Origin of the sequence: Hydrogenophaga sp. UC242_50, assembly GCF_042697355.1 — a bacterium.
Classification (GTDB): Bacteria; Pseudomonadota; Gammaproteobacteria; order Burkholderiales; family Burkholderiaceae_C; genus Hydrogenophaga.
Genome location: NZ_CP170553.1, coordinates 2,147,474 through 2,203,236, shown reverse-complemented (window position 1 = coordinate 2,203,236; position 55,763 = coordinate 2,147,474). Strand labels below are relative to the sequence as shown.

Annotated in this window: 53 protein-coding genes, 1 tRNA gene and 9 pseudogenes (1 of these 63 cut by a window edge); 29 read left to right on the top strand and 34 right to left on the bottom strand. The window is 64.6% G+C overall.

What is annotated here, in order from left to right:
- The 4 genes and pseudogenes from ACFJGX_RS11285 to ACFJGX_RS11270 form a co-directional block, all read left to right on the top strand.
- Nucleotides 1–391: pseudogene (locus ACFJGX_RS11285) on the top strand (thiamine pyrophosphate-dependent enzyme); it begins 1,776 nt to the left of the window's first position.
- 2 nt (nt 392–393) lie between these two features.
- Nucleotides 394–2,016 (top strand): indolepyruvate oxidoreductase subunit beta family protein, encoded by a 1,623-nt coding sequence (locus tag ACFJGX_RS11280; RefSeq protein WP_382321286.1) that lies wholly within the window; start codon nt 394–396, stop codon nt 2,014–2,016.
- A 176-nt stretch (nt 2,017–2,192) separates the two neighbouring features.
- Nucleotides 2,193–2,453: pseudogene (locus tag ACFJGX_RS11275) on the top strand (tripartite tricarboxylate transporter substrate-binding protein); the annotation flags it as partial.
- Between the two features lie 76 nt (nt 2,454–2,529).
- A complete protein-coding gene (locus tag ACFJGX_RS11270; RefSeq protein WP_382328392.1) occupies nt 2,530–3,042 on the top strand; it encodes a tripartite tricarboxylate transporter substrate-binding protein in 513 nt (170 codons plus the stop codon).
- A gap of 18 nt (nt 3,043–3,060) precedes the next feature.
- Here the strand turns inward: ACFJGX_RS11270 and ACFJGX_RS11265 are convergent, their stop codons facing one another.
- The 12 genes and pseudogenes from ACFJGX_RS11265 to ACFJGX_RS11210 form a co-directional block, all read right to left on the bottom strand.
- Nucleotides 3,061–3,267 (bottom strand): hypothetical protein, encoded by a 207-nt coding sequence (locus tag ACFJGX_RS11265; RefSeq protein WP_291121965.1) that lies wholly within the window; start codon nt 3,265–3,267, stop codon nt 3,061–3,063.
- Between the two features lie 135 nt (nt 3,268–3,402).
- Nucleotides 3,403–4,095, bottom strand: coding sequence for an urea ABC transporter ATP-binding subunit UrtE (urtE, locus tag ACFJGX_RS11260; protein ID WP_382328390.1), 693 nt, complete (start codon nt 4,093–4,095; stop codon nt 3,403–3,405).
- A 577-nt stretch (nt 4,096–4,672) separates the two neighbouring features.
- Nucleotides 4,673–5,549, bottom strand: a pseudogene (gene urtD / locus ACFJGX_RS11255) (urea ABC transporter ATP-binding protein UrtD).
- Nucleotides 5,546–6,665: pseudogene (gene urtC / locus ACFJGX_RS11250) on the bottom strand (urea ABC transporter permease subunit UrtC). The pseudogenes urtD and urtC overlap by 4 nt, the downstream one beginning before the upstream one ends.
- Nucleotides 6,662–8,251: an urea ABC transporter permease subunit UrtB gene (urtB, locus tag ACFJGX_RS11245; RefSeq protein ID WP_382321295.1), complete on the bottom strand. Its 1,590-nt coding sequence runs from the start codon at nt 8,249–8,251 to the stop codon at nt 6,662–6,664. The pseudogene urtC and the gene urtB overlap by 4 nt, the downstream one beginning before the upstream one ends.
- A 154-nt stretch (nt 8,252–8,405) precedes the next feature.
- Nucleotides 8,406–9,694: pseudogene (urtA, locus tag ACFJGX_RS11240) on the bottom strand (urea ABC transporter substrate-binding protein).
- A 152-nt stretch (nt 9,695–9,846) separates the two neighbouring features.
- Nucleotides 9,847–10,041, bottom strand: coding sequence for a YbdD/YjiX family protein (locus ACFJGX_RS11235; protein ID WP_382163902.1), 195 nt, complete (start codon nt 10,039–10,041; stop codon nt 9,847–9,849).
- A 25-nt stretch (nt 10,042–10,066) separates the two neighbouring features.
- Nucleotides 10,067–12,139, bottom strand: a complete 2,073-nt coding sequence (locus ACFJGX_RS11230; protein ID WP_382321297.1) for a carbon starvation CstA family protein — start codon at nt 12,137–12,139, stop codon at nt 10,067–10,069.
- A gap of 134 nt (nt 12,140–12,273) precedes the next feature.
- Nucleotides 12,274–12,900: a response regulator gene (locus ACFJGX_RS11225; RefSeq protein ID WP_382321299.1), complete on the bottom strand. Its 627-nt coding sequence runs from the start codon at nt 12,898–12,900 to the stop codon at nt 12,274–12,276.
- Nucleotides 12,897–14,222: a cache domain-containing protein gene (locus tag ACFJGX_RS11220; protein ID WP_382328388.1), complete on the bottom strand. Its 1,326-nt coding sequence runs from the start codon at nt 14,220–14,222 to the stop codon at nt 12,897–12,899. The genes ACFJGX_RS11225 and ACFJGX_RS11220 overlap by 4 nt, the downstream gene beginning before the upstream one ends.
- Nucleotides 14,223–14,274: 52 nt before the next feature.
- Complete coding sequence (locus tag ACFJGX_RS11215; RefSeq protein WP_382321301.1) at nt 14,275–15,288, bottom strand: response regulator; 1,014 nt, start codon at nt 15,286–15,288, stop codon at nt 14,275–14,277.
- A pseudogene (locus tag ACFJGX_RS11210) lies at nt 15,272–18,818 on the bottom strand (ATP-binding protein). Before ACFJGX_RS11210 ends, ACFJGX_RS11215 begins: the two are co-directional and overlap by 17 nt.
- A gap of 116 nt (nt 18,819–18,934) precedes the next feature.
- Here ACFJGX_RS11210 and ACFJGX_RS11205 point away from each other — a divergent pair.
- The 17 genes and pseudogenes from ACFJGX_RS11205 (at nt 18,935) to ACFJGX_RS11125 (ending at nt 30,664) form a co-directional block, all read left to right on the top strand.
- Nucleotides 18,935–19,237, top strand: a complete 303-nt coding sequence (locus tag ACFJGX_RS11205; RefSeq protein ID WP_382155722.1) for an urease subunit gamma — start codon at nt 18,935–18,937, stop codon at nt 19,235–19,237.
- A 25-nt stretch (nt 19,238–19,262) separates the two neighbouring features.
- The gene (locus ACFJGX_RS11200; RefSeq protein ID WP_382155719.1) at nt 19,263–19,850 is read left to right on the top strand and encodes a HupE/UreJ family protein; all 588 of its coding nucleotides are present in this window, start codon (nt 19,263–19,265) and stop codon (nt 19,848–19,850) included.
- A 4-nt stretch (nt 19,851–19,854) separates the two neighbouring features.
- Nucleotides 19,855–20,160 carry an urease subunit beta gene (locus ACFJGX_RS11195; RefSeq protein ID WP_297399432.1) on the top strand — a complete coding sequence of 102 codons (306 nt, stop codon included), beginning with the start codon at nt 19,855–19,857 and terminating at the stop codon, nt 20,158–20,160.
- A gap of 10 nt (nt 20,161–20,170) precedes the next feature.
- Nucleotides 20,171–21,889 (top strand): urease subunit alpha, encoded by a 1,719-nt coding sequence (ureC, locus tag ACFJGX_RS11190; protein ID WP_382321305.1) that lies wholly within the window; start codon nt 20,171–20,173, stop codon nt 21,887–21,889.
- Nucleotides 21,890–21,897: 8 nt separating this feature from the next.
- Nucleotides 21,898–22,446, top strand: a pseudogene (ureE, locus tag ACFJGX_RS11185) (urease accessory protein UreE); the annotation flags it as partial.
- Nucleotides 22,436–23,158 carry an urease accessory protein UreF gene (locus ACFJGX_RS11180; protein WP_382321307.1) on the top strand — a complete coding sequence of 241 codons (723 nt, stop codon included), beginning with the start codon at nt 22,436–22,438 and terminating at the stop codon, nt 23,156–23,158. The pseudogene ureE and the gene ACFJGX_RS11180, both read left to right, overlap by 11 nt.
- Nucleotides 23,159–23,188: 30 nt before the next feature.
- Complete coding sequence (gene ureG / locus ACFJGX_RS11175; protein ID WP_382321310.1) at nt 23,189–23,869, top strand: urease accessory protein UreG; 681 nt, start codon at nt 23,189–23,191, stop codon at nt 23,867–23,869.
- 42 nt (nt 23,870–23,911) lie between these two features.
- A tRNA-Ser gene (locus ACFJGX_RS11170) sits at nt 23,912–23,999 on the top strand.
- Between the two features lie 721 nt (nt 24,000–24,720).
- The gene (locus tag ACFJGX_RS11165; RefSeq protein WP_382321312.1) at nt 24,721–25,521 is read left to right on the top strand and encodes a hypothetical protein; all 801 of its coding nucleotides are present in this window, start codon (nt 24,721–24,723) and stop codon (nt 25,519–25,521) included.
- Between the two features lie 150 nt (nt 25,522–25,671).
- A complete protein-coding gene (locus ACFJGX_RS11160) occupies nt 25,672–26,181 on the top strand; it encodes a hypothetical protein (RefSeq protein ID WP_382321315.1) in 510 nt (169 codons plus the stop codon).
- On the top strand, nt 26,181–26,600 hold the full coding sequence (locus ACFJGX_RS11155; RefSeq protein ID WP_382328386.1) for a thermonuclease family protein: 420 nt from the start codon (nt 26,181–26,183) through the stop codon (nt 26,598–26,600). Before ACFJGX_RS11160 ends, ACFJGX_RS11155 begins: the two co-directional genes overlap by 1 nt.
- Complete coding sequence (locus ACFJGX_RS11150; RefSeq protein ID WP_382321318.1) at nt 26,600–27,307, top strand: zeta toxin family protein; 708 nt, start codon at nt 26,600–26,602, stop codon at nt 27,305–27,307. The genes ACFJGX_RS11155 and ACFJGX_RS11150 overlap by 1 nt, the downstream gene beginning before the upstream one ends.
- A gap of 7 nt (nt 27,308–27,314) precedes the next feature.
- Nucleotides 27,315–27,503, top strand: coding sequence for a hypothetical protein (locus ACFJGX_RS11145; protein WP_382321321.1), 189 nt, complete (start codon nt 27,315–27,317; stop codon nt 27,501–27,503).
- Between the two features lie 687 nt (nt 27,504–28,190).
- A complete protein-coding gene (locus tag ACFJGX_RS11140; RefSeq protein ID WP_382321323.1) occupies nt 28,191–28,472 on the top strand; it encodes a hypothetical protein in 282 nt (93 codons plus the stop codon).
- Nucleotides 28,473–28,559: 87 nt separating this feature from the next.
- Nucleotides 28,560–28,784 carry a DUF2188 domain-containing protein gene (locus tag ACFJGX_RS11135; protein WP_382321325.1) on the top strand — a complete coding sequence of 75 codons (225 nt, stop codon included), beginning with the start codon at nt 28,560–28,562 and terminating at the stop codon, nt 28,782–28,784.
- A 4-nt stretch (nt 28,785–28,788) separates the two neighbouring features.
- Nucleotides 28,789–29,715, top strand: coding sequence for a Ku protein (locus ACFJGX_RS11130; RefSeq protein WP_382328384.1), 927 nt, complete (start codon nt 28,789–28,791; stop codon nt 29,713–29,715).
- Nucleotides 29,716–29,740: 25 nt separating this feature from the next.
- Nucleotides 29,741–30,664: an SOS response-associated peptidase family protein gene (locus ACFJGX_RS11125; RefSeq protein WP_382321328.1), complete on the top strand. Its 924-nt coding sequence runs from the start codon at nt 29,741–29,743 to the stop codon at nt 30,662–30,664.
- A gap of 118 nt (nt 30,665–30,782) precedes the next feature.
- Here the strand turns inward: ACFJGX_RS11125 and ACFJGX_RS11120 are convergent, their stop codons facing one another.
- From ACFJGX_RS11120 to ACFJGX_RS11110, 3 genes are all read right to left on the bottom strand, one after another.
- Nucleotides 30,783–31,451 (bottom strand): hypothetical protein, encoded by a 669-nt coding sequence (locus ACFJGX_RS11120; RefSeq protein ID WP_382321330.1) that lies wholly within the window; start codon nt 31,449–31,451, stop codon nt 30,783–30,785.
- Nucleotides 31,448–32,038 carry a hypothetical protein gene (locus tag ACFJGX_RS11115; RefSeq protein WP_382321331.1) on the bottom strand — a complete coding sequence of 197 codons (591 nt, stop codon included), beginning with the start codon at nt 32,036–32,038 and terminating at the stop codon, nt 31,448–31,450. The genes ACFJGX_RS11120 and ACFJGX_RS11115 overlap by 4 nt, the downstream gene beginning before the upstream one ends.
- Before the next feature lie 316 nt (nt 32,039–32,354).
- Nucleotides 32,355–32,822 carry an SET domain-containing protein gene (locus ACFJGX_RS11110; RefSeq protein WP_382321333.1) on the bottom strand — a complete coding sequence of 156 codons (468 nt, stop codon included), beginning with the start codon at nt 32,820–32,822 and terminating at the stop codon, nt 32,355–32,357.
- Nucleotides 32,823–33,356: 534 nt separating this feature from the next.
- Here ACFJGX_RS11110 and ACFJGX_RS11105 point away from each other — a divergent pair.
- A complete protein-coding gene (locus ACFJGX_RS11105; protein WP_382328382.1) occupies nt 33,357–34,028 on the top strand; it encodes a hypothetical protein in 672 nt (223 codons plus the stop codon).
- Nucleotides 34,025–34,759 (top strand): hypothetical protein, encoded by a 735-nt coding sequence (locus tag ACFJGX_RS11100; RefSeq protein WP_382328380.1) that lies wholly within the window; start codon nt 34,025–34,027, stop codon nt 34,757–34,759. Before ACFJGX_RS11105 ends, ACFJGX_RS11100 begins: the two co-directional genes overlap by 4 nt.
- A gap of 125 nt (nt 34,760–34,884) precedes the next feature.
- Here ACFJGX_RS11100 and ACFJGX_RS11095 read toward each other — a convergent pair whose 3' ends face one another.
- From ACFJGX_RS11095 to ACFJGX_RS11035, 13 genes are all read right to left on the bottom strand, one after another.
- Nucleotides 34,885–35,625: a hypothetical protein gene (locus ACFJGX_RS11095; protein WP_382321340.1), complete on the bottom strand. Its 741-nt coding sequence runs from the start codon at nt 35,623–35,625 to the stop codon at nt 34,885–34,887.
- Nucleotides 35,622–36,254 (bottom strand): SET domain-containing protein-lysine N-methyltransferase, encoded by a 633-nt coding sequence (locus ACFJGX_RS11090; protein WP_382321342.1) that lies wholly within the window; start codon nt 36,252–36,254, stop codon nt 35,622–35,624. Before ACFJGX_RS11090 ends, ACFJGX_RS11095 begins: the two co-directional genes overlap by 4 nt.
- 8 nt (nt 36,255–36,262) lie before the next feature.
- Nucleotides 36,263–36,805 carry a hypothetical protein gene (locus ACFJGX_RS11085; RefSeq protein ID WP_382321344.1) on the bottom strand — a complete coding sequence of 181 codons (543 nt, stop codon included), beginning with the start codon at nt 36,803–36,805 and terminating at the stop codon, nt 36,263–36,265.
- Between the two features lie 599 nt (nt 36,806–37,404).
- The gene (locus tag ACFJGX_RS11080) at nt 37,405–37,725 is read right to left on the bottom strand and encodes a helix-turn-helix domain-containing protein (protein WP_382321346.1); all 321 of its coding nucleotides are present in this window, start codon (nt 37,723–37,725) and stop codon (nt 37,405–37,407) included.
- Nucleotides 37,726–37,777: 52 nt separating this feature from the next.
- Nucleotides 37,778–37,978, bottom strand: coding sequence for a helix-turn-helix transcriptional regulator (locus ACFJGX_RS11075; protein ID WP_382328378.1), 201 nt, complete (start codon nt 37,976–37,978; stop codon nt 37,778–37,780).
- Nucleotides 37,979–38,145: 167 nt separating this feature from the next.
- Nucleotides 38,146–39,354, bottom strand: a complete 1,209-nt coding sequence (locus tag ACFJGX_RS11070; protein WP_382328376.1) for a hypothetical protein — start codon at nt 39,352–39,354, stop codon at nt 38,146–38,148.
- Nucleotides 39,355–39,724: 370 nt separating this feature from the next.
- Nucleotides 39,725–40,210 carry a hypothetical protein gene (locus ACFJGX_RS11065; RefSeq protein ID WP_382321353.1) on the bottom strand — a complete coding sequence of 162 codons (486 nt, stop codon included), beginning with the start codon at nt 40,208–40,210 and terminating at the stop codon, nt 39,725–39,727.
- Between the two features lie 290 nt (nt 40,211–40,500).
- Nucleotides 40,501–40,767 (bottom strand): hypothetical protein, encoded by a 267-nt coding sequence (locus ACFJGX_RS11060; RefSeq protein WP_382321357.1) that lies wholly within the window; start codon nt 40,765–40,767, stop codon nt 40,501–40,503.
- 99 nt (nt 40,768–40,866) lie between these two features.
- A complete protein-coding gene (locus ACFJGX_RS11055) occupies nt 40,867–41,259 on the bottom strand; it encodes an HNH endonuclease (RefSeq protein WP_382321360.1) in 393 nt (130 codons plus the stop codon).
- 199 nt (nt 41,260–41,458) lie between these two features.
- On the bottom strand, nt 41,459–41,701 hold the full coding sequence (locus ACFJGX_RS11050) for a hypothetical protein (RefSeq protein WP_382321362.1): 243 nt from the start codon (nt 41,699–41,701) through the stop codon (nt 41,459–41,461).
- A complete protein-coding gene (locus ACFJGX_RS11045; protein WP_382321364.1) occupies nt 41,698–41,823 on the bottom strand; it encodes a hypothetical protein in 126 nt (41 codons plus the stop codon). Before ACFJGX_RS11045 ends, ACFJGX_RS11050 begins: the two co-directional genes overlap by 4 nt.
- Nucleotides 41,824–41,916: 93 nt before the next feature.
- A complete protein-coding gene (locus ACFJGX_RS11040) occupies nt 41,917–43,167 on the bottom strand; it encodes a tyrosine-type recombinase/integrase (RefSeq protein WP_382328374.1) in 1,251 nt (416 codons plus the stop codon).
- Between the two features lie 329 nt (nt 43,168–43,496).
- Nucleotides 43,497–43,946, bottom strand: coding sequence for a DUF4148 domain-containing protein (locus ACFJGX_RS11035; RefSeq protein WP_382321368.1), 450 nt, complete (start codon nt 43,944–43,946; stop codon nt 43,497–43,499).
- 230 nt (nt 43,947–44,176) lie between these two features.
- Between ACFJGX_RS11035 and ACFJGX_RS11030 the strand changes: the two genes are divergently transcribed.
- A complete protein-coding gene (locus ACFJGX_RS11030; protein WP_291113937.1) occupies nt 44,177–44,860 on the top strand; it encodes a heavy metal response regulator transcription factor in 684 nt (227 codons plus the stop codon).
- Nucleotides 44,857–46,260, top strand: coding sequence for a heavy metal sensor histidine kinase (locus tag ACFJGX_RS11025; protein ID WP_382321369.1), 1,404 nt, complete (start codon nt 44,857–44,859; stop codon nt 46,258–46,260). The genes ACFJGX_RS11030 and ACFJGX_RS11025 overlap by 4 nt, the downstream gene beginning before the upstream one ends.
- A 15-nt stretch (nt 46,261–46,275) precedes the next feature.
- Here ACFJGX_RS11025 and hemW read toward each other — a convergent pair.
- The 5 genes and pseudogenes from hemW to ACFJGX_RS11000 all read right to left on the bottom strand — a co-directional run bounded on the left by hemW (nt 46,276) and on the right by ACFJGX_RS11000 (nt 50,822).
- Nucleotides 46,276–47,530: pseudogene (gene hemW / locus ACFJGX_RS11020) on the bottom strand (radical SAM family heme chaperone HemW).
- A 20-nt stretch (nt 47,531–47,550) separates the two neighbouring features.
- Entirely contained in the window at nt 47,551–48,174 is a 624-nt protein-coding gene (gene rdgB / locus ACFJGX_RS11015) for an RdgB/HAM1 family non-canonical purine NTP pyrophosphatase (RefSeq protein WP_382155696.1), read from the bottom strand.
- Nucleotides 48,171–48,851, bottom strand: a complete 681-nt coding sequence (gene rph / locus ACFJGX_RS11010) for a ribonuclease PH (RefSeq protein WP_382325701.1) — start codon at nt 48,849–48,851, stop codon at nt 48,171–48,173. Before rph ends, rdgB begins: the two co-directional genes overlap by 4 nt.
- 67 nt (nt 48,852–48,918) lie before the next feature.
- On the bottom strand, nt 48,919–49,818 hold the full coding sequence (locus ACFJGX_RS11005) for a PP2C family serine/threonine-protein phosphatase (RefSeq protein ID WP_204733641.1): 900 nt from the start codon (nt 49,816–49,818) through the stop codon (nt 48,919–48,921).
- A complete protein-coding gene (locus ACFJGX_RS11000; protein ID WP_066268004.1) occupies nt 49,815–50,822 on the bottom strand; it encodes a serine/threonine-protein kinase in 1,008 nt (335 codons plus the stop codon). The genes ACFJGX_RS11005 and ACFJGX_RS11000 overlap by 4 nt, the downstream gene beginning before the upstream one ends.
- Before the next feature lie 60 nt (nt 50,823–50,882).
- Here ACFJGX_RS11000 and ACFJGX_RS10995 point away from each other — a divergent pair, with 60 nt between their 5' ends.
- The 4 genes and pseudogenes from ACFJGX_RS10995 to ACFJGX_RS10980 all read left to right on the top strand — a co-directional run bounded on the left by ACFJGX_RS10995 (nt 50,883) and on the right by ACFJGX_RS10980 (nt 55,160).
- The gene (locus ACFJGX_RS10995; RefSeq protein ID WP_382321371.1) at nt 50,883–51,818 is read left to right on the top strand and encodes a YicC/YloC family endoribonuclease; all 936 of its coding nucleotides are present in this window, start codon (nt 50,883–50,885) and stop codon (nt 51,816–51,818) included.
- Between the two features lie 103 nt (nt 51,819–51,921).
- Nucleotides 51,922–52,541 (top strand): annotated as a pseudogene (gmk, locus tag ACFJGX_RS10990) (guanylate kinase).
- Between the two features lie 28 nt (nt 52,542–52,569).
- Nucleotides 52,570–52,773, top strand: a complete 204-nt coding sequence (gene rpoZ, locus ACFJGX_RS10985; protein ID WP_066268010.1) for a DNA-directed RNA polymerase subunit omega — start codon at nt 52,570–52,572, stop codon at nt 52,771–52,773.
- 137 nt (nt 52,774–52,910) lie between these two features.
- A complete protein-coding gene (locus ACFJGX_RS10980) occupies nt 52,911–55,160 on the top strand; it encodes a RelA/SpoT family protein (RefSeq protein ID WP_382328372.1) in 2,250 nt (749 codons plus the stop codon).
- Nucleotides 55,161–55,162: 2 nt separating this feature from the next.
- Here the strand turns inward: ACFJGX_RS10980 and greB are convergent, their stop codons facing one another.
- Entirely contained in the window at nt 55,163–55,726 is a 564-nt protein-coding gene (gene greB, locus ACFJGX_RS10975; protein ID WP_382155687.1) for a transcription elongation factor GreB, read from the bottom strand.
- Nucleotides 55,727–55,763 lie beyond the last annotated feature (37 nt).

Genomic DNA, 55,763 nt, shown 5'->3' with positions numbered 1-55,763 from the left:
CCTGAAGGTGATCGTGGCCGAGGGCGAATGCCAGCTGGAGCGCCAGCGCCGCATCAAGCCCTGGATCGCCAGCCTGCTCAAGAAGGGCCGGCGCGTGGTGCGCGTGAAGTACGGCGTGGACGAGGACGTGTGCAACGGCGACCACGCCTGCATCCGCCTCTCGGGCTGCCCCACGCTCACGCTCAAGGACAACCCCGACCCGCTCAAGGTGGACCCGGTGCGCACCGTCATCGACGGTTGCGTGGGCTGCGGCCTGTGCGGCGCCAACGCGCACGCGGCGACGCTGTGCCCGTCCTTCTACCGCGCCGAGGTGATCCAGAACCCGCGCTGGCACGAGCGCCTGATCCATTCCCTGCGCGGCAGCGTCGTGCGTCTGCTCCAACCGGCCTGAACATGCCTACGTCCCAACAACCCATCTCCCTGCTGCTCTGCGCCCTCGGTGGCGAGGGCGGCGGCATCCTCACCGACTGGCTGGTGGACACCGCGCGCCACGCGGGCTACCCGGCGCAGGCCACCTCCATCCCCGGCGTGGCGCAGCGCACCGGCGCCACCACCTACTACCTGGAGGTCTTCCCGGTGCCCACGGCCGACCTGGGCGGGCGCCGGCCGGTGTTCGGCCTCAACCCCCTGCCCGGCCGGCTCGACGCGCTGGTGTCCTCCGAGCTGCTCGAAACCGGCCGCCAGATCACCAACGGCCTGGCCTCCAGCACGCACACGCTGGTGATCAGCTCGTCCGCGCGCGCCCTGACCACGGGCGAGAAGATGGTGATGGGCGACGGCCGGCGCGACAACGCCGAACTGCTGGCTCTGGTGAACAAGCACAGCCTCGCGCGCCACGTGCTCGACATGGCCGCGCTCACCAGACAGGCCGGCACCGTGGTCAGCGCGGTGATGCTGGGCGCGATCGCGGGCAGCGGCCTGCTGCCCTTCGCACGGCGCGACTACGAGGCGGTGATCGCCGAGAGCGGCGGCGGCGCCAAGGCCAGCCTGCGCGGCTTCGCGCTCGCCTTCGACGCGGTGAACGCGCAGCGCACCCAGGCCGCCTACGTGGAACAGGTGCTGGCGACCGAAGGCGCCGCCGCGCCCGCGCCGCCGCAGGCCGCCCTGCCCGAGGCGCTGCGCCGCGAATTCCCGCTGGAGGCGCACGGCATCATGGCCCTGGGCCATGCGCGCGTCTGCGAGTACCAGAACGCGGCCTACGGCGAGCGTTATGCCCAGCGCCTGCGCCGCGTGCTGGCCGCCGAGACGCTCGGCGACCCGAAGAACCTGCACGGCCACCGCACCACGGTGGAGATGGCGCGCTGGGTCGCGCTGTGGATGGCGTTCGACGACATCGTGCTGGTGGCCGACCTCAAGAGCCGCGCGAGCCGCCAGGCGCGCGTGCGCGGCGAGGCCAAGGCCGGCCAGGACGACCTGCTGCGCGTGTACGACCACTTCAAGCCCGGCGCGCCCGAGTTCGCCGCGATGCTGCCCGAGGGCCTGGCGCGGCGCGTGCTGGCCTGGGACCGCCGGCGCGTGGCCGCCGGCCAGGCGCCCTGGGCGCTGCCGCTGAAGATCGGCACGCACTCGGTGCTGGGCATGCTCGCGCTGCGCGGCCTGGCCGCGTGCAAGCGCCTGCGCCCGCTGGGCAGCCGCTTCCACACCGAGCAGGCGCTGATCGACCGCTGGGTCGACGCCGTGGTGCAGCTTGCCGCCATGCACGCCCCGCTCGCGCACGAGGTGGCGCTGTGCGGCCGCCTCATCAAGGGCTACGGCAGCACCAACGAGCGCGGCAAGGACAACCTGCTGCACATCATCGACCACCTCGCCCTGCCCGCGCTGGCCGACCCGGCCAGCGCCACCCAGCGCGGCCAGGCCGTGGCCGCCGCGCGCAACGCCGCGCTGAGCGACGAGGCCGGCAAGGCGCTGGACCAGGCGCTGCGGCAACACGGCGCGCCCGCGCGCCCCGTCAAGGCACAGCCGATCCGCTGGCAGCACAATCCCCGGCTCAAGGCCAAACCGGCCTCGACGCCCTGACTTTCCGTTTTTCACAACAAAGGAGACCCGCATGAAGCACCACCCCACCCCCCTGTCTTCGCTGCCCTGGCGCCGCGCGGCGGCCACCGCCCTGCTCACCCTGGGCACCGTGACGGGCGCGCTCGCGCAGGCCTTCCCGGACAAGCCGCTCAAGGTCATCGTGGGTTTCCCGCCCGGTGGCGCGGCCGATCAGATCGCGCGCCTGGTGTCCACGCCGCTGCGCCACCGCGCTGGGCCAGCCGGTGATCGTGGAGAACCGGGCCGGTGCCAACGGCAACATCGCGGGCGAGGCGGTGGCGAAATCGCCCGCCGACGGCTACACCCTGCTGCTGAGTTCGGGCGGCATGGTCTCGGTCAACCCGCACCTCTCGCGCATGAGCTTCGACCCGGTGAAAGACCTCACCCCGGTGGCTTCCGCGGCGCGCGTGCTGGTCTACCTGATGGCGCGGCCCACGCTGGAGGTGAAGAACGTGCAGGAACTGGTGCGCACTGGCCAAGGCCAACCCTGGCCGCATGAGCTACGGCTCGGCCGGCAACGGCAGCTCGCCCCACCTCGCGGGCGAGATGCTCAAGGCCCAGACCGGCATGTTCACCGTGCACGTGCCCTACCGGGGCGCCGCGCCCGCGCTCAACGACCTGATGGGCGGGCAGATCGACTACTACTTCGACCCCGGCATCGGCCTGGCCCACGCCAAGGCCGGGCGCACCAAGCTGCTCGCCGTGGGCAGCCTCAAGCGCTCGCCGCTGTTCCCCGACGTGCCCACGCTGGACGAAGCCGGCCTCAGGGGCTTCGACGCCGACACCGTGTTCGGCTTCTACGCCCCGGCCGGCACGCCGCCGGCCGTGATCACACGCATCAACACCGAGGTCAACAAGATCCTGGCCACCGCCAGCGTGAAGGAACGCATCACCGCGCTGGGTGGCGAAGCCCTGCCGCTCACGCCCGCCGAATTCGGCAAGCGCGGCATGGACGACTCGCAGCGCTTCGGCGCGATCATCCGCGACCGCAAGATCACGGCCGACTGAACGCGCGGCGGGCCTTCATCACGCCATGTAGACGGCGATGAAGGCCAGCATGAAGATCTGCAGCACGCCCATGGCGGGCAGCATGAGGGGCATGTAGTGCACGACGGAGTCGAAGATGTCCTCGGCCTCCTCGTCGGTGTAGACCCTCAATTCCGGATCCGAGTAGTCCTTCGGATGCTCGGCCAGGGCCTGGTCGGGGGCGGGCTGGGTGTGCGGGGTGTGCATGGCGGTCCTCTCGCAGTGAGTGATGCGCCTGGGCGGGCAAACGGTGTTCCCGCGCCCTCCGCCTCACTGTCCGGGGGGCGTGGACGGATCATCCCCCTTTTCGGCAAATCCTTCCACCCACCCTGACCTTGCGGCTCAGATCGCCACCAGCTGCCGGATGCCCTTGGCCTGCATCTCGCTGCCCGGCCCGCTGGCGATCACCTCGCCGCGCTCCATCACGAGGTAGTGGTCGGCCAGGGCCTCGGCGAAGTCGTAGTACTGCTCCACCAGCACGATGGCCATGTTGCCCCGGTCCGCCAGCATGCGGATCACCTTGCCGATGTCCTTGATGATGTTGGGCTGGATGCCTTCGGTGGGCTCGTCCAGGATCAGCAGCTTGGGGCCGGCGGCCAATGCCCGCGCGATCGCGAGCTGCTGCTGCTGACCACCCGAGAGGTCACCGCCCCGGCGGCCCAGCATCTGCTTGAGCACCGGGAACAACTCGAACAGCTCGGCCGGGATGGGCGTGCTGCCCTTCTTCGTCGCCAGGCCCATGAGCAGGTTCTCGTGCACCGTGAGGCGGCCGAAGATCTCGCGGCCCTGCGGCACGAAACCCACGCCCAGGCGCGCGCGCTCGTAGGGCGTGGCCTTGTGGATCGGCACACCGTCGAGTTCGATGCTGCCGCTCTTGATCGGCACCAGGCCCATCAGCGACTTGAGCAGTGTGGTCTTGCCCACGCCGTTGCGCCCCAGCACCACGGTGACCTTGCCGAGTTCGGCTTGCAGGCTGACGTTGCGCAGGATGTGGCTGCCGCCGTAGTACTGGTTGACATCTTTGACGTTCAGCATTTTGGTGTTCCTTCTGCGTTTTTTCTTTCGTGGCAGGCCGGGTCGCGCCCCGGCAGGCGCCTTACTTTCTTTTGCTTCGCCAAAAGAAAGTAAGCAAAGAAAAGGCGAGCCGAAGTCCGGGCCCCTTCGGGGTCCCCTGCGCTGCTCAGGTCACGGGGGAAGTTCGCAAACTTGTCCGCTTCGCGGCCTTCGAACATGCGAACTTCTTTTTCCCCCGCGCCCTTGCGCTGCTCGGCCCGGCCACACGGCACAGGCGGGATCGGACTTCCCCTCAGGCGAAGCGGCGGTGGCGTTGAAGGGGAGTCCGATCCCGCTCCCGTCTGCTCCCCTCTGGCCGTGCCGAGGAGCGGAGCGATGGGCGGAAAAAGGGCTGCGCATGTTTGAGCGAAGCGAGTTTGCGCAGACCCCGCCCATCGCGAGCACCGCAGGTTGCCCGGAGCGAAGCGGAGGGACACGGCCGGCGGGGTCGCCTTTTCTTTGCTTACTTTCTTTTGGCGAAGCAAAAGAAAGTGAGTCGCCCGCCGGGGCGAGACCCGGCCAGCCACGAAAGCAAAAACCAACCGAAGAAGAAACCCAATCAGCGCCCAAGATAAACCTCGATCACCCGCTCATCCGCCTGCACCTGATCCAGCGTGCCTTCGGCCAGCACAGACCCATCGCACAACACCGTCACCTTCTCCGAGATCGTGCGGATGAAGCTCATGTCGTGCTCCACCACCATCAGCGAATGTTTGCCCTTGAGAGACAGAAACAGCTGCGCCGTGCGCTCCGTTTCCTCATCCGTCATGCCCGCCACCGGCTCGTCCAGCAGCAGCAGCTTGGGGTCCTGCATCAGCAGCATGCCGATCTCCAGCCACTGCTTCTGCCCGTGGCTCAGGTTGCCGGCCAGGCGCGAAGCGCTGTCGGCCAGGTGGATCGTGTGCAGCACCTCCCCCAGCCGGTCCTTCTCCTCGCCGGTGAGCACAAACAGCATGGAATGGCGCACCCGCTTGTCCGTGGCGCAGCGCCAGCTCCAGGTTCTCGAACACGCTGAGGTGCTCGAACACCGTGGGCTTCTGGAACTTGCGCCCGATGCCCATGGCGGCGATCTCGGCCTCGCGGTAACGCAGCAGGTCGATCGTGCTGCCGAAGAAGACCTGGCCCGCGTCGGGCCGGGTCTTGCCGGTGATGATGTCCATCATCGTGGTCTTGCCCGCGCCGTTGGGGCCGATGATGCAGCGCAGCTCGCCGGGCGCGATGTCCAGGCTCAGGCCGTTGATGGCCTTGAAGCCGTCGAAGCTCACGTGCACGTCTTCCAGGTACAGGATGCGGCCGTGCGTGGTGTCCACCTCGCCGCGCACCAGCGGGCGCGAGAAACCGGCCTGGCGGCCGCCGGATTCGGTGGCGCCGCCCAGGGCGAGCGCGGCCACGCGTTCGGCGCGCTTCGCGCCCTCTTCCATCAGGTCGGGCGTCATGCCGGGCCTCCCTTCTTGGCCGGGCGCAGTCTCTTCACCAGGCCCACCACGCCCTGCGGCAGGTAGAGCGTGACGACGATGAACAGCGCGCCCAACACGTACAGCCAGTACTCGGGAAAGGTCACGGTGAGCCAGCTCTTGGCGCCGTTGACGATGAAGGCGCCGAGGATGGGGCCGATCAGCGTGGCGCGGCCGCCCACCGCGGCCCAGATCGCGATCTCGATGCTGTTGGCCGTGCTCATCTCGCCCGGGTTGATGATGCCGACCTGCGGCACGTAGAGCGCGCCGGCCACGCCGCACATCACGGCCGAGATGGTCCAGATGGTGAGCTTGTAGGGCAGCGGGTTGTAGCCGCAGAACATCACGCGGCTCTCGGCGTCGCGCACCGCCTGCAGCACGCGGCCGAACTTGCTCTTCACCAGCCAGCGCGCGAACAGGTAGAAGCCCAGCAGCGTGAGGCCGGTGAGCACGAACAGCGCCATGCGCATGTTCTGCGTGCGCCAGCGGCAGATCGAGGATGCGCTTGAAGTCCGTGAAGCCGTTGTTGCCGCCGAAGCCGGTCTCGTTGCGGAAGAACAGCAGCAGCGCGGCGAAGGTGAGCGCCTGCGTGATGATGGAGAAGTACACGCCCTTGATGCGCGAGCGGAACGCGAAGTAGCCGAACACGAAGGCCATCAGACCCGGCACCAGCACGATCAGCAACAGCGTGGCGATGAAGCTGTCGGACAGCGCCCAGTGCCAGGGCAGCTCCTTCCAGTCCAGGAACACCATGAAATCGGGCAGCTCGCTCTTGTAGTTGCCGTCGGTGCCGATCTGGCGCATGAGGTACATGCCCATCACGTAACCGCCGAGCGCGAAGAACAGGCCGTGGCCCAGGCTCAGGATGCCGGTGTAGCCCCAGATCAGGTCCATGGCCAGCGCACAGATGGCGTAGCACATGATCTTGCCCAGCAGGCCGACCATGTAGTCGCTCAGGTGGAAGGCGCTGCCCTCGGGCACGAACAGGTTGAGCAGCGGCGCCACGGCGCAGACCACCAGCAGCGCGACCACGAAGGCGCTCCAGCCGGCGCGCGTGAGCAGCGGGCCGTGCGAGGGCAGGACGACGGGGGCGCTCATGCCTCCCTCCCTTTCATGGCGAAGATGCCCTGAGGTCTCTTTTGAATGAACACGATGATGAAGACCAGCACCGCGATCTTGGCGAGCACGGCGCCGGCCCAGCCTTCGATGAACTTGTTCAGCATGCCCAGGCCGAGCGCGGCGTACACCGTGCCCGCGAGCTGGCCCACGCCACCGAGCACCACCACCATGAACGAGTCCACGATGTAGTTCTGCCCGAGGTCGGGGCCCACGTTGCCGATCTGGCTCAGCGCGCAGCCGGCCAGGCCGGCGATGCCCGAGCCCAGCGCGAAGGCGTAGGTGTCGATGCGCGCGGTGTTCACGCCCATGCACGAGGCGATGGGGCGGTTCTGCGTGACGCCGCGCACGAACAGGCCCAGGCGCGTCTTGCCGATCAGCAGCGTGACGCCCAGCAGCACCGCGAGCGCGAAGCCGATGATGATGATGCGGTTCCAGGGCAGGTTGAGGTTGCCCAGCAGGGTGATGCCACCACTCATCCACGAGGGGTTTTCCACGCCCACGTTCTGCGCGCCGAACAGGCTGCGCACGGCCTGCATCAGCACCAGGCTGATGCCCCAGGTGCGCAGCAGCGTCTCGAGCGGCCGGCCGTAGAGGAAGCGGATCACCGTGCGCTCCATCGCCGCGCCGACCAGGCCCGAGGCCAGGAAGGCCACCGGCAGGGCGACCAGCAGGTACCAGTCGAAGTACTCGGGCAACGAGGCCCGGAAGAAGCTCTGCACCAGCCAGGTGGCGTAGGCGCCGATCATGATCAGCTCGCCGTGCGCCATGTTGATCACGCCCATGAGGCCGTAGGTGATCGCCAGCCCCAGCGCGGCCAGCAGCAGGATGCTGCCCAGGCTGATGCCGGTGAAGGCCTGGCCCAGCGCGCTGCCGATGGCCAGCGTGGTGTCCAGGCTGGAGAGGGATTCCTTCAGCGCCGCCTTGACCTGGGCGTCTTCTTCCTTTTCCATCTGCGCCGTCAGCAGCGGGCGCACGATGGGTTGTTGGGCCTCGCCGAGTTTCCGCGCGGCCGAGAGGCGCTGCGCCGGGTCCTCGCTGGCCAGCAGCACGGCGGCGCGCGCGAGCGCCAGGCTCTGGCGCGCGCGCGGGTCCAGGTCACCGGCCAGGGCCTTGTCGATCAAGGCGAGCTGGCTGGTGTCGGGCTCTTCGAAGGCGGTGCGCTGCAGGGTGCTCGCCGCTTCGCGCTGGCGCTCGGGCGGCGCGCCCACCAGCTCCATGCCGGCCAGCGCGTTCTCCATCGCGCTGCGCAGGCGGTTGTTGACCATGATGTCGCCGGCGTCCTCGGGCAGCGCCGCGAGTTTCTCGCCGGTCACGGCGTCGATGGCGCCCTCGCCTTCGGCGATGAGCACCCGCTCGCCCTGCACGCGCACGGCCTCGTCGGCCATGGCCTTGATCAGTGCGGTGGCACGTTCGTCCGGCTCGGCGGCCAGGCGGTTGAGCGTGTCGATGCGGGTGTCGGTGTCGCCGTCCACCAGCGCGAGCGCGTCGGCCGGGGTGAGCGCATGCGAAACACTCAATGACAACCACACCGCGAGCCCCAACCAGCGGAGCCATTGAAACTTCATATCCATCCCCAAAAGCAGGATCCGATGGCGCGCCAACACGCCAGAACCAGGGGCATCGAGGGTCCGGCTCCGCCGGCCCAAGATGCCGTCCCCCCTCCCAGCGCCGAAGGCGCGCCAGAGAGGGGGGAAGCCGCGTCAGCGGCGCAGGGGGGTGTTACTTCTTGTCCGGCACGTTCTTCTTGCCCTTGTTCTCGGCGATGTAGTCGCTCCACGGATCGGCGACCACCGGGCCCGGCGTCTTCCACACCACGTTGAACTGGCCGTCGGCCTTCACCTCGCCGATGAACACCGGCTTGTGCAGGTGGTGGTTTTCCTTGTCCATGGTGCTGGTGAAGCCACCCGGCGCCTTGAAGGTCTGGCCGGCCATGGCGGCGATGACCTTGTCGGTGTCGGTGGACTTGGCCTTGGCCACGGCCTGGGCCCACATGTTGATGCCGATGTAGGTCGCTTCCATGGGGTCGTTGGTCAGAGGCTTGTCCTTGTGGCCGGGGATGTTCTTCGCCTTGGCGTAGGCGCTCCACTTCTTCACGAACTCGGTGTTGGCCGGGCTCTTGATGCTCATGAAGTAGTTCCAGGCGGCCAGGTGGCCGACCAGCGGCTTGGTGTCCACGCCGCGCAGCTCTTCCTCACCCACCGAGAAGGCCACCACCGGCACGTCCTTCGCCGAGAGGCCGGCGTTGCCCAGTTCCTTGTAGAACGGCACGTTGGAGTCGCCGTTGATGGTGGAGACCACGGCCGTCTTCTTGCCGGCGGACGCGAACTTCTTGATGTTGGCGATGATGGTCTGGTAGTCCGAATGGCCGAAGGGGGTGTACTCCTCCATGATGTCGGCATCGGCCACCCCCTTGCTCTTGAGGAAAGCGCGCAGGATCTTGTTGGTGGTGCGCGGGTACACATAGTCGGTGCCCAGCAGCACCCAGCGCTTGGCCGAGCCGCCGTCCTTGCTCATCAGGTATTCCACGGCGGGAATGGCCTGCTGGTTGGGCGCGGCACCGGTGTAGAACACGTTCTTGCTCAGCTCTTCGCCTTCGTACTGCACCGGGTAGAACAGCAGGCCGTTGGCCTCTTCCACCACCGGCAGCACCGACTTGCGCGACACCGAAGTCCAGCAGCCGAAGATCACGGCGACCTTGTCCTGCGTGAGCAGCTGCTTGGTCTTCTCGGCGAACAGCGGCCAGTTGGAGGCCGGGTCCACCACCACGGGTTCGAGCTTCTTGCCGAGCACGCCGCCCTTGGCGTTGATCTCGTCGATGGCCATCAGCACCGTGTCCTTGAGCACGGTTTCCGAAATGGCATGGTGCCCGAGAGGCTGTGCAGCACGCCGACCTTGATGGTCTCCTGGGCGTGGGCGCTCAGACCGGTGAAGCCGAGCGTGGCGACTGTGGCCGCGGCGGCCAGGGTCTTGAGGGTGAATCGGCGGGCGTTTTGGGGGGTCTTCGACATGGCGCTTCTCCAGTGTTCCAGGGGTCCCTTGGAAGGGGTGTTGGGCGCCGCCGGCCCGCCTTCTTCAGGCGGTGCTCGACGGACAACTGGATGCTAGGGAAGACCCTGGATGGCGTATGTACGCCACGTGGCGTACGCCGCTGGCGCCGATGTCAGCAGCAGCGCCCGGTGGCGGAGCCGTAGCGCGCGGCCTGGCGTTCGCGGAAGAACGCCTCGTAGTTCATCGGCTCCTGGTCCGGGTGCGTGGCCCGCATGTGCTTCACGTAGCTGCCGTAGTCCGGCACACCGACCATGAGGCGCAAGCTCTGCGTGAGGTAGCGCCCGGCCCGCCCGAGGTCGTCGAGCAGGCCGCCCGCGCCGGTGGCGGAGGGATCAGCCACCAACGCTGGCGCCGGCCGGCAGCGCTTCGTAGGGGGTTTCGGCCACGCTCGGCTTGCGCTCGGCGCGGGCCTTGAGCACGCTCTTCACGCTGTAGAACAGCACGCTGAGCACCACGAACATGAACAGCGCGCACAACACGGCGTCCAGGCGGTTGTTGAAGACGATGCGCGACATGGCCTCGGGCGTCTTGGCCGGCGCCAGCAGCACGCCGTTCTGCAGCGCCTCGGCGTAGCGGCTGGCGTTGGAGAGGAAGCCCACCTTCACGTCGGCCGAGAAGATCTTGAGCCAGCCCGCGGTGAGCGTGCAGACCAGCAGCACGATCGCCGGCACGATGGTGACCCAGGCGTAGCGGTCCTTCTTCATCTTGAACAGCACCACGGTGCCCAACATCAGCGCCACGGCGGCGAGCATCTGGTTGGCGATGCCGAACAGCGGCCACAGCGTGTTGATGCCGCCCAGCGGATCGACCACGCCCTGGTACAGGAAGTAGCCCCAGGCCGCCACGCACAGGCCGGTGGCGATCAGGTTGGCGGGCAGCGAGTCGGTGCGCTTGAGCGCGGGCACGAAGCTGCCCATCAGGTCCTGCAGCATGAAGCGGCCGGCGCGCGTGCCGGCGTCCACGGCGGTCAGGATGAACAGGGCTTCGAACAGGATGGCGAAGTGGTACCAGAAAGCCATCATGGTCTGGCCGCCCACCACCTGGTGCAGGATGTGCGCCATGCCCACGGCCAGCGTGGGCGCGCCACCGGCGCGCGCCAGGATGGTGTTCTCACCCACGTCCTTGGCGGTCTGCACCAGCATCTCGGGCGTGATCACGAAGCCCCAGGTGGAGAGCGTCTGCGCCACCGCTTCGGGCGTGCTGCCCACCAGGGCGGCCGGGCTGTTCATCGCGAAGTAGATGCCGGGCTCGATGCACGAGGCTGCCACCAGCGCCATCACGGCGACGAAGGATTCGGCCAGCATGCCGCCGTAGCCGATGAAGCGCGCGTTGACTTCGTTGTCCAGCATCTTGGGCGTGGTGCCCGAGGAGATCAGCGCGTGGAAGCCCGAGACCGCGCCGCAGGCGATGGTGATGAACAGGAAGGGGAACAGGTTGCCCGACCAGACCGGGCCGTCGCCGGCCGCGAACTGCGTGACCGCCGGCATCTGCAGCGGCGGCGCGACGACGACGATGCCGATGGCCAGCGCGACGATGGTGCCGATCTTGAGGAAGGTGGAGAGGTAGTCGCGCGGCGCCAGCAGCAGCCACACGGGAATGGAAGCGGCGACGAAGCCGTAGCCGATCAGCATCCAGGTCAGGGCCTTGCCGTCGTAGGTGAACAGCGGCGCCCAGGTCGGGCTCTCGTGCACCCACTGGCCGCCCACGATGGCCAGCATCAGCAGCACGAAGCCGATGATGGAGACTTCGCCGATGCGACCGGGCCGGATGAAGCGCAGGTACACGCCCATGAACAGCGCCACCGGAATGGTGGCCGCCACGGTGAAGGTGCCCCAGGGCGATTCGGCCAGGGCCTTCACCACGATCAGCGCCAGCACCGCGAGGATGATGATCATGATCATGAAGGCGCCGAACAGCGCGATCAGGCCCGGCACGGTGCCCATTTCCTGCTTGATCAGGTCGCCCAGCGAGCGGCCGTCGCGGCGCGTGGAGATGAACAGCACGATGAAGTCCTGCACCGCGCCGGCGAAGACCACGCCGGCCAGGATCCACAGCAGGCCGGGCAGGTAGCCCATCTGCGCGGCCAGCACCGGGCCCACCAGCGGGCCGGCGCCGGCGATGGCGGCGAAGTGGTGGCCGTACAGCACGTACTTGTGCGTGGGCACGTAGTCCAGGCCATCGTTGTGGCGCCAGGCTGGCGTCATGCGCGTGGCGTCCAGGCCGAGCACCTTGGTGGCCAGAAACAGGCTGTAGTAGCGGTAGGCGATCAGGTAGACGCAGACCGAAGCGACCACCACCCAGAGGGCGCTGACGGCTTCACCCCGTCCCAGCGCCACGGCCGCGAGCGCGAAAGCGCCCAGCACGGCCACGAAAAACCACCCCAGGTGGCGACCCAGTCCAGACATGCTTGTCTCCTCTTGTGCCGCGACCTCGCCGATTCGGGCCGCCGTGCGACGGGCAGTATCGGCAACCGGGCGCACGCGCACATCCGTTGCACCGCGCGCCGGACCGCGTGGCACCACTTAGGTGGAAACCCGTATCAGGGGATTTCGCGGGCGTGCTCGACGGCGTACTTGATCAGTTCCGCCTGGCCCTCCAGGCCCAGCTTGCGCTTGATGCTCTGGCGGTGCGTTTCCACCGTGCGCACGCTCAGGTCCAGCGCCTTGGCGATCTGTTTGCTCGACTCGCCCCGGCCCAGCGCGCTCAGGATCTGGCTCTCGCGCGGCGTGAGCAGCGGGCGCGGCGCGGGCTGGCGGAACAGCCGGCTCGAGACCCCGGGGCTGAGAAAGGTGCCACCGGCCACCACGGCCTCGATGGCGGCCACGATTTCGCCGGCCGGCGCGTCCTTGAGCACGTAACCCCGCGCGCCGGCCTGCAGCGCGCGCTGCACGTACTCGGGGTTGTCGTACATGCTGAACATCAGCACGCGCAGGCCGGGCCAACGCGCCAGCATGGCCTGCGCCAGGTCGATGCCGTTGCCGTCCTTCAGGCCCACGTCCTGCAGCACCACGTCCACCGCCAGGCCGTCGAGCAGGCGCATGGCCTCGGCGGCATGGCCGGCCTCGCCCACCACCACCAGTTGCGCCACGCTCGAGAGGCGCGCGCGCAGGCCCTCGCGCACCATGGGGTGGTCGTCGACCAGAAGGATGCGGATGGTGTCGTTCATGTCGATGCTTCTATCTGGGTGCCGTGGCCGGGCTCGGCCTGGATGCTCAGCCGCCCGCCGATCGCGGCCAGGCGCTCGCGCATGTTGCGCAAGCCAATGCCTCGCTCGGGGTGCAGGTGCACGGCCGCGCTGTCGAAGCCCCGGCCGTCGTCGGTGACGCTCATGCGCACGGTGCCGCCCGGTCCGAAGGCCAGCACCAGCTCCACCTGCCTGGCCTGCGCGTGTTTGGCGACGTTGGTCAGGCTCTCCTGCGCCACGCGGAAGAGCGCGGTCTTCACCTCGTCGGGCAGTTCGCGCTCGGCGCCTTCGATGCGCACCGCCACCGGCAAGCCGCTGGCGTCCTCGAACTCCTGGCCCAGGTGCTGCAGCGCGGCGGGCAGGCCCAGGGTGTCGAGCAGCGCCGGGCGCAGGCGGTGCGAGAGGCGGCGCACCTCCACCAGGGTGTGGTTGAGCCCCTGCAGCGCCTTGGCCAATGGCGCGGGATCGCGCGTGCCGGCCCCGGCTTCCACCAGCAGCTTGGTGGACACCAGGGTCTGGCTGATGCCGTCGTGCAACTCGCGCGCGAGGTGGGCGCGTTCGTCCTCCTGCGACTGCTGCACCTGCCGCGCCAGCAGGCGCAGCTTGTTCTCGGCCACGCGGTGCTCGCTCAGGTTCAGCGCCAGGCCGCTGGCGCTGATGAGCGCGATGCCGAACACCGCGATGCCGGCGATCCACAGCAGCGTGGTGGCGATGTTGCGGTTGGCCTCGCCCTCGATGCGCGTGAGCGTGGCCTGGATGCCGTCCAGGTACAGGCCGGTGCCCAGCATCCAGCCCCAGCGCTCGTAGGCGATCACATAACCGAGCTTGGGCGTGTCCTGCCCGCTGGAAGGCTGGCGCCACAGGTAGTCCACGAAGCCGCCACCGGCGCGCGCCTGGGCGATCAGGCGCTGGATGGTGGGCCGGCCCTGCGGGTCGCGCAGCTCCCACAGGTTCTGCCCCACCAGCTCGGGCTGGCGCGAGTGCATGAGCACGCGGCCCTGCAGGTCGTAGACGAAGAAATAACCGTCGCGGCCGTAGTCCAGCGAGGCCAGCAGGCGCAGCGCCTGCTCGCGGTCCGCCGCCTCGTTGCCGCCCCGGTCGTACAGCGGCTGCACGGTGCTGGCCGCCAGGGCCACGTAGTTGCGCAGCTCGGCGCGCCGCGCCTCCAGGTAGGTGCGCTCCACCAGGGCGTATTCGCGCCTGGCCAGATCGCGCTCCTGGTGCTGCACGGCCAGCGCGATGAGCACGAGCGAGGCCAGCAGCGGCAGGATGGCCAGCAGGAGGATCTTGGTTCGCAGTCGCATCGGGAAGGAAGGGACGCCGTGGCGCCATTCTGCGCCGAACCAGCGGGCGGGCTCAGCCGCCGTGTTGGGGTTGCAATTGCGGCACGCGGTTGATCGCCATGGCGGCGGCGGCCGTGCGCGTCTCCACCCCCAGCTTGGCGTGTATGCGCTCCAGGTGTTTCTTCACCGTGGCCGGGCTGGCACCCAGGATGTCGCCGATGTCGCGGTTGATCTTGCCCTTGACCACCCAGTACAGCACCTCGGCCTCGCGCGCGGTGAGGCCGAAGGCGGCGGCCAGGCCGGAGAGCACGCTGGCGTCCGAGGTTTCCTGCATCACGATGAGCCAGTCGCCGCCCTCGCCGTTGACCTCATCGCCCACGCACTGGTGCAGGCGGAAGGTGAGGCGGCGCGGGCCGTTCTCCAGCGTGAGGCGCGGCGGCTCGCGCTGCGCCAGCGCCTCGCCGAGGTGGCGGCGCAGCCACTGCAGCACGGCCGGTGGCGTGGTCGGCGCCTCGGTGCCGCAGTGGTGGCGCAGCAGGTCGCGCGCCAGCGGCGTCTGCCACATCAGGCGGCCGTCGCGCTCGCGCACGGTGATGGTGGCGTAGCCGAAGGCGTCGAGCGCGTTGCGCGCCTGGCTGCGCTCCACCGCGCCCTGGCGCGCGTGGCGCGCGCTGCGCAGGTGCACGCCCATGCGCGCCATCACCTCGCGCGGCTTGATCGGTTTGGTCACGTAGTCGGCGCCGCCCGCGTCGAGCGCGGCCACCAGGTGCTCGGTGTCGGTCAGGCCCGTCATGAAAATGATGGGGATGTGCGCCGTGGCCGGCTGCGCCTTGAGCCGGCGCGCGACCTCGAAGCCGTCCAGCCCGGGCATCACGGCGTCGAGCAGCACCACGTCGGGCAGGGCCTGGGTGGCGCGGCGGATGGCGCTTTCGCCATCCAGCGCCACGAGCACGGTGTAGCCCGCCTCGTCCAGCGCGTCGTGCAGGGGCGCCACGTTGTCGGGCACGTCGTCGACGATGAGCACCACCAGCGCGTCCGTGAGCGGCCGCGCGGTCGATGGCGCCAGGGTTTCAACCGGGTGCGACATGGTGTTGCAGCAGTTGCTGTTCGATGGTTTCAAAACGGAATTCGCGCGCCAGCGTGCGCAGGCCCTGCGCGAACGCGGCCTGCTCGGGGCGGCGCTGCACCCACTCGTCCAGCCATTGCACGATGCCCTTGTAGTAGCCCAGGCGCACCAGTTCCAGCAGGGGTTCGAGTTCGTCCCTCGTCGCGGGCGCCGCGGCGGCCACCGGCGCCCCGGCGCGCTCGGGCGAGGCTTCGGTGATCCAGGCCAGCGACAGGCGCTGGCCGAGCCAGCCCAGCAGGTCCTCGCGCCGCACCGGCTTGACGAAGAAGTCCTGCGGGCGGTGGCCGAGGTCGTTCTCCAGTCCCTTGTCGAAGGCGTTGGCCGAGACGATGGCCATCGGCACCGCACCCCAGCCGCGCGCGCGCAGGCGGCGCAGCGTCTCCCAGCCGTCGATGCCGGGCATCGCCAGGTCCATGAAGACCGCGTGCGGCGCGCCGGGCTCGCCGGGCTGCAGGCCGTCGAGCAGGGCCAGTGCGTCGTGGCCGCTGGTGGCGAGCATCACCTCGAAACCCAGGGGCGCGAGCCAGCGCGCGAGCAGTTCGCGGTCCGCCTCTTCGTTGTCCACCACCAGCACGCGGCGGCGCGCGCCCTGGTAGCCGGCGTGTTGCGGCACCGCGGTGGGCGCGGGCAGCTGCACGCCGTGCAGCTCGGGCAGGAACAGGCGCACGGTGAACACCGAGCCCTGGCCCGGGGTGCTGCGCACCGTCATCTCGCCGCCCATGAGGTCGGCGAGCATCTTGGCGATGGTCAGGCCCAGGCCGGTGCCGGTGGCCGCGCCGTGGGCGGCCGCCTCGCCCTGCCCGCGCGCGAAGGGCTCGAACACGCGGTCCAGGTCCTGCGGGTTCATGCCGGGCCCGGTGTCGTGCACCTCGAACTGCGCCATCTCGCGCGCGTGCGCGACCCGCAGCCGCACCTCGCCGCTGCGGGTGAACTTCACCGCGTTGCCCAGCAGGTTGATGAGGATCTGGCGCAGGCGCTTCTCGTCGGCGCGCACGGTGTCGGGCAGGCGGCTGCCGGTGTCGAACGAGAAGCGCAGGCCCTTGGCCGCCGCCTGCAGCTCGAACATGCTGGCGACCTCGCGCATGGCGTCGGCAAACGCCATGGGCCGCACGTCGAGCGCGAGCTTGCCGGACTCGATGCGCGCGATGTCCAGCGTGCCTTCGATCAGCGAGAGCAGGTGCTCGCCGCCGCGGTGGATCACGCGGATGGCCTGCGCGCGGTGCGGCGCCACGCCGGTGTCCTCCTGCAGCAGCTGCGCGTAACCCAGGATGCTGTTGAGCGGCGTGCGCAGCTCGTGGCTGATGGTGGAGATGTAGCGCGTCTTGGCCTGGTTGGCCTGCTCGGCCGCGCGGCGCGCCTGCTGCAGCGCCTCGTCGGTGCGCTGGTGCGACTCGATCTCCTGCATCAGCAGGCGCGTCTGCCGGTTGGATTCTTCCTGCGCCACCTCACGGCTCTTGTGCGCGAGCACCAGCCACCAGGCCACGGTGGCGGCGATGAGCAGCAGCACCGCGTACACGCGCACGAAGCCCGAGCGCAGCGCGGCGTCGAGCAGCGAGGTGTTGGCCGCCACGCCCAGGCCCTGGGCCAGGCCTTCCACCTCCTGCCGGTAGAGCAGGCCCAGCACGGCCGCGAGCACCGGCGCCACGATCATCATGAGCAGCAGGTAGTGCGCCAGGCCCGCTTCCAGGTAAGGCCACACGCGGCGCGGCAGCACGCGGCGCAGGGCGCCCATCCACTGCTCGGAGAGGCGCGCGTGCGGCTTGCAGAGGTCGCCGCAGCGCGCGTCGAGCGTGCAGCACAGCGAACAGATGTGGCCCTGGTACGCAGGACAGTGCGCCATGTCCGGCGCTTCGTACTCGCGTTCACAGATCACACAGGTTTGGACAACACCCCCCGCGCCGCCTGCGGCGTCACCCCCCTGAAGGGGGGCCGCACTGGCGGCCTGGCGGAGCCAGATCCGCGGTGCGCCTGGCGGCACCTCTCCACCGCTTCTGGCGATGTAGTAACGCCCCTGGGTCAACCACGCGATCACCGGTGCGGTGATGAGCGCCGTCACCATCGCGATCACCGCCGAGAACGCCTGCGCCGTTGGCCCCAGCAGGCCCATGTGGGCCACGATGGACAGCGCCGAGGCCAGGCCCATGGCGCCCACGCCGACAGGGTTGATGTCGTACAGGTAGGCGCGCTTGAACTCGATGCCCTTGGGCGACCAGCCCAGCGGCTTGTTGATCACGAGATCGGCGACCACCGCCATGATCCAGGCGATGGCGATGTTGGAGTACAGGCCCAGCACCTCGCCCAGCGCCTGGAACACGTTCATCTCCATCAGCATGAAGGCGATCAGCGTGTTGAACACCACCCACACCACGCGGCCCGGGTGGCTGTGCGTGATGCGCGAGAAAAAATTGCTCCAAGCCAGCGAGCCCGCGTAGGCGTTGGTGACGTTGATCTTGAGCTGCGAGACCACCACGAACAGCGCCGTGGCCGCCACCGCCCAGCCGTAGTCGGCGAACACGAACTCGTAGGCCGCGAGGTACATCTGGTTGGGGTCCACCGCGCGCTCGGGCGGCACCATGTGGCTGATGGCCAAGTAGGCCAGCAGCGCGCCGCCCAGCATCTTGACCACGCCCAGCACCACCCAGCCGGGCCCCCCGGCGAGCACGCCCAGCCACCAGCGCAGCGCGTGGCCGGGCTCCTTCGCGGGCATGAAGCGCAGGTAGTCGGCCTGCTCGCCCATCTGCGTGATGAGCGCGATGCCCACCGTGAGCGCCGCACCAAACAGGTGCCAGTCGAACACCGCGCCCGCACCAGATTCGCCCCCGTACCGCACCACGTTGGTGAAGGTCTCGGGCGCCATCCAGGCCACCGCCCCAAAAGGCACCACCATCATCACGACCCACAGCGGCTGGGTCCAGACCTGGAAGCGGCTGATGACCGAGACGCCGTGCGTCACGAGGGGGATGACCACCAGCGCGCAGATCAGGTAGCCCCAGGCGGGCGGGATGTCGAGCGCGAGTTCGAGCGCGTAGGCCATCACCGCCGCTTCGAGCGCGAAGAAGATGAAGGTGAAGGACGCGTAGATCAGCGAGGTGATGGTCGAGCCGATGTAGCCGAAGCCCGCGCCGCGCGTGAGCAGGTCCATGTCCACCCCATGGCGCGCGGCGTAGACGCTGATGGGCAGGCCGCCCAGGAAGATGATGAGGCCGGTGCAGAGGATGGCCAGCGCGGCGTTGACGAAGCCGTACTGCACCAGCAGCGTGGCACCCACGGCCTCGAGGATCAGGAAGGAGGCGGCACCGAACGCGGTGTTGCGCCACCCGCCACTCGCTCCATTTGCGGAAACGCTGCGGCGTGTAGCGCAGCGCGTAGTCCTCCATGGTCTCGCTGCCGACCCAGCTGTTGTAGTCGCGGCGCACCTTGATGATGCGCTGCGGCGCGTCCTGCCCGGCCGGCGGCGGGGCGCTGGCGGGCGGGGAAGGCGGTGGGGGCACGGCGGGGTTCACACCGGGATTTCGCAGCTTTCATGCCACGCCGGGCCTGGGGCACGGGAATTGCTGATTCCAGGGCAACTTGTATGCTCAGGCTCCCTTGACGATCGCGCACCACCATGGAACTCACGCCCCGAGAGAAAGACAAGCTGCTGATCTTCACCGCCGCCTTGCTGGCCGAGCGGCGCAAGGCGCGCGGCCTCAAGCTCAACTACCCCGAATCGGTGGCGCTGATCAGCGCGGCCGTGATGGAGGGCGCGCGCGACGGCAAGACCGTGGCTCAGCTGATGAGCGAAGGCCGCAGCGTGCTCACCCGCGCCGACGTGATGGACGGCATCGCCGAGATGATCCCGGACATCCAGGTGGAAGCCACCTTCCCCGACGGCACCAAACTCGTCACGGTGCACCAGCCGATCGTGTGACCCCATTCAGGATTCAGGAGACCCCATGACTTTCGCCTTCTTCCTCAAGCGCGCCCTGCCCGCCCTCACCCTCGCCGCCCTGTCGTTCTCCGCCGCCGCCCATGTGGGCGATGCGCACGACCACGGCGGTTTCCTCACCGGTTTCCTGCACCCCATCACCGGGCTGGACCACCTCGCCGCCATGCTGGCCGTGGGCGTGTGGAGCGCCATGACCACGAAACGCCTGTGGGTCGCACCGGTGTCGTTCGCCGCCCTGCTGCTGGCCGGCGCGCTGATGGCGCAGGCGGGCGTGGCCTTCCCCGCCATCGAGCCGATGATCGCGGCCTCCATGCTGGTGGTGGGCCTGCTGCTGGCCGCGCAGGTGAAACTGCCCGAGGCGGCGGGCGCGGTGCTGGTGGGGGCCTTCGCGCTGTTCCACGGCGCGGCGCACGGACAGGAGCTGGCCGATGGCGCGGCCCTGGCCGGCATGGTGCTGGGCACGGCCGTGCTGCACGCGGTGGGCATCGGCATGGGCCTGGGCCTGAAGCGCGCCAACCACTGGCTGCCGCGCGTGGCCGGCGGCGTGGTGGCGCTGATGGGCCTGAACATGGGCTGGTCCCTGCTGGCGGGCTGAAGCCATGATCCCCGGCGAACTCTTCACCGACGCGGGCGAGCACCCGCTCAACCCCGGCCGGCGCACGATCACCCTGGTGGTGAAGAACGGCGCCGACCGCCCGATCCAGGTCGGCTCGCACTACCACTTCGCCGAGACCAACGGCGCGCTCGACTTCGACCGCGCCGCCGCGCGCGGCATGCGGCTGAACATCGCCAGCGGCACCGCCGTGCGGTTCGAGCCCGGCCAGCAGCGCACCGTCGAGCTGGTGGACTACGCGGGCGACCGCATCGTGTACGGCTTTCGTGGCCTGACCCAAAGCGCCCTCTGAAAGACAGCCCATGGCAAGCATCCCCCGCAGCGCCTATGCCGACATGTTCGGCCCCACCGTCGGCGACCGCCTGCGCCTGGCCGACACCGGCCTGGTGATCGAGATCGAGAAGGACTACACCCTGGCCGCCGGTGGTTACGGGGAGGAAGTGAAGTTCGGCGGCGGCAAGACCATCCGCGACGGCATGGCGCAAAGCCTGCGCACCCGCGCCGAAGGGTCGGTGGACACGGTGATGACCAACGCGGTGATCATCGACCACTGGGGCATCGTCAAGGCCGACATCGGCTTGAAGGGCGGGCGCATCGTCGCCATCGGCAAGGCCGGCAACCCCGACACCCAGCCCGGCGTGGACATCGTCATCGGCCCGGGCACCGAGGTCATCAGCTGCGAAGGCCACATCGTCACGGCCGGCGGCATCGACAGCCACATCCACTTCATCTGCCCGCAGCAGGTGGACGAGGCGCTGACCTCGGGCGTGACCACCATGCTCGGCGGCGGCACCGGCCCGGCCACCGGCACCTTCGCCACCACCTGCACGCCCGGCCCCTGGCACATCGAGCGCATGCTGCAGGCCGCCGACGGCCTGCCCATGAACCTGGGCTTCCTGGGCAAGGGCAACGCCAGCCTGCCCGCCGCGCTGCACGAGCAGGTGGACGCGGGCGTGATCGGCCTCAAGCTGCACGAGGACTGGGGCACCACCCCCGCGGCCATCGACACCTGCCTGAGCGTGGCCGAAGAGGCCGACGTGCAGGTCGCGATCCACAGCGACACGCTCAACGAATCGGGCTTCGTGGAAAACACCATCGCGGCCACCAAGGGCCGCAGCCTGTGCGCCTTCCACACCGAAGGCGCCGGCGGCGGCCACGCGCCGGACATCCTGCGCGTGGTCGGCGAGGCCAACTTCCTGCCCTCGTCCACCAACCCGACCATGCCCTACACCGTCAACACGCTGGACGAGCACGTGGACATGCTCATGGTCTGCCACCACCTGGACGCGGGCATCGCCGAGGACCTGGCCTTCGCCGAGAGCCGCATCCGCCGCGAGACCATCGCGGCCGAGGACATCCTGCACGACCTGGGCGCCATCAGCATGATGAGCAGCGACAGCCAGGCCATGGGCCGCGTGGGCGAGGTCATCATCCGCACCTGGCAGACGGCCGACAAGATGAAGAGCCAGCGCGGCACGCTGCCCGAAGACAGCTCTCGGCACGACAACTTCCGCGTCAAGCGCTACATCGCCAAGTACACGATCAACCCGGCCATCGCGCACGGCATCGCGCACATCGTCGGCTCGCTGGAAGTGGGCAAGTGGGCCGACCTGGTGGTGTGGAAGCCCGCCTTCTTCGGCGTGAAGCCGGCGCTGGTGCTCAAGGGCGGCAGCATCGCGCTGGCCGCCATGGGCGACCCCAACGCCTCCATCCCCACGCCGCAGCCGGTGCACTACCGGCCCATGTTCGGCAGCTTCGGCGGTGCCACCGCGAAGAGCAGCCTGACCTTCGTCTCGCAGGCCGGCCTCAAGGCCGGCGTCGGCGAACGCTACGGCCTGCAGAAGACCCTGTCGGCCGTGCACGGCGTGCGGGGCGTGACCAAGGCCCACATGGTGCACAACGCCCTGCTGCCGAAGATGGAGATCGACCCGCAGACCTACGCGGTGCGTGCCGACGGCGTGCTGCTCACCTGCGAACCCGCCACGCGCCTGCCGATGGCGCAGCGCTACTTCCTGTTTTGAGCGCCGCGATGCTGCAAGTCTCCAAGCTCATCCCCCAAGGCCAGGGCCTCGCCAAGCCGCTGGTGCAGCGCGCGGCACAGCTGGTGCTGGACTGGGACATCCGCCAGAAAAGCCGTTTCGACGCCACCACGACCGACGAGCGCCACGTGGGCGTGTTCCTGCCGCGCGGCACCGTGGTGCGCGGTGGCGACGTGCTGCTCACGAAGGACGGTTCGCTGCTGCGCGTGGTCGCCGCGCCGCAGCCGGTGCTGCGCATCACCGCCTGCCCCGACCACCCCGCGCAGGACCAGGCTTTCGACCTGATGCGCGCGGCCTACCACCTGGGCAACCGGCACGTGCCGATCGAGCTGCGGCCCGACCACCTCAAGATCGAACCCGACCACGTGCTGGCCGACATGCTGCGCGCCATGCACCTTACCGTGGTGGAGGCGCGCGAGCCCTTCGAGCCCGAGGGCGGTGCCTATGGCGCCCAGGGCGCGGGCCACGCCGGCCATGCCCACGGGCACGGCCATCACCACAGCCACAGCCACGATCACCACCACGGACATGACCACGGCTGACGCGGGCCACCCGGTGCCCGAGCGCTCCGCCGCCAGTCTGCTGCAGATCCTGTGGCTGGCCTCGCCCGCGCTGCCCGTGGGCGGCTTCTCCTATTCCGAGGGCCTGGAGGCCGCCGTGGACGCGGGCCTGGTGCACGACGAAGCCAGCGCGGCCGCCTGGCTCACCGACCAGCTGCACCTGGGCCTGGCACGCAGCGACCTCGCGGTGGCGGCCCAGGCCATCCCCGCCTGGCGCAAGCAGGATCTGCCTCGCGTGCGCGCGCTGAATCACTGGGTCCTGCAGACCCGCGAAACGCTGGAGTTCCGCCTGCAGACCGAGCAGATGGGGCGCTCGCTGCTCGAGTGGGCGCGACAGCTCGGCGAGCTGGGCGCGGGCGTGTTCGAGCAGTTGCAAGCCGCCGACCTGAACCCACCCACCTACCCGGTGGCCTGCGCCTGTGCCGCCGCGAGCGCGCAGGCCAGCGTGCGCGACAGCCTGGTGGGCTATGCCTTCGGCTGGGCCGAGAACCTGGTGCAGGCCGCCATCAAATCGGTGCCGCTCGGCCAGAGCTCGGGCCAGCGCATGCTCGCTCGGCTGGCGCAACAGATTCCCGACGCGGTGGACCACGCCCTGGCCCTGAGCGACGACGCCCGACAGGCCTTCAGCCCCATGCTCGCGATTCTTTCCGCGCGCCACGAAACGCAATACTCTCGCCTCTTCCGCTCCTGAGCACGCGCCCCCCCACACAAGGAGACCGCCATGACCACCGCCCTGCACCACATCCCCCGCCGCACCAAGACCCTGCCCCCCTTGCGCGTGGGCATCGGCGGCCCCGTCGGTTCGGGCAAGACCACGCTGCTGGAAATGCTCTGCAAGGCCATGCGCGGGCGCTACGACCTGATCGCCATCACCAACGACATCTACACCAAGGAAGACCAGCGCCTGCTCACCGTGAGCGGCGCGCTGCCGGCCGAACGCATCATGGGCGTGGAAACCGGGGGCTGCCCGCACACCGCGATCCGGGAAGACGCCTCGATCAACCTCGAAGCCATCGACCGCATGCTGGACCAGTTCCCCAACGCCGACGTGGTGTTCATCGAAAGCGGCGGCGACAACCTGGCCGCCACCTTCAGCCCCGAACTCAGCGACCTCACGATCTACGTGATCGACGTGGCCGCGGGCGAAAAGATCCCGCGCAAGGGCGGCCCCGGCATCACCAAGAGCGACCTCTTCGTCATCAACAAGACCGACCTGGCGCCCCACGTGGGCGCCGACCTGGAGGTGATGAAGGCGGACACCGCGCGCATGCGCCCGGATGCCGCGCGCCGCCCCTGGGTGATGACCAACCTCAAGACCCTGACGGGTGTGGACGAGGTGGTGCGCTTCATCGAGACCCGGGGCATGCTGCGCAGCGAAGCCCGGGAGCCCGTGCCGGCCTGAAACACCGGCGCAGGCTAAAATCCCACCCTTGTCATCGCTCCCGGAGACTTGGGTGAGCGGTTTAAACCAGCAGTCTTGAAAACTGCCGACCCGCAAGGGTCCGTGAGTTCGAATCTCACAGTCTCCGCCAAACTCCTAGTGTTTATGCGGCTTCCAGAGGGGTCTCAGAATAAACGCACCATCACAGGTGCCATCCCGCGCGAGACTTAGCGAGATGACCTGATTGTTGTTACCGCACTACTGGGGGGGTACAAGCTTCCCGCCCAATCGCTCGCGATCGAATACCTGACTGTGCCTAGCAGCCCGCCTCACGCGGGCTTTTTTACGTGCATGCTCCATCGCGAGTCGAGTGCTCAGTGATTTGCTTCATCGATGCTAAGGTGAGCGCTGTCAACAACTGCCATCGGAGCTCTGACGCCATGTCTCCCTACGCGCCACGCATTTTCCTTCCCTTGTTGGTCGTTGCAGTCTTGGCTGGCTGTGGCGGGAACGGCTCCGGTACAGCGCCACCCGCCACTCCAACAAATTACAGCGTTGCGGGGGAAGTCAACGGACTAGCGGGCAATCTGGTTCTTCAAAACAATGCGAGTGATGACTTGACCTTGACCGCGAGCGGCCCTTTCAGTTTCCCTCTTCATTTGTCACACGGTTCTACATACCGGGTGACCGTGGCCGCAGATCCCGCCTTTCAGCGCTGCGATGTAACGAATGGGCAAGGGCCAATAACTAGCGACGTGAGCAACGTGACAGTCGCATGTGCGGACAGTGTGCTGGTAAGCACCTTCGCAAGCACCCCAACGCCAAGCGGCGGCGCGTTCGACGCAAGTGGCAATCTTTGGGTGACTGATGTCATGAACAACATCGTGCGCAGCATCTCGCCATCTGGAGTGGTGAGCATCGTCACCACGAGTATTGCAGGCCCGGCCGGAGTCAGCAACGTGTCGGGACAGATGTTTGTCGCTGGAAGCGGTGAAAACCGGGTGTATCGAGTCGAGCCAGACGGCACATTGCACGTGTTTGCTGGGAGTGGCGCTTCCGCGTCAACAAACGGCGTTGGCGTGGCAGCATCGTTCAACCGACCCTTCGGCCTAGCGAGCGACGCTGCTGGGAACCTGTATGTGTCCGAAGTTCAAGGCAATTTCATCCGCAAAATCTCTGTCGGGGGACTCGTTACGACATTGGCTGGAAATGGCGTCGCGGGGTTCTCAGACGGTCTAGACAGCACGGCGAGCTTCAATCAACCGAGTGGTCTTGCGGTCGATTCAGGTGGCAATGTCTTGGTCGCTGACTTGCTCAACAACCGCATTCGCACAATTAGTCAAAATGGTCTCGTATCGACTCTGGCAGGAAGTGGTGCGGCAGGATCTGCAAACGGCTCCCGCCATGCGGCCAGCTTCAATGGACCGCACGATCTAGATGTTGGATCTGATGGGGCGGTATACGTGGCAGATGAAGGTGGCAACACCATTCGACGCGTCTTGCCGAATGGCGACGTCTCCACGCTCGCCGGAACTGGCGCATTAGGTTCGACGGATGGCGCCGGTAATGTCGCCTCCTTCAACCAACCATTGGGCGTTGTCATCGATGCGCTGGGTCAGATCTTCGTGATGGACTGGGGCTCAAACGCAGTTCGCAAGATCGTTCGAAACTGACTGAGCCGGTCTGAAGCACTATGGCCTCATGCGAGGGAGCGGCTAAGTGCAAACGGCTAGATGCGTGATGGACTTCTCGTCCAACCTGCCGTGAGAAGAGACAGAATCTAAATTCTCTGTTGCAAGGGTTGAACGAGCTAGGAGGGATGAATGAACAAGAATCTCTGGTCTGCAGCCGCTGTGCTTGGCGCGCTTCTCCAAAGCAATGCCGCTACCGCACAAAACGGTTGGAGTCACGGCATCACAAATGGTCGCGACGCTGTGTATGCCGCAACCATCAACGATAGCGGAGCGGTCTTAGGTCAATACTGCTTCTTTGAAGATGAGTCCTGTTACTGGATACTCGCCAACAACATCGGCTGCGAAGAAGGCGAGATTTATCCAGCCCTCACCAGTTCTGAAATCACTTCAAGCAGCATCGAAATGGTCTGCGGCGGAAAGCTAAGCGAGGGTAAGACTCGCTACTTCCTGAAGCCGTTTGACACCATCGAAAAGATTTCTCAGGGCTCGAAGTACATCGGCATTGCTATAGCGATGGACGACGGTCAGTTTCGTGTCAATCGTTTCGACCTCAGGGGCGCGACTGCTGCGATGAAGCGAGCGACCGAGCTGTTCCATAAAACTCCACGTCGTTCGTCAACGAAAGATAGAACCTTGTAGTGTCAGCCGCCCTACTCTGCCTGGTCGTTGCCATCAGCGATGGCGACACTCTTAAGGCCCGATGCGGTGTGCCGGGAGCCTACGAACAGATCACCATCCGAATCAGCGCGATAGACGCCCCTGAGAAGGCCCAGGACTTCGGGAACGTGTCTCGGCAGCACTTGGCGGCTTTGTGCTTCCAGCAGGCCGCCAGGATCGCACCCAAAGGCACCGACCGGTATAAGCGGACGATCGCCGATGTCGAGTGCCGGGGCAAGGATGCAGGCCAGGAGCAGATCCGGGCGGGCCAAGCCTGGTACTACGTGAAGTTCGGCAAGAGGTACGAGCATCTGGCCCAGGTTGAGCAGCAAGCCCGAGACGCAGGGCTCGGGGTGTGGTCTATGAAGGCTGTGCCACCTTGGGAGTGGCGGAGACAATGATGACTGACGAAGAGAAACTGATCAGTGACACTGCACTAGTTTGGGCAAGGGCGAACAAGAAGTCCTTTGCGCGAGCGCTCGCTGACCCCCAAAAATACCCTGGTGAGGCCCAGCCTGTTTCGGTATTCATGGCCGGCTCTCCTGGAGCCGGAAAGACCGAGGTGGCGAAGGCGCTTACGGCGTTGTTCCGAGAGCGCGTCTTGCACATCGACCCAGATGATTTCCGAAGCGCGCTTCCTGGCTACAACGGAAAGAACTCTTGGTTATTTCAGGCAGCTGTAAGCGTGCTTTTGGGCAAAGTCTTGGACTTGGCGTTCGAACAAAAACAGAGCTTTCTGCTGGATGGCACCTTGTCCAACATGAAAACTTCCACGGAAAACGTAGAACGAGCGGTAAAAAAGGGGCGAGAAGTACTTCTTTTGTATGTATATCAGGAACCTTTGCAGGCCTGGAGATTCGTACAAGCTAGAGAGGAAGCCGAAGGTCGGAACATTCCTCCTGCCAGATTTGTTGACCAGTTTTTCGGGGCTCGTGACGTGGTTAACGAACTCAAGGTAAAGTTCGGGCCGTCCGTTCAGGTTGATGTTATCTTCAAAGACATCGACGGAAAGAACCGACGGTTCGAAGCGAACATCTCCGACTTGAACCACGCTGCGCCGATCCCATACTCCCGTGAAGACGTAGAACGCATCGTTACCTCTATCTAGGACCATCATGCTCAAACTCTTCCACAGCCGCCGCACATTGGTCGAAGAGACGCCACTGTCTCACTTTGTGCAAAAAGCTACTGCCGCTGAGAAGCGCAAGATATACAACCAAGTGATCCAGCAAGCATCGGAAGAGCAGCGCGCGCTCATCGAGATCGTGCAGCGCAAGCACAGCAGGAACCAAGCAGCGGCATAGGCCTCCTCTGATCCTGCCGAGCCCGCCTAAGCGCGGGCTTTTTTACGCCCGCTCGATCTTGCGCCAAGCCTCTCTGGCGGCCAGGTCCTTGATCGACGTCTCGCCTCTCATTCTCGGGCTGCACAGGGCGCAACTGCAAGGCGTAGGCGTGTCCACAGCCTGAGCCAGCGCCACGGGCTCCAGGCGCAGATCCCTGCCCCACAGAAAGCGGCGCTTCGTCTTGAGGCGTTCGCGGTGATGAAGTCGGTCTGATCGCATAGGTCGATTCTCTGTCGGTTTGCAGCCCTCCCTTGCACACGTCCTCACAAGTCCATCTTTGCAACGCTGGTGGACATCCTGGGACACTACCGCACGTCGACAAACTGTATGTATGTACAGTATTTCTGTATGATTCCAGACCATGGACTCCCTGCCCGCCGACATCTGGATTGCCGCTTGCGCCCATGTGCTTCAACAGCAGTGGCGCACGGTAGACCCTGGGCAACTTGAGGAGCTTGCGGGAGACTTGTGGCGCGACGAACGCCTGCGCTCCATGACGCCGAGCGATGCGGCCCGGGCTTGGCTTGAGCCAGTCGCCAGCGCCCTGCCTCAACCCTGACGCGCGCAGCCATGCGAGTGACGATGACCATGCTGCGTCGAGCTGGCCGAGCGCTGGGCGCCTCAAGCCAGAAGCCTATGACTGGTGACGTGCACACCAAGAAGTTCAAGGCTGGCGACGCCTGGGTGAAGGTGTTGGCGTTTCAGCAGACCAACTGTGCACCCGGGATGGTTGAGCTATACGACCCAAAGGTGAAGGAATGCACCCAGGGAGAGGCCACGATGGTGCTTGCCGGCGTCGAAAGAGATGAAGACGCCTGGGTTGTGCAGGAATGGAGGATCGAGGTGTCTCCCCATCCTGCTGAAACGCCTGTCGGCAAGGGTTGGCTAAAGCCTGAGCGTCGGCACTCTTCAATGGATCGGGTTGGGTGATCGCCCATACACGGTTGAAACCTCCGTCGTCCTACAGCAATAGCTCGCCCAGGTGTTCACCATGGTTGTCCACCTTCAGGAGGCACCATGCAGAACTACCACATCAAGCCCCATGACGGGCATTGGGACTTAACGAAAGAAGGCGCTGAGCGGGCGTCCATTTCTAAGCCCACCAAGGCCGAGATCATTGCTGCGACCGAGGAGTTCATGGCCGAGCGGACCGGCTCCGTCAAGATCCATCTTGCCAATGGGCGAGTCGAGGAAGAACGCACATACCCCCGCTCTGCTGATCCTCATCGGTCCAAGGGGTAGCAAAGTGCGCACAAAGTCCAAGGTCGCCAGCAAGCCCGACCCCGACGCGGGGAAAGCACCGACTTCTACACGCTCGCTTTGGAAGGGGGCCATCAGCTTCGGCCTGGTGCATGTGCCCATCGCCCTGTTTTCGGCGACCGACGAGAGTGACCTCAACTTCAAGATGATCGACAAGCGCACCATGGACCCCGTGGGTTACAAGCGCATCAACAAGAAGTCGGGCAAGGAAGTCGCCAACACGGACATCGTCAAGGGCATCGAATGGGAAAACGGCCAGTTCGTCTTGCTGACTCCCGAAGAGATCGCGGCCGCCTATCCCAAGACCACCCAGACCATCGAAATCGAGTCGTTCATTCCGATCAACGAGATTCCTTTCGTGTACCTGGAGAAGCCTTACTACACTGCGCCGATCAACAAGGGGGCGAAGGTCTACGCACTGCTTCGTGAGGCGCTGGCAGACACTCGAATGGTTGGTGTCGCGAAAGTCGTCATTGCGAACAAGCAGCACTTGGCGCTGCTGATGCCTTGTGGTCCGGCGCTGGTTTTGAATCTTCTTCGCTGGGGCGGAGAGATTCGTTCTTGGCAGGCCCTGGAACTACCACCTCAAGGCATCAAGGAAGCGGGTATTCGCGAACCGGAGCTGAAAATGGCGAAGGCACTTATTGAGGACATGTTCGCCCACTGGACCCCGGATCAGTTTCGAGATACCTTTCACGAGCAAGTGATGAAGCTCGTGGAGGACAAGGCGAACGCGGGGCACGTCGAACAGGTGGAAAAAATCGCGAGCGACGCCGCCAAGACCAGCAGCAATGTCGTGGACCTCACTGAACTTCTCCTGCGGAGCATGAAGTCGAAAGCGGCAGCGTCCGGTGCGGCCAAAAAGACAACAACTCCAAAAGCTGCACCGACGAAATCACGCAAGGCTGCGTGACTGTGTCGATCGTGAAGGATCTGCAATGTGCTACTCGGCTCAGATCTGGGCGGACTACCGCCGATACAAGCGTGCCTATGGCTCTGAGATCGACATCGCGACATTCGCCGAGCTTTTCTGGTCCCGCTTGAGCGATCCCGCGATCAGCATCCCCAAGGGTGTCGAGGCCTCGTTCGACCACCCCACCAATCCCGATGAACAGCGCATCAAGGGTCTGATCGACCAGCACCGCGCTGCACAGGCGATGGTGATCGAGCAGGACCTTTTCAAGCAGAAGGGCCGCCTGGCCGAGGCGGAGCGCAAGCTGGCCAGCAAGGTGACAAAGGCGGCATCCGAGAGCAAGCGCATTGCGACGGACAAGATCGCCAGGGGCCACAATCGCCTGAAGGATCTCAACCGCTTCGAGCTGCAGCCACGCGACTCGCGGATCTTTCCCGGCCACTATGCCCCGGTGATGATCATGGAAGACGGACGCAAGATGATCCGGCTCATGCGCTACCAATGCCGGCCTGCTGGTAAGCCAGCCTTCTACGATGAGAAGTACCCGGGCACGTACAACGCCCGCAAGACAAGCCTTTCGGGCTTCTGGCGCGGCCAGTTCGGGTACACGCATGGGCTAATGATGGTGGACGTGTTCTACGAGAACGTGGACAGGCCTAGCGGCAACGTCGTGCTGGAGTTCCACCCCGAGCCGGCCCAACCCATGCTGGTAGCTTGCCTGTGGTCCAAGTGGACAGCGCCTGGCCAACCCGACCTGTTGTCGTTCGCAGCGATCACCGATGACCCGCCGCCCGAGGTGGAGGCGGCTGGGCACGACCGCTGCATCGTGTCGATCAAGTCAGAGAATGTTGATCGCTGGCTGCAGCCCAACCCCGAGCGACTCGACGAGCAGATGGCGATCCTTGAGGACCCGGTGAGGCCGTACTACGAACACCGGCTTGCTGCATAGGCGTGACCACTGCCTGAAAAATCACCCGGTAGGCTATTCCCACGAAAGCGCGAAATCCTGTCCAAGGAACAATCCGAGCGTGTCTTCATCGATGTTGCCGCAGATGTTGCACATCGTCCTACTCCGCAGCCGCCGCCTTCTTGCGCCGAGCGTCCAAGAGCGCTTGAATGTCGGCCTCGTGGCCCTGGCTGGCAGTCATGCGTTTGACAATCGCCGTGTTGACGAGGTCTAGTTGACGAAGGGCACCGGAGCGGCCGACCTTCTTGCCCTCTAAGGTGTGCACCAAATACTTGCCATCGTTGAGATCAAGCATGCCAGCCATGGCGGCGCCTGGGTTTCGCTGCATGGCAAGTTGATCCTGTGTGCTGATTTGCTGCACCAGAAACTGCCCGTAGTCACGATGCATCTGCGTTTCCGCGAGCGCCGCATTGACGAGGCTGGAAAGAGCCGCAAGCTCCGCAGTGTCGGCTGCGCTCTGCGCCTGCTTGTTCAATGCAGTCTTCGCATCTGCCAGCTCGGTGCGCTGGATACTCACGGACCGGGCCAGAAGAAGCAGCGCCGCCGTGGCTACAGCCGGATTGAGCACCCCACCGAAATAGTCACCGAACTGCCCCCACTTTTCGACGTCGGGCACGACGGACTTGCCCGCGAAGTGCAACCCATAAAAAATGATGACTAGCGCCACGAGCAGCAGAACGCAGCTGATGATTGCTTTTTCGCTTGGAGGCGGTTCTTTGGACTTTTCGCTCACCACATCGCCCTTTGATTGACTGGATACGCAGCTCATGTTTGCCCACGAAGTTGGTAGAGATTTACGTCTGGCCCCCACATCGGACGGTCAACGAGGAAAGGCTGCCCAATGCGGAAGATTGTTGGATCTGGTGAAAGCCCGCCTTCCGGGCCTTCCTTGCGATAGAAAAATAGCAGGAGTACAAACAGCCCTGCAACCGCATTCAAAGCGTGCTTCAACGAGGCTTCTGGAAAATGAGTGTGCCGGTGGTGCTTCACGTTGTTGTTCGCCTCCCACCACAGAGGCTTGGAGTGCGCTCCCCAGCGCTCCCACGGCTTGAAGGTGAGCCCGAATTTTGGAATCATGACCTCGGCCGTTGTCAGTTGGGGATGCGCCGCCAAAATCACTGACTTGTAGCGGGCTATGCCATCTGCTTTCGCATCTGGGTCAATCTGCTGACATAGTTGCTTAGCAACTACATCTACTTCGGAGGCTGCAGCCATCAGCAGCCGAGCGAGTTCCAGAGAGTAAGAACTGAAATTGGCCTCTGTGGGCTCCAGGTATCGAGCTAAGCGAAGGACATCTTCTTCTAGAGCGAGGAAGAAGTTCCAGTGCTTCGGAGTGGGGGCTTCAAGTATGCCCATACGACCTCAGAACCTTGACGCCCAGTTGCCCAGGTACGCAAGATAAGCTCCCAAGAGAACTCCGACGCCAGTCAAAACAAGTTGACCTGTGGTGGTCGGGATCGGGAACGGTAGCGCGGCAACAATCTTGTCCACATCGATCAGAACACCAGCCCTCTCCTCTAGTCGCTCCATCCTTCGGCTCACGCGCAAGCCCAACAATAAGAGCGACAAGCAAGCGCCTGAAATGAACACCCCGATCTTTATCCAGCACTTGGGGCACGCCAACAAGATGTTCAGAAATGCTTCCATCACCGTCCCCGAGAAGTAGTGAGATTTAGATCGGATCGATGTCACGATCGCTGAACCAGTCGCCACTTGTCGACGTTGGCTCGCCCCGATCGCCGTTGTAGTTGATGGTCAGTTCCTCATGGGCTTCGATGTCGCGCACAGCAACGAATGTTAGGAACTCTGACTTCTCGTCAGCAGCGAAGCGCATGTTCGCTGAGTTGGCATGGTTGTAGATGCTGCCCCAACCGAGCGCTAAGCAATCTACCTGCACGCCGCCAGTGAGATGGCCCCAACAAAACACTCGATCGGCAATGGACGCGGGAAGTTGATAGGTGGGATTGCGTAGAACAAGAACAGGGCAGACCTCCACTGTCTCGCCTTGTAGGATTTTGCGAGATGCAAACACCCCGAGGCCCTTTTTAGTTCCGGTCTCCTTCACATACCCAGCGGACGCCTGGACGTTCAAGGTGCCCGCCGCCACAGTTTTTGTTGAGGTTTGCTCAGCAGCCGCCATAGTTCTTCTTTCCGCTCTTGGTGATGGTGTACGTGCCGCCGCGTGGACCGACGAAGCAAGTCTTGCCACCAGGCGCTGTGTAGCTGGTGTTTGGAGTCGGCGCGAAGTTGTAGGAGTTGGCCGGCGACGACTGCGGCGAAGGGCGATAGGCCGGCTGCGGTGCTACTCCAACTGAGCCAGACTGGGCTCTCTGGTTTGCCGCACGTAAGCACTCAAGCCGCTTAGACGCAGGCTCCAGGGCATTACAGGCCTCAAGCAAAACAGCGGGCACTTGCGCTGTGGCAGCGCCTCCGATCAACGCAAGCACCATTGCCCCGTACCGGATCATGTGCTGTCCTCCTCGTAATTGTTCTGGCAGATGCGCGCACGACCCGGACTCCGAAAAATACACTCCGCTCGTGATCAAATCATTCTCACGCTCATGGCAATGCGCGGCAACGGTACTTTTTCCCATCTTCCGACCGGGGTGTGACGGAGTTCCGTTATTCGTTAGTCGATATGGCCATGAGGTTTCATACACGGAGCCAATGGAACATGAAGTTTGCAGAGATCGTCAGTCGCTCGGGGCGTATTCCTTGCGGGCCGATTGAAAGCCGAGCGTGCCCCGATCAGTACGTGGGCTATCTGTCCGCATTCGGCCGGATGCACCAAGCATCTGAATGGCACAGCGTACAAAGAGAGCCAGCACTGAGTAGGCCCGAAGGCCCCGCTCTAATCGTAGTTCTCGAATCGCCCCACATAGAAGAGTTTGAGGGAGACCTCGGGCCCGCAAAGAATCCGTCAGGAACCGGGTTCGCCTTGGCTTGCTGGCTGCGCACCGTTGTCGGACATGAGGCTGATGACAAAGACTATTCAGTCATTCTCGTCAACGCTGTGCAGTACCAATGCTCGCTTGGTTGTGCTCCGAAAGCGCACCGTGACGAAATCTTTATGGCGGTGTGGCAGGACTATGGCGAGATTGACTTCAAAGAGCGGCTGACGGCTATCCATCGAAAAGGCGACATAGTGCTGTGCTGCTGCACGGCCGGAAAAACCAAGCCACCTTTGAGAGAGCTTGTTCTCGACGCGATCAATGACGCGTTGAACGAAGCCAAAGTCCTGCGGCGCCGTCATCCAGCCTCTTGGGCGCGCAACCGAAACTACCGCGAAGCAGCTGACTGGGAACGCTCTAAGAAGCGGCTACCGAAAAAACCAATCTGCACATGAAGACCTGCGCACTTTGTTTGCGGAACCGCACGCTTCGGAACAGTCACATCTACCCTGAGTGGATATACAAACCTCTCTATGACGAAAAGCGGCGGCTAGAAATCTTGTCCGTCATTCCAGATGGGCGGAATGAACTAAAGCAGAAGGGAATGCGTGAGCGCCTCCTATGCGATGACTGCGAGCAGAAGCTTTCCGTCTGGGAGGGGTACGCCCACTCAGTTTTTGTCCAGCCGCAAAAGCCTTTGGAAATGTCTCAACAGGGCACACTGCTACAAGTGAGCCGCCTTGACTACAGCAAGCTGAAACTCTTCGAGTTGTCAATTCTGTGGCGCGCGGGGGTGAGCACGCTGCCGTTCTTTGAAAAATGCCAGTTAGGGCCACACGCAGAGGTCTTACGTCGTCACCTCGATGCGTCCGATCCCGGACACCCTGATCGCTATGGAGCGCTGATGTTCGGCCTAAAGGTTGGCGAGCGTCCCGAAGTTCTCCAAGTGATCACTGAGCCTCGTCCTGTACGAAGCTATGGAATCAAGGCTTACAACCTCACATTTGGAGGTTTCCTTTGGGTGTTCCATGTGTCTCGTAGCGACCCTCCACTGATTCTTCGACAAGGATTTCTCCTCGCTGATGGATCTCGGCTAGTGAGCATTCGCAATGCGCTTGAGATGCAAAATCTTCAGGCATTTGCGCAGAAACTCGAACGGCTGGGCCGTGCGCCCCAGCCGCGATGACACTGTGGCCTCACGTTGACCTTTCAACATCGTGGCAGTAGTCGTCCATATGTCTAGCTTGATCGCGAAGGACCCTTGCCAATCCGCGCATCAGAGGTCTAGCCCCTCCCTTCCAGCCGTTGCGGCTAACTCTGGCCTTGCCGTCCGCGCTCTTCGGCCCCGTAGACTGCTCCCACGGTTTCCATCGTTTGATGGCCTCTCGCTGCCGCTCGCGCTGCTCCTGTGTCCAGATCCGTCCCGCCATACAGCGTCTCTCCTAAAAGTTTGGTTGGCTCGTTTTCGATTTCTCCGCACGCCTGCGCGGGCGCTTGTGCGCGCTTGGTCTCGAAACCCGTCGCCGTGCCGTTATTGACCTGCTGCGGGCCGTTGGAGATATTGGCTTGCCTCGCAAACACTACGGGCGGGTTCTTAATGTTGGCGAGCGTCTCCAGCGTGTTGCGGCATTGGCTCTGTGCCTTCAGCGCAAGACGCATGTAACGCTCGGTGGGCTCCATATACGATCCCATATTGGCCGCTGCACGCCGGGCCAGCTCAGCGAACATTGCGTTTAGGGCGACGGCCTGGCTGTAGAGCATGGTCTCTGCGCCCCTCAAGTTGCCCCCCTCCACATCGACCAGGGTAGAGCGCAAAGCCTTCACCGCTTGAGTAATGCCAATCTCGCCGTTGATGTTGGTGCCGTAGCTCTGGGTGAGAACAAGATTTGAGACAAGCCCCTCGACGGCCAGCTCTGCCTCAATCTTCTCCCTGTCGAAGGGCTTTCCCTCAATTTCGAGCACTCGGGCCTTGTTGATGGGTGGCGCGACTGGCGGGGGCACTGGAGACTTGGCGACCTTGGCTTTGCCAGACTTCTTGCTCGGAGCAGTCATTTGATTTCCTTTGATTGTTTTTCTATGGGAGTCACATCGATGGAGGGAAGGTGTCCAAGCTTCGCCAGCAAATAGCCCGCCTCGCGCGTCAGATCGACGCAGGAGGCGCCAAACCACCGCGCCCATGGGTCACCCAGCCATCGCAAGCTTGAGGCTCTCCAACGAATCGTGGCCAGTGTTTCGTCGGCTTTGGGCTGAAGATCCCACCCGTTCACGCTGCCGACCTGGCGGTAGTCAACGGTCAGTTCTTCTCCGGGGGCGATTTCATGGCGACTCACCATCACGAGACCGTCGGGCATTGGCTCAAATCGACAGTTGGGTAGAGGCGAGTGATTGGTCAGTCGACCCGCCACGGTCCGGCGACTACCCAAGCGAGCGGGGGCTACTTGCTGACCCGCCGGAATGGCTTCTTTGGTGAATAGACCGTGCCCATGGATCTCGGACGGGCCCAAGACATAGCGGTCGTACCCTGGGGGCATCTCAGCATGGTCGCTCATGTCCGCAACCACCGCCGTCACCCAGGCTGCGGTCAGACCGTACTCAGCCAAGAATCTCGCGTAGTCATCTCGCACGAACTCTAGGAACTGAGCCCTGGGTAGCAGTTGGTCAATTTCGGTTTGAAGTCGCATGGCGCACCTCATATCAGGGCGGCTTGTAGCGCGCCGCTCGCGGTCGCCACCGAAGATCCCGGCTCTTGAGCACGACCATCAATGGGTGTCTTCCGCGATTGCTGGGTTCCGGTTGAGGTGGCTGGCCGATCGGCACCGTGCGCCAGGCAGCGCGCGACCGCCGCCTTCGCATCGTTGCAGACCTCCTCAGCAATGTCGGCAAGCGCGGAAGATTGCGCGACCTCAATGTTCACGTCTTCATTGCCACGCATCGAGACGCCCATGATGTTTTCGTGCAGTTGGGCGGACCTGGCTTCGATCAAAACCAGCCATGGGACCAGCCGTTCCAGCTCCTGGCGCAACGAGGTTGAGAGCGCCCGTTCAGCCCGCAGAAGATCCGCATCAGATGCGGACAGTTCTCGGACGAGGCCGAGCCGCTCAGCCATCAGTCGAAGTTGCGAGGGGTGTACGTCCACGATGGCCCCTTCGGAGAAGCTCTTGTCCTCCAGCCGCAAGTTGCCGTTGTCCAGCCGTTGGATTTTCAGGTTGGGTATGTCTTCGGTCCAGTTCATGTTGGTCTTTCAATGGGTGACTGTTGCTACAGCAGATGGCTTATCTAGATGGTCACCGTGAGACGGTGTAGGGAGAGTGGCAAAAGTGGCCCTGATAGCACCGTGAGACGGTGTAGGCGGGCGCTTATCTACACCGTGAGACGGTGCAATAGGAGGCCTCTCTACACCGCGAGACGGTGTAAGGGATGCGTTTTTCAGGGGCACGAGATCGCGGTAAGCGCCACGCATAAATAGCTCCTGCGCACCGATGTCATAGCCAGGGTGACGGTCGAGCGTCTGCCAGGTCACCGCAAACCACGACGCCTTGTTAGGGCGGCACCCCTGGACGGTCTGGTGGACAAAGCCGGCATCGAGTAGCTCACGCAGTGCACGGGTTATGACGTCATTGCTCTTCCATCCGCGCTTCGCGAGGTAGGCAGCTGAGGCCAGGAGACGCCCGTTGTTGTCGCGGACGAACTGCCGGGCGATCTCCATGAGCAGAGAGCGCGCGGGGTGGCTCAGAGCGGCGTATGCCGGACTGTCTAGGACAGTCCATGGCAGGGCTACGAACCCGCCAGCATCGCGCCCCGAGCTACCCTTTTGGCCCGGGTTACGCTTGTTCACAGCGATGCAGCGCTCTGGGGCTCAGCCTCAAGAACATAGCGAGCGGCGCCGCGATGTTCAAACCCATCTCGGTCGTACAGGGTCACCCTCTCAGTACGAATCGCATAGCCATATCTGTCTCGCAACTCCTTGATGCGTGCAGGAGCTTGGTAGCAACCGATGCGGCGAAGGTCGTAGGAGGTTTTTGGACCGCTTCGCAGTGCTTGGACGATCCGGTCTCGCTGGGCTTCCCCTGAGGTGCTGCGAGCCATAAAATCGATCCGCGCTTCCTTCGAAGCCCCGTTTGCATCTTGGTCGGTGTGCGGGGCTTCGTTCATTTTGCGGCCCTCCCGTCGCGGTATCGGGTCCACAGGTAAAGGATCGCGGCCATCATTTGGACACCCCTTCTCCTTGAGCGTCGCGCCAGGCGATCAGTTCTGCGCCGTCAAGAACCGTGCATCGAGGGCTCAAGCGTTTCGGCTTTGGGAAGTCCTCTCGTTCCTTGATCCAGCGCCACAGCGTGGCTGGTCCGATGCCGAGCAGTTCCGCGGCTTGCTTTGGTCGATATGACCGGGCTTGGATTTGACTCATCCGAGGCTCCATAAAAACCGAGCCTGGACTTCATGCGTCTGAGACTACGGTTCGTCCCGCGTTGTCGATTGACTGCGGTATGGAGCCCCATCATTGGTACATTTTGCGGACGGAAAAACACCGGAGGATCTTCGGAGAAACACCGTAGAACTACCGGAGAATTGGCCCTATAGCGTGTGCTTTTTGGACGGCAAACTACTCAGATTTCGCATAGCCTGCCCCAGATCTGAGGGGGCAGATTCGACGTCAGTTAGCTTGCCCTTGGCTTTCGCCCACTTGAGGGCTTCTTCTTCAATCCAGCCGCGCGACGCGGCTTTAGCTGCCGCCAGTCCATTCTTGCTCGCGTCGTGCAGATCGCCACGAATCGTTCGCCAGTGGTGCTCGTGAGCACGTATCAACACCTCTTTAGGGCTGCTGAATTTCGGGCTTGATGAGGGCGGGTTTGCATTCCCCGCCCTTTCCACGGTCTCTTTTGCCGACTCAGCCGAAACCGACCCCAATTCTTGCCTTGGCGTCACTGCATCCTGCGCGTCAGCAGTTTTGAAGAATTGAGCGCGCGCATCTTCCGTGGTTGCCAGCGACGGGATGGTAGGTGCCAGGGCTTTCATAGGTTCAGGCAATGTCCAGCCACAGTGAACTGCAAACGCGGCTACCTCCGACAGCGAAACTTCTGCATGAGGGCTCTGCAAAACACCTGAGTAGAGTGCCAGAGGGCGTATCGGCCCGTTCGTACTCATGTTGGCCTGGGCAATATGTAGGCGGTCGGCGAACTCTGGAGGTAGTCCACGCGGCACACCCCTACGTGATTGCAGCCAATGTCGCATGCCAAGAACTTCCTCGTCCGGCTCCACGTCCAGGGTGAGGCACACGGTCTCCCACAACTGCGCCTTTGGAATGAACTTCCACTTGTTCCAGTTCGCTGATGACGGTCTGCGCGAGGGCGAATAGCCATTGCCACGCAGGGGCGTGATGGGCGCTGGGGCTTTCGGCACTTGCACAGGACGCGGAAACTTGTCAGGCAGCATGTACCCGTTCGCCATCGCCCACTTTCCAACTTCAAGCAGTCGCACGCCATTCAGCGCCGCATCGCCTATGTTCAGAGTGCACGGCGTGAACGCTGAACCGTCAGACATGCTGGCCAGAAGTAGGCGCAGGGTCTTCCGATATTCAGGGCTTGCATCATCAGGGTCCGGCGGCTGGCTGGCTGGCTCTGAGCCATGCAGCAAAGCGATTGCCTCAAAGACCTTGACCTCCGGCAGCTTCTTCCAAAATGCCCAGTCAACCGTCGCATGCAGCGGAACGCTACCACTGCCACCTCCTACCCCTGGTGGTGGGCGCATTGCGTCCAGCTCTTTCTTTTTCTCGTTCTCATTCACCGTCGCACCCCTTCATGATGCGGCCTTCAACGGGTGCCCCAGCAGGCGGGTGAAGGTTTCCCGCTCTTCGGTTCGCGGGCCTAGCTGGGGCGAATCAGTCTAGCGTTTTGAACGACAGCTAGTTTGTGACGCGCGACGAATGCGCTCCACGACTAAGCCTGCTTCGACCTCAGACATCACTTCGAGAAAGATCTGTGTGGCCTTTGGGTCATTGCAGGCATCCGAAGCTTCCCAAAGTCGCTCCCAACGATCTTCCGTGGACATTGCGCAGATCCGGGGCAGATCGGACCCAAAGAGTGAGCGCGGCCGTAGGCCAAGAATGCTGCATGCGAAAAGGCGATCTCGGTCTACGGGCTCGATCGGGCTGGGCTTAGCCATGTTGGACAGCTCCCTTTGCTTGCAGCAGTAGCCTTCTTTTGAACTGCTGAAAAGCCGAATCAGAGTAGGCCCTGGCAGCCATGCTGACGGTCCGATGCCGCTCTTTTTTCCCCTCCGGACTTAAGGCTCGGATCTCCCGCCGAACTTTCTCGCGGTGGCGATAGAGTTCGTCCTCTTCAAGGGAGAAGTGATCGTGGTCAATGGTTATGCACCACCAATCGGAGTCGCGCAGCTTGACACCGACTTTTCCTTTGCCGCGTGTTCCCGGCACCCACTTGCGTTGCGCCGACAGAGTCGCGCAGTCGTTCAATCTCAACTGCAGGTAGTTTCCCGGTGGCATTGATTCTGTGCGCGGAACAAAGCCTTCGTCCTGCAGCTGCTGCCATGTTCCGTGGATATGGGTGAGCCCTAGCCGCACGAAGTGAACATGGATGTCACTGGTGCGAGCGCGAATGTCCGCGTCACTGACTTTAGACACGCTGAACCCCGCTGATTTTCACGCTGTTGTCTCGCGCTGCCACGAGCTGTTCAAGAGTAAGACCGGGAAAGCGCTTGCGCTCCAGCCATACCTCACGCAAATAGGCGTCCGTGCAATCGATGCCGATCCTGATGTACGTAGGCCCATCTTCGGCCTGTGTCGTGAGGATCTCACTGCGGCCCGCGTCTGTAGATCCGTTTCCCGCATTGGGAACAACGAATACCCTTGTGTCACTGAAGGCGCAATGCTGAGTTTCTGTGGCCATGGAAAAATCCTTTCTTCGCTGTGAATCAACCTTGTCCGTTGTTGTTGAAATCGACATACTTTTTCAGCTCCTCACTGGAGACGGCGTCATCACTGAGGCCAGACAGCAGAAGGCTAGAGATGCGCAGAAGTCGACCTGCAATAGCGCGGACGGCATAGTGCGCCTGATCATCGGCATCAGTTGACACTAAGGCAGGAAGCATGCGCACGATCTTGTCCATCTCATATACGCCGCTCAGGCAAATCTTTGCTCTCTCGTCGTTCCAGGGGTGCTTGACAGCTTCAGTAGCCATTTCGATCTCCAGTAGTGGTTTGTTCTGGGCGGCTTGTGAGCGGGATTGGCTGGCTGCCCGTAACATTGCCCCGCATGAAATCGGCGCGGGGCTTACCGATCAGCGCGCTTCGCTCCCCAGACTCTGCGTGACGAACTCAAGCGCCGTCCGATCTCTCTTCGCCAGGTTGCACGGCGCGCACGCCGCGACAAGATTCAACGGATCATCGCCACCACCGAGCGCGCGTGGCTGTTGATGTTCAACGTGCCATTTCCCCGAGAGATCCAAAGGCACGCCGCAGTAGTGGCATTTGCCAGCCGACTGTTCGTAGATGATCCGCCGCCTGCGCGAAACAGGCTGTGAAGGCGCAGGAATCATGGTCAAGAAGGGTTCGTCTGGCCATAACTCACCCTGCACCGCGCTGCCAGGCTGCATGTGATGGTGGTCGTTTGCTGCAGTCAGGCGAACGCGAGCATCGGCAAGGGCTTGCGCCTTGTCTTCCGAAATGCTCAAGACAATGCCTGCCTTCGGTTGAACAACCATGTACCGTGTGGAGTACAGGCCACGAGACACGCAGGGCACGCTTGCAAGTGAATACGAGCCTTCCTCACCGAAGACGCCCCCATAGATTGGACGCTGGAGCAGACGTTCGCCAGACATGCTGCGCGCTCGTTATGAGAGCTTCTTCAACTGGTCTTGAGGCACTCGCATGTCAGTGCCTCCTGGCGAACATCAGCAGACACTCCGGCTCAAGATGGTGTTTCACCGCCAGCCCACGCAGACGTTCGGCTGAAGCCCGCTCGCCCACGACGATGAGCGTTGGCCCACCGTCTTCCGGCATAAACGTGCCGCATACGTCGGAGTTGCTGACGTGTTGAAGAATGCGGTCTGGGACCTGACCAGCAATGCGAACCTGGCCGATGCCTACGGCTTGGAGGAATCGTGAAAAGCTCATGCTGCCTCCTGCGAAGCGGGAAGAAGCTTGCGCGCAGGCTGCGTCAGCCGCGCATCGAGACCGTCATGAGCACGCATCCGCAGGGTGAGCGGCGCGAATTGGGTAACATTGACCTCAGCCATTTAAACCTCCTGAACAGGTTGACTTGGTTAGGGTCGCATCGGTGTTCCACCACCTTTGCGACCCGACTTGCCCTGCAAAAACCGCCGCAGGGCTTAGCGGATCGAAATCACTTTTCCCTTCGCCTGGGGTGTGGTCGTGCAGTACGCCGCCCACATGTCCATCAGTTTGCGGCGCTTCTCAAAGGCGTCGCTCCGCAGATACGCAGCTTCGGTTTTGTCCCCGACGGCGTGAGCCATCGCCCGCTCGGTGATCTCGCGCGAGAAGTTGGTGTGTTCAATGGTCCAGTCCCTGAAGGTTGAACGAAACCCATGCGGCACGCCGTTGGCTTTCATGTCCTTCATGAGCTTGCTCATCGCCATGTCTGAGAGAGGCACGAGCTTTCGCGGTGAGGGAAAGATCAGATCTGTGCCAGCAGTCTCACCGACACGCTTCAACAGGCTGATGGCGGCGGGCGAGAGGGGAACCCGATGAGCGACGCCCGCCTTCATGCGCTGCTTTGAGTCCTCACCGTCTTCGCCAGGGATGAGCCAGGTTTTCGACTTCATGTCGATCTCGTTCCATGACGCATGCCGCACGTTGTGAGATCGTACGTTGGTCAGGATAAGGAGTTCTAGCGCCCTAGCCGCCATGCCCTCTTGGCTTCTCAGCGCTTCATAGAAGGATGGAAGCTCTTTCACGGGCACGGCACGGAAATGCGTGGTCTTCGCAATCTTGTGCCGCGCAGGGAGCAAGGTGGCCAAGTTGCCTTTCCATCTCGCAGGGTTCACCCCGTCTCGAAGGCCCTTAGTGGCGGCGGAATCGAGAACCGTCTCAATGCGTCCGCGTAGGCGGTTGGCGGTCTCGGTCTTTGTGTGCCAGATCGGCTCCAGGATCTGCATGACATGCTCTAGACGGACGTCACGAACCCACATGTCCCCAATGACGGGATAGGCGTACATCTCAAGCGTTCGCTCCCACTGGCCCTCGTGCTTCTCGTTCTTCCACGACTTGCGGTGAGCCGCAATATGCTGCTGAGCACAGGCCCGGAAGGTCACATCCTTTGCACGGCTCGCAGCCAGATCCCGGCGCGCCGCCTTTTTCTCATCGATGGGATCAACGCCACCGCCGATCTTTTCGCGCGCCAGGCGAGCCAGATCACGAGCCCTAGCCAAGGTCACGTCAGGAAACCCGCCCAATCCCATCTTGCGGCGCTTGGCTCCGACCATGACGCGCAGCACCCAGCTCTTGCTACCTGACGGGGTGATCTGCAGGCCTAGTCCCGCCACCCCGCCGACAAAGTGCAAGCCTGGCTCAGAAAGTCGTTTGACTTCCAGCGCGCCAAGTTCGTCGGCCTTCTTAGGCATCCACCGCTCCATGCACCATAAAACGTACCATAAAAAACGAGATTCGATGATACGTCGAAATACAACGCGGGTGCAATGAGATTCTTTCTCCCTAGGTAGAAGCGTGATTTATGAGACGACTTGAGATTTCTCAGTATCTGAATATGGAGGACACAGTCTCCGCCAGAACCAGAAACAGCAACGGGCCCATGGGGCCCGTTGCTGTTTCTGGTGCGGACAACGCGGTTCGCATCGGCATCACTCCTATTGCATGGTGAAAAACAACCCTGACAAGGTGCTCCGGCAGGTCAGTTTGGGGCAGCCGGATCACCTCGCCATGCGGGCTGCCTTCACTGGCCCAGGCTGACGCTGGTGCCGGCGACGGCGCGCAGACCGGCCTGACGCACTTGCTCGGCCTGTTGCGCGGTGGCGATCACGGGGTACGCGGCGTCATTCTCATTCACCAGGCCCAGGCGCTGGGCTTCTTTCAGCTCGGCCACCACTTGGGCGCGGGTCTTCTCGAAACCGGCGGGCACCTCGAACTTCACGATGTCGGTGTCGGCCAGGCGGCCGGCGTCGCGGGCGGCGATGGCTTGGGCACGGACTTCGTTGCGGCTCAGGCTGGAGCCCGTGGCAACTTCGAATTTCACGATGTCGGTGTCGGGCAGCTGGCCGGCGTCGCGGGCGGCGATGGCCTGGGCTTGCACTTCAGCGCGGGTCAGCGGCGCGCTCTGGGCCATGGCGGCACCGGCAACAGCCGTCAGCATGAGGGGGATGAGGACACGGGTCGAGAGTTTCATGATGCTTCCTTGAACGGTAGGTTGAATGGATGGATGGAGGTTTGGATGGAGGTTTGTGCCGCCTTGGTTTCGGCACAGGAGAGACTGTAAAAACCGGGTCTGTCATTTTCAGAACGCGAGAATTACGGATTCGTAATGCAGCAAAACGGGCAATTCCGTGACAATTCGGTGTCGTGCAAGGCCTTTTGCCGCCTTGTTGTCCCTCCATCCGGTCACTAAGCCCCACTCCCATGCGCGTGCTGGTCATTGAAGACGAATCCAAGCTGGCGGACTACGTCAAGCGGGGTCTCTCCGAGGCCGGTTACACCGTGGACGTCGCCCGCGACGGCATCGAGGGCCGCTACCTCGCGCTCGAAGGCGACTACCAGTTGCTGGTGCTGGACATCATGCTGCCCGGCATCGATGGCTTCGGCGTGCTCGCGGCGCTGCGCGAGAAGCGCAACACGCCGGTGTTGATGCTCACCGCGCGCGACCGCGTGGAAGACCGGGTGCAAGGCCTGCAGGCCGGCGCGGACGACTACCTCGTCAAGCCCTTCGCCTTTTCCGAACTGCTGGCCCGCGTGGCCGCGCTGCTGCGCCGGGGCCCCGCCGCCGTCGCCGAGGCGGCCAACACCCGCATGGCGGTGTGCGACCTGGAGATGGACCTGATCAGCCGCAAGGCCTGGCGCGCCGGCCAGCGGCTGGACCTCACGGCCAAGGAGTTTTCGCTGCTGGCGCTGCTGGCGCGCCGCAAGGGGCAGATCCTCTCGCGCACCACCATCGCCGAGCAGGTGTGGGACATGAATTTCGACTCCGACACCAACGTGGTGGAAGTGGCGGTGCGCCGCCTGCGCTCCAAGATGGACGATCCCTTCAAACCCAAGCTGCTGCACAACGTGCGCGGCATGGGCTACGTGCTGGAGGAACGCACATGAACACCTCGACGACCGTGCTGGACGCGGCCCCGGTCCTGGGCGGCGACAAGCCCGCCGAGGCGCCCTGCACCTATTCCATCGGCCGGCGCCTCTCGCTGCTGCTGGCCGTGCAGACGGTGATCGGGCTGGGCGTGCTGCTGGCCTTCATCTATGGCGCCACCTCCATGCTCTTCATCGCCAAGCACGAGGAAGAGCTGCGCAGCTACAGCACCGTGCTGGTGGACGTGTCGCGCGAGGCCTACGCCCAGGGTGGCGAGGCCGAAGTCAAGGCCAAGATGGCCTGGCTGGCCGAACGCCGCCCGGGCACCTTCGTGCAGATGAACCGCGCCGACGGCAGCGAGTTCTACCGCGACGCGGCACCCACCTTCGACGTGAACCAATCCACCGCCCGCGGCATGGATTTCGCGGTGCCGACGGCGGCTGGCGGCCTGCTGCAGGGCAAGGTGGTGCTGGATTGTTCGCAGGACGCCAAGACCGCCCGCCGCATGGCCCTGTTGCTGGTCGGCGCCGTGCTGGCCGGTGGGGCTCTGGTGGGCTGGGGCACCTTCTGGCGCGTGCGCTGCAGCCTGCGCCCTCTGCTGGACCTGGCTGCCCAGACCAAGGCCATCGACGCGCGGCGCCTGGGCCAGCGAATCTCGCTGGCCGAACCGGCCGAAGAACTGCAACCGGTGATCGACCAGTTCAACGGCCTGATGCACCGCGTCGAGCGCACCTATGTGCAGCTCGAGGGCTTCAACGCCGACGTGGCGCACGAGCTGCGCACCCCGTTGGCCAACCTGATCGGCCAGACTGAGGTGGCGCTCAGCCGCGAGCGCAGCGTGGCCGAGCTGGAGGAAACGCTGCACTCCAACCTGGAAGAGCTGCAGCGCATGGCGGCCATCGTCAACGACATGCTGTTCCTGGCCCAGGCCGACCGGGGCGTGAAGGCACGGCGCAGCGCGCCGGTGAGCCTGGCCGAGCTGGTGCAACAGGTGGTGGAGTTCCACGAAGCCCCCATGGACGAGCGTGGGCTGCGCGTGACCATCGAGGGCGATGCCCACCTGTCGGTGGATGCGCCTTTGATCAAGCGCGCGATCTCCAACCTGCTGGGCAATGCGATCCGCTACGCCGACCAGGGCTCCGCGCTGTGCGTGCGCATCGCGCCCGAGTCGGAAAGTGGCGCGCGCCTGTGGGTGGAAAACACCGGGCCGTCGATCGAAGCCTCGCACCTGCCGCGCCTCTTCGACCGCTTCTTCCGCGCCGACGCCGCGCGCTGCGAGATGGAAAAACCGCACCATGGCCTGGGCCTGTCCATCGTGGCGGCCATCGCGCGCATGCACGACGGTTTCCCGGCGGCCGAATCCAGCGGCGGCACCACGCGCGTGGGCTTCAGCCTGCAGACCAACGCGGCCAGCGCCTGAGCGAACCCGGCGGGCTCAGTCCGCCAGGAACAGTTCCTGCAGGTCGCTCAGGAAATCGAAGCCGCGTTCGGTTGCGCCACACCCGGGTGGCGTCGCGCGCGATCAGCCCCTTCTGCTCTGCCTGCGCCAGGGCCGGCGCGATGCTGGAGAGCGGCAGGCCCGTGCGCTCCATGAACTGCAGCAGCGTGAAGCCGTCCTTGAGCCGCAAGGCGTTGAGCATGAACTCGAAGGGCAAGGCCTTGCGCGAGACTTCGTCGGCGCTCACCACGGCGTTGCCCGCCAGCGCGCGCTCCATGTACAGGCGCGGCTCGCGCACACGCACCGGCCGGGCCACACGGTGCGCGAAACTGAGCTTGCTGTGCGCGCCGGCACCGATGCCCAGGTAGTCCCCGAACTGCCAGTAGTTGAGGTTGTGCCAGCACTGGTGCCCCTCGCGCGCGTAGGCCGACACCTCGTAGCGTTGCATGCCCGCCTCGGCGGTGAGCTCGGTGATGCGGTCCAGCATGTCCCAGGCCTCGTCCTCCTGCGGCAGCGCGGGCGGGTACTTGGCGAAGTAGGTGTTGGGTTCGAGCGTGAGGTGGTAGATCGAGATGTGCGGCGGCGCGAACGACAGCGCGGTGCGCACGTCGGCCTCGCAATCGGCCAGCGTCTGCCCCGGCAGCGCGTACATGAGGTCGAGATTGAAGGTGTCGAAGGCCTGCGCGGCCTCTTCCACCGCGGCCAGGGCCTGATCGCGGTCGTGCACCCGGCCCAGCGCCTTGAGGTGGGCATCGTTGAAGCTCTGCACGCCGATCGACAGGCGCGTCACGCCCGCGTCGCGGAAGGCGCGGAAGCGGTCTTTCTCGAAGGTGCCGGGGTTGGCCTCCAGCGTGATCTCCGCATCGGCCTCCAGCCGCAACATCGCGCGCACGTCGCCCAACAGGCGGTCGATGGCGGCGGGCGAGAACAGGCTGGGTGTGCCGCCGCCGATGAACACGCTGTGCACCGTGCGGCCCCAGATCAGCGGCAGCGAGGCCGCGAGATCGGCGCGCAGGGCCTCGAGGTAGGCGGTTTCGGGCAGCGCCTTGCCGGGCGCGGCGGTGGCCGTCCATTCGTGCGAGTTGAAATCGCAGTAGGGACACTTCTTCAGGCACCAGGGCAGGTGGATGTAGAGCGACAGCGGGGGCAGGCTCTGCAGCTGCAGCGTGCCCGGGCGCATCCAGTGGCGCACGTCGTTCCAGGCCGGGTCGGCCTGGCCCGCGGCGGCCGGCTGGCCGCCGGGCCAGGACATCGGCACGCCGGTGGGTTCGCTCATGGTGTGTCCGAGGGCGCGGGCGAGAACCAGCGCTCACGCATCAGTTCGAGCATCTGCCGCGCCGCGCGGCCCCGGTGGCTGTTCGCGTTTTTCACCTCGGTGGGCAATTGCGCGAAGGTCTGGCCGAACTCGGGCAGGTACATCACGGGATCGAAACCGAAACCCTTGTCGCCGACCGGCTGCTGCGTGATCAGCCCGGGCGCGCGGCCGGTGGCCACGAGCGGCTCGGGGTCGTCGGCGCTGCGCAGCGCCACCAGCGTGCTGACGAGGGCCGCGCGGCGGTCGGTCACGTTCGCCATTTGCTCGAGCAGCGCGCGCACGTTGTTGCCGTCGCCCTTGGCGTAGCCGAATTGCGTGGCGTAGTACGCCGTGTCCACGCCGGGCAGGCCACCGAAGGCCTCGACGCACAGGCCCGCATCGTCGGCCAGCGCGGGCAAGCCGCTCTCGCGCGCGGCATGGCGCGCCTTGGCCAGCGCATTCTCGATGAAGGTGCGGTGCGGCTCGGGCGCTTCCGGGATGTTGAGGTCGGCCTGGCGCACCAGTTCCACGCCCAGCGGCGCGAACAACGCCTGCAGCTCGGCGAGCTTGCCGTTGTTGTTGGACGCCAGCACCAGCTTCATGCCAGCCCCAGCGCCTCGCGCTGCGCCGCCACCAGGTCGGCGATGCCTTTTTCGGCCAGGGCCAGCAGCGTGTTCATCTCGTCGCGCGTGAAGGCCGCGCCCTCGGCCGTGCCCTGCACTTCCACGAAGTGCCCGGCGCCGGTCATGACGACGTTCATGTCGGTGTCGCAGGCCGCGTCTTCCACGTACTCCAGGTCGAGCAGCGGCTTGCCGCGCAGGATGCCGACCGAGATCGCGGCCACCTGGTCGCGGATCGGCGACACGGGCAGCTTGCCTTGCGCCATCAGCTTGGCCACCGCGTCGTGCGCCGCCACGTAGGCGCCCGTGATGCTCGCGGTGCGCGTGCCGCCATCGGCCTGGATCACGTCGCAGTCCAGCGAGATGGTGCGCTCGCCCAGCGCCTTCAGGTCGAACACGGCGCGCAGCGAACGGCCGATCAGGCGCTGGATCTCCTGCGTGCGCCCGCTCTGCTTGCCCTTGGCCGCCTCGCGGTCGCTGCGGGTGTGGGTGGCGCGCGGCAACATGCCGTACTCGGCCGTCAACCAGCCCTCACCACTGCCGCGTTTGTGCGACGGCACTTTTTCTTCCACCGACGCGGTGCACAGCACCTTGGTGTTGCCGAACTCGATCAGCACCGAGCCCTCGGCGTGGATGGTGTAGTGGCGCGTGATGCGCACCGGGCGCAACGCATCGGCGGCCCGTTGGCCGGGTCGGGTCATATCGCTCATGGGAAACCTCGGGAGTTCAGGAATTGCGTTCGGCCGTGCGGCGGATCGCGGCATTGATCTCGGCGATCGAGCGTTCGATCGCCGCGTCGTCCATGTCTTCGATGGAAGGGTCGGGAATGCCCGACTGGATGGTGGAAGCAAACACGCCGTCGTCGATGTCCTCGGTGGAGACGCGGGTGGACTGGAATTCGTCCGCCGTCTCCCACTCCATCGCCAGCACGGTCACATTGTCGCAACGCGGGCCGCCGCGCTTGAGCGCCATCTCCACCAGCTCGGGCACGGCCTGCTCCAGCGGCCGCTTGGACAGCTCGGACGTGATTTCTTCGTCGCTGACCGTGCCCCACAGGCCGTCCGAGCACAGCAGCACGCGGTCGCCCTGCATCAGGTGGACCGGGCCGGAGAGGTCGAACACCGGCTTGGCGGGTGAGCCCAGGCAGGTGAAGAGGATGTTGCGGTTGATGTGGTCGGTGGCGCGGCCCAGGTGCTGCTGCTGCTCCATGTAAGAGTGGTCGCGCGTGCGCGTGAGCATCTCGCCGTGGCGCACGACGTACAGCCGCGAATCGCCGCAATGCACCCAGTGCACGTGGTTGCGCTCCATCACGGCCGCCACCAGCGTGGTGCGCGGGGTGTCGAGCATGCCTTTTTCGGCGGCGTAACGGATGATCTGGTGGTGTGCCGCCATCAGGGCGCTGGAGAGGAACTCCGGCACTTCCCGCACCGTGGGGTTGGCGGCCTTCTGGAAATACGCCGAAAAGGTCTGCAGCGCGAGTTGCGCCGCCATCGCGCCTTCGGGGTGGCCGCCCATGCCGTCGGCCAGCACGAACAGACCCGACTCCCGGGTGTAGGCATAGCCCATTCGGTCTTCGTTGCGCTCCCGGCCCCCTTGGCGGCTGATCTGGTAGACCGAAAACTTCATCGAAACTTGGTCGCGGCGTTGGTGGACTTGCGCAGGGACTTCTTGTTGTCCGACACGATGTTGTCGAACTGCAGCCGCATCTTCTCGGCCACGGTGAGTTTGGTGTAGCTGCGCTCGGTCTCGCGGCTCAGTTCCTTTTGCAGCGCGAACACCGATTGCGGGCGCGACAGCGGATCCAGCGACATGCACCACTCGACCACCTCGATGAGGTTGTCGGAGTACACGCCGCGCAGGCGCGAAAGCGCCAGCGAGAGGCGGTCTTTCTCCAGCCGCTGGGGCGCATCGTTGGGCGGGTAGCCCTGCATGCTGGCGTAGATGCAGGCGCCGATCGCGTAGATGTCGGTCCACGGGCCCATGGAGGAGTCGCGCCGGTACATCTCGGGCGCGGCGAAGCCGGGCGTGTACATCGGGCGGATGAAATTGCCTTCCTTGCTCAGCACCTCGCGGGCGGCGCCGAAGTCGATCAGCACCGAGCGGTTGTCGTCGGTCACGAAGATGTTGGCCGGCTTGATGTCCAGGTGCAGCATCTTGTGCTGGTGCACGATGCGCAGGCCGCGCAGCACCTCGTCGTACAGCGAGCGGATGGTCGATTCGCGGAACACCTTCTGCTTCTTGAGTTCACGCGCCGTGATGATGAATTCCTGCAGGGACGCGCCCTCCAGGAAGTTCATGACCATGTAGACGGTCTCGTTCTCGCGAAAGAAATTGAGCACGCTGACCACCGACTGGTGGGAGATCTGGGCCAGGGCCCGGCCTTCTTCGAAGAAGCTCTTGAGGCCCAGCCGGTACAGCGACAGCTTCTCCGGCTGCACCTGGGGCAGCAGCTCGCCGGGGCCGCGCGAGGCCAGCGACGAGGGCAGGTATTCCTTGACGGCGACCTGCTGGCCTTCCGTGTCCACGGCCAGGTACACCACGCCAAAACCGCCCGCCGCCAGCTTGCGGACAATGCGGTAACCACCGATCACGGTGTCCGGCGGCAGCGGTGCGGGTTTGACCTTTGACATAATTCGGATGGTTTCCGGAACGCCTCGTTTTGGACCACTCACCCTGATGGGCAAAGTTCAATGGCAGTTTACAGCATGACCGGCTACGCCTCGGCCCACTCGGGCGGGTCTGCGGCCCCGGCCAGCGCCGAGTCCAGCCGCGAGTCCCAGGCCGGTGTGGGCGTCGAAATCCGCTCCGTCAACAGCCGCTTTCTCGACCTCACTTTCAAGCTGCCGGACGACCTGCGCGCCACCGAACCCGCGCTGCGCGAACTGCTGGGCGCACGCCTCAAACGTGGCAAGGTGGAGGTGCGGGCCTGGATCGAAGGCCGCTCCGACACCGTGCCGCGCACGCCCAGCGCGCTCGACCTGCAGAAACTCGTGGGCCTGCAGGACAACGTGCGCGCCTGGCTGCCCACGGCATCGCCCCTGTCGGTGGCCGAGGTGCTGCAGCTCACCTCGCGCCAGCAGGGCAACCCCGGCGAGTTGAACGAGGCCCTGGTTACCCTGGCACAGACCGCGCTGGACGGCCTTACCAGCGCCCGTGAACGCGAAGGCAAACGCCTGGCCACCATGCTGCTCGACCGCCTGGGTCAGCTGCGCCAGCTTGCCAAGGACGCGCAACCCCTGATCCCGCAACTGGTCGCGCAGCAGCGCCAGCGCTTCATCGACCGCTGGAACGAGGCCCTGGGCGCGGGTGCATCCGCCACGGCGCAAGGCAGCGCCATCACCTCCGACATGGCGCAGGACCGGGCCCTCACGGAAGCCACCGCCTTCGCCATCCGCATCGACGTGGCCGAAGAATTGACCCGGCTCGACTCCCACCTGACCGAGATCGAGCGCCTGTTGAAGAAGGGCGCCGAGGTCGGCAAGCGGCTCGACTTCCTGATCCAGGAACTGCACCGCGAGGCCAACACCTTGGGTTCGAAGTCGTCCAACCTCGAACTCACCCGCATCTCGGTGGACATGAAGGTGCTCATCGAACAGATGCGCGAGCAGGTCCAGAACATCGAATGACATACAGCCCCCACGCTCCACCGCTGCGCGGGTCGCTGCCCCCCAAGGGGGCGCGTTTCGCCTTGGGGCGGCCCGGCGGCGAAACCCAACTTCTTGCCTCGTAATGGAATACCCCGGAAACCTGTTTGTCGTCGCGGCCCCCAGCGGGGCCGGCAAGTCCAGCCTGGTCAAGGCCTTGATGGAGCTCGATTCGCGCGTCGTGCCATCGGTCTCGCACACCACGCGCCCGCCCAGGGGCCAGGAGCTGCATGGCCGGGAGTACTACTTTGTAAGCAAGGAAACCTTCGACCAGATGGTCATCCAGGGGGCCTTCCTGGAGTGGGCCATGGTGCATGGGAATCGCTACGGCACCTCGAAAATGCCATCGAGCAGCGCATCAACCAGGGCGCCGACGTGGTGCTGGAGATCGATTTCCAGGGGGCTATCCAGGTCAAGCGCATCTTTCCCAACGCTGTGCTGATCTTCATCCTGCCGCCAAGCTGGGAGGAATTGCGCTCGCGGCTGGAGCGCCGGGCGGAAGATACCGCCGAGGTGATCGAATTGCGCCTGCAGAACGCCGCCACCGAGATGGCCCATGCCAGGGAATTCGACTTCGTTATAATCAACGAGTTGTTCGAGCGGGCCTTGTTTGACCTCAAGGCCATCGTCCATGCCCAGCGGCTCAAGTTTTCCGCTCAGCGTATCGCCCGCGGCGATACCTTCCAAGCGCTCAACATCCTCTGATTCACCGCCCATTTCCTGGAGCCCGCCCATGGCACGCATCACCGTCGAAGACTGTCTGGAAAAGATCCCCAACCGCTTTCAGCTCGTGCTGGCCGCGACCTACCGCGCCCGCATGCTGAGCCAGGGCCATGCGCCCAAGATCGAGAGCAAGAACAAGCCCGGCGTGACCGCCCTGCGTGAAATCGCCGACGGCAAGGTGGGCCTGGAAATGCTCAAGAAAGTGCCGCTCTGAGGCCTTTCAGGTCCTTCGAAAGAAAACACCGCGCTGCGGTGTTTTTTTTCGCCCCTGCTCCGGACGTATTCATGTGCCTTGCACAGACTCTGTGCATGGACTCAGCGGGATCCATCGTCTCGCGCTAAAGTATGCGGATGATCACCGAGGCCGACAACGGCACCCTTCAGTCCCCAGCCGAGCAGGCGCATCCGGCCGCGAGCGCCGCTGCGGCGAGCTTTGCCGCGCTGCTGGGCAAGTTGGATTACCTCGGTCCGACCGACATTGAAAGCATCCGCCAGGCCTACCGGTTCGCCGACGAGGCCCACCTGGGCCAGTTGCGCAAGAACGGTGACCCGTACATCACCCACCCGATCGCGGTGGCCGCCCAGTGCGCCGAATGGAAGCTGGACGCCCAGGCGCTGATGGCGGCGCTGATGCACGACGCCATTGAAGACTGCGGCGTGACTAAGGAAGAACTGGTGGAGCGCTTCGGCGCGCCCGTGGCCGAGCTGGTGGACGGTCTCACCAAGCTGGAGAAGCTGGAATTCGACACGCGAGAGCAGAACCAGGCGGAGTCTTTCCGCAAGATGCTGCTGGCGATGGCCAAGGACGTGCGGGTCATCCTGATCAAGCTCGCCGACCGCACCCACAACATGCGCACCATGGGCGACATGCCGCGCTCGAAGTGGCAGCGCATCAGCAGCGAAACCCTGGAAATCTACGCGCCCATCGCGCACCGGCTGGGCCTGAACTTCACCTATCGCGAACTGCAGGACTTGGCGTTCCGTTTCCTGCATCCCTGGCGCTACGAGGTGCTCTCCAAGGCCCTCAACAAATCGCGCAACCGCCGCCGCGACCTGATCGCCCGCGTCCAGCGCGAGGTGGAAGCAGACTTCGTGCGGCACGGCATGAGCGTGCGCATCATGGGTCGGGAGAAGACGCTGTATTCGGTCTACCGCAAGATGGACAACAAGCACCTGTCGTTCTCGCAGGTCACCGACATCTACGGCTTTCGCATCATCGTCCCCGAGCTGACCGACTGTTACACCGGGCTGGGCGTGCTGCACCAGCTCTACAAGCCGCTGCCGGGCAAGTTCCGCGACTACGTCGCCATTCCCAAGGTCAACGGCTACCAGTCGCTGCACACCACGCTGATCGGCCCCTTCGGCACCAACATCGAGTTCCAGCTGCGCACGCACGCCATGGACGTGGTGGCCGAATCGGGGGTGGCCGCGCATTGGCTCTACAAGGCCAGCGAACCCAACAGCGACACTTCGCAACGGCTGGGCACGCAATGGCTGCAGTCCTTGCTGGACATCCAGCAGGAAACGCGCGATGCGGCGGAGTTCTGGGACCACATCAAGATCGACCTCTTCCCCGATGCGGTCTATGTGTTCACACCCAAGAGCAAGATCATGGCGCTGCCGCGCGGCGCCACCGTGATGGACTTCGCCTACGCCATCCACAGCGACGTGGGCAACCACACGGTGTCGGCGCGCATCAACGGCGAGCAGCGACCGCTGCGCACCGAGTTGGCGAATGGCGACGTCGTCGAGATCGTCACGGCCGAGAAGGCCGAGCCCAACCCGACCTGGCTGTCCTTCGTCAAGACCGGCCGGGCGCGCTCGAAGATCCGGCACCACCTCAAGACGGTGGCACAGGAGAAGTCACACGAGCTGGGCGAACGCATGCTCGGCCAGGCCCTGCGCTCCGAAGGCATCGCGACCCTGCCGTCCGAAGTGGGCCCACACCACGCGACCTGGGAAAAACTGCTGCGCTTCACCGGGAACAAGTCGCGCGCGGAGCTGCTGTCGGACATCGGCATGGGCAAGCGCATCGCCAGCATGGTGGGCAAGAAGCTGGCCGTGCTGCTGGCCGAAACCGGCCTCAAGCCCGACGCCCTGCTGATCAGCACCGAGCGCTACGCCAGCGGCCGGGACGAATCGGTCTCGCAAGGTGTGGTCACGCTCGACGGCAGCGAGGGCCTGTCGGTGCAGTACGCGCCCTGCTGCAAGCCGATCCCGGGCGACCGCATCGTCGGTTACCTCGGTCGTGGCGAGGGCCTCGTGGTGCACGCGGACGACTGTCCCACCGGCAAACGCCTGCTCTTGCGCGATGGCGAACGCTTCCTGGAAGTCGAGTGGGCCGACGAACCCGTGCGCTCGTTCGACACCACGGTGATCGTGACCGTCACGAATGGCAAGGGGGTGCTCGCGCGCGTGGCGTCCAGCATCGCAGCGGCCGAAGCCGACATCACCCATGTGGACATGGGCGATGAACCCGCCGAGACCGCGACGGACATCCGTTTCTCGGTGGCGGTGCGCGACCGCCAGCACCTGGCCGATGTGTTGCGCAGCCTCAAACGCACCACCTCGGTCATCAAGGCGCAGCGCTACAAGCCCTGACTTCAGGCGCCCTCGCCTGGCGCCGGATACCGCACGCTCAGCACTTCGAGCTCCTGCACGCCGCCAGGCACCACGAGCTTCACCACATCGCCCACCCGCGCCTTGAGCAGGGAACGCGCCACGGGAGAGATCCAGCTGACCTGGGCCTGAGCGCTGTCGGCTTCGTCCACGCCCCGGATCGTCACGGTGGTCTCCTGCCCGTTGTCGTCGGCGTAGGTCACGGTGGCACCGAAGAACACCTGATCGCCACCAAAGTGCAGCGAAGCGTCGACGACTTCGGCGATCTCGAGCCGGCGGGTCAGGAAGCGGATGCGCCGGTCAATCTCGCGCAGGCGCTTCTTGCCGTAGAGGTAGTCACCGTTCTCCGAGCGGTCGCCATTGCTGGCCGCCCAGTGAACGATGTCCACGATCTTGGGACGTTCGTCGTCGATCAGCGAGAACAGTTCGGCGCGCAACCGGTCGTAGCCGGCGCGGGTGATGTAGTTCTTGCCACCGGGCACGGGCGCCGCGGCCGGCAGATCGTCTTCATCGTCCGAATCGGTTTCGCGGGTGAAGGCCTTGCTCATGGTGGGCGATTCCCAGGCAAAAAATGAAAAAGCCCGC

Coding starts and splice junctions, on each gene's coding strand:
- ACFJGX_RS11230 (WP_382321297.1), bottom strand. CDS start 12,139: ATGTCTGGACTGGGTCGCCACCTGGGGTGGTTTTTCGTGGCCGTGCTG.
- ACFJGX_RS11160 (WP_382321315.1), top strand. CDS start 25,672: ATGAACAAGAATCTCTGGTCTGCAGCCGCTGTGCTTGGCGCGCTTCTC.
- ACFJGX_RS11095 (WP_382321340.1), bottom strand. CDS start 35,625: ATGACTGCTCCGAGCAAGAAGTCTGGCAAAGCCAAGGTCGCCAAGTCT.
- ACFJGX_RS11060 (WP_382321357.1), bottom strand. CDS start 40,767: ATGGCTACTGAAGCTGTCAAGCACCCCTGGAACGACGAGAGAGCAAAG.
- ACFJGX_RS11110 (WP_382321333.1), bottom strand. CDS start 32,822: ATGGCGGCTGCTGAGCAAACCTCAACAAAAACTGTGGCGGCGGGCACC.
- ACFJGX_RS11165 (WP_382321312.1), top strand. CDS start 24,721: ATGAACAACATCGTGCGCAGCATCTCGCCATCTGGAGTGGTGAGCATC.
- ACFJGX_RS11225 (WP_382321299.1), bottom strand. CDS start 12,900: ATGAACGACACCATCCGCATCCTTCTGGTCGACGACCACCCCATGGTG.
- ACFJGX_RS11270 (WP_382328392.1), top strand. CDS start 2,530: ATGAGCTACGGCTCGGCCGGCAACGGCAGCTCGCCCCACCTCGCGGGC.
- ACFJGX_RS11200 (WP_382155719.1), top strand. CDS start 19,263: ATGACTTTCGCCTTCTTCCTCAAGCGCGCCCTGCCCGCCCTCACCCTC.
- ACFJGX_RS11105 (WP_382328382.1), top strand. CDS start 33,357: ATGAAGTTTGCAGAGATCGTCAGTCGCTCGGGGCGTATTCCTTGCGGG.
- ACFJGX_RS11080 (WP_382321346.1), bottom strand. CDS start 37,725: ATGAACGAAGCCCCGCACACCGACCAAGATGCAAACGGGGCTTCGAAG.
- ACFJGX_RS11115 (WP_382321331.1), bottom strand. CDS start 32,038: ATGGGCATACTTGAAGCCCCCACTCCGAAGCACTGGAACTTCTTCCTC.
- ACFJGX_RS11090 (WP_382321342.1), bottom strand. CDS start 36,254: ATGCGACTTCAAACCGAAATTGACCAACTGCTACCCAGGGCTCAGTTC.
- ACFJGX_RS11205 (WP_382155722.1), top strand. CDS start 18,935: ATGGAACTCACGCCCCGAGAGAAAGACAAGCTGCTGATCTTCACCGCC.
- ACFJGX_RS11100 (WP_382328380.1), top strand. CDS start 34,025: ATGAAGACCTGCGCACTTTGTTTGCGGAACCGCACGCTTCGGAACAGT.
- ACFJGX_RS11025 (WP_382321369.1), top strand. CDS start 44,857: ATGAACACCTCGACGACCGTGCTGGACGCGGCCCCGGTCCTGGGCGGC.
- ACFJGX_RS11050 (WP_382321362.1), bottom strand. CDS start 41,701: ATGAGCTTTTCACGATTCCTCCAAGCCGTAGGCATCGGCCAGGTTCGC.
- ACFJGX_RS11280 (WP_382321286.1), top strand. CDS start 394: ATGCCTACGTCCCAACAACCCATCTCCCTGCTGCTCTGCGCCCTCGGT.
- ACFJGX_RS11150 (WP_382321318.1), top strand. CDS start 26,600: ATGACTGACGAAGAGAAACTGATCAGTGACACTGCACTAGTTTGGGCA.
- rdgB (WP_382155696.1), bottom strand. CDS start 48,174: ATGAAGCTGGTGCTGGCGTCCAACAACAACGGCAAGCTCGCCGAGCTG.
- ACFJGX_RS11075 (WP_382328378.1), bottom strand. CDS start 37,978: ATGAGTCAAATCCAAGCCCGGTCATATCGACCAAAGCAAGCCGCGGAA.
- ACFJGX_RS11145 (WP_382321321.1), top strand. CDS start 27,315: ATGCTCAAACTCTTCCACAGCCGCCGCACATTGGTCGAAGAGACGCCA.
- ACFJGX_RS10980 (WP_382328372.1), top strand. CDS start 52,911: ATGATCACCGAGGCCGACAACGGCACCCTTCAGTCCCCAGCCGAGCAG.
- ACFJGX_RS11195 (WP_297399432.1), top strand. CDS start 19,855: ATGATCCCCGGCGAACTCTTCACCGACGCGGGCGAGCACCCGCTCAAC.
- ureG (WP_382321310.1), top strand. CDS start 23,189: ATGACCACCGCCCTGCACCACATCCCCCGCCGCACCAAGACCCTGCCC.
- ACFJGX_RS11045 (WP_382321364.1), bottom strand. CDS start 41,823: ATGGCTGAGGTCAATGTTACCCAATTCGCGCCGCTCACCCTGCGGATG.
- ACFJGX_RS11135 (WP_382321325.1), top strand. CDS start 28,560: ATGCAGAACTACCACATCAAGCCCCATGACGGGCATTGGGACTTAACG.
- ACFJGX_RS11035 (WP_382321368.1), bottom strand. CDS start 43,946: ATGAAACTCTCGACCCGTGTCCTCATCCCCCTCATGCTGACGGCTGTT.
- ACFJGX_RS11220 (WP_382328388.1), bottom strand. CDS start 14,222: ATGCGACTGCGAACCAAGATCCTCCTGCTGGCCATCCTGCCGCTGCTG.
- ACFJGX_RS11005 (WP_204733641.1), bottom strand. CDS start 49,818: ATGAAGTTTTCGGTCTACCAGATCAGCCGCCAAGGGGGCCGGGAGCGC.
- urtB (WP_382321295.1), bottom strand. CDS start 8,251: ATGAAGTTTCAATGGCTCCGCTGGTTGGGGCTCGCGGTGTGGTTGTCA.
- ACFJGX_RS11265 (WP_291121965.1), bottom strand. CDS start 3,267: ATGCACACCCCGCACACCCAGCCCGCCCCCGACCAGGCCCTGGCCGAG.
- ACFJGX_RS11120 (WP_382321330.1), bottom strand. CDS start 31,451: ATGAGCTGCGTATCCAGTCAATCAAAGGGCGATGTGGTGAGCGAAAAG.
- ACFJGX_RS11215 (WP_382321301.1), bottom strand. CDS start 15,288: ATGTCGCACCCGGTTGAAACCCTGGCGCCATCGACCGCGCGGCCGCTC.
- ACFJGX_RS11030 (WP_291113937.1), top strand. CDS start 44,177: ATGCGCGTGCTGGTCATTGAAGACGAATCCAAGCTGGCGGACTACGTC.
- ACFJGX_RS10995 (WP_382321371.1), top strand. CDS start 50,883: ATGGCAGTTTACAGCATGACCGGCTACGCCTCGGCCCACTCGGGCGGG.
- greB (WP_382155687.1), bottom strand. CDS start 55,726: ATGAGCAAGGCCTTCACCCGCGAAACCGATTCGGACGATGAAGACGAT.
- rpoZ (WP_066268010.1), top strand. CDS start 52,570: ATGGCACGCATCACCGTCGAAGACTGTCTGGAAAAGATCCCCAACCGC.
- ACFJGX_RS11000 (WP_066268004.1), bottom strand. CDS start 50,822: ATGTCAAAGGTCAAACCCGCACCGCTGCCGCCGGACACCGTGATCGGT.
- ureC (WP_382321305.1), top strand. CDS start 20,171: ATGGCAAGCATCCCCCGCAGCGCCTATGCCGACATGTTCGGCCCCACC.
- ACFJGX_RS11125 (WP_382321328.1), top strand. CDS start 29,741: ATGTGCTACTCGGCTCAGATCTGGGCGGACTACCGCCGATACAAGCGT.
- ACFJGX_RS11085 (WP_382321344.1), bottom strand. CDS start 36,805: ATGAACTGGACCGAAGACATACCCAACCTGAAAATCCAACGGCTGGAC.
- ACFJGX_RS11040 (WP_382328374.1), bottom strand. CDS start 43,167: ATGCCTAAGAAGGCCGACGAACTTGGCGCGCTGGAAGTCAAACGACTT.
- urtE (WP_382328390.1), bottom strand. CDS start 4,095: ATGCTGAACGTCAAAGATGTCAACCAGTACTACGGCGGCAGCCACATC.
- ACFJGX_RS11180 (WP_382321307.1), top strand. CDS start 22,436: ATGACCACGGCTGACGCGGGCCACCCGGTGCCCGAGCGCTCCGCCGCC.